This window comes from Aeromonas sp. 604282, from assembly GCF_049170575.1.
Lineage (GTDB): Bacteria > Pseudomonadota > Gammaproteobacteria > Enterobacterales > Aeromonadaceae > Aeromonas > Aeromonas veronii_A.
On the sequence record NZ_JAAKMV010000002.1, the window covers coordinates 172,812 to 230,482 of the forward strand.

Annotated in this window: 47 protein-coding genes (1 of these 47 only partly in view); 31 read left to right on the forward strand and 16 right to left on the reverse strand. The window is 58.4% G+C overall.

Going from position 1 to position 57,671, the window contains the following annotated elements; genetic code table 11:
- Positions 1–2,444: the 3' portion of a bifunctional acetaldehyde-CoA/alcohol dehydrogenase gene (gene adhE / locus G5367_RS03870; RefSeq protein ID WP_019446648.1), read on the forward strand. The gene continues 223 nt to the left of window position 1, outside the view; only the last 2,444 of its 2,667 coding nucleotides appear in the window; its start codon lies off the left edge, out of view; the stop codon is at positions 2,442–2,444.
- A gap of 525 nt (positions 2,445–2,969) precedes the next feature.
- Here adhE and G5367_RS03875 read toward each other — a convergent pair.
- From G5367_RS03875 to G5367_RS03885, 3 genes are all read right to left on the reverse strand, one after another.
- A complete protein-coding gene (locus G5367_RS03875; RefSeq protein ID WP_005337681.1) occupies positions 2,970–3,710 on the reverse strand; it encodes a YebC/PmpR family DNA-binding transcriptional regulator in 741 nt (246 codons plus the stop codon).
- 102 nt (positions 3,711–3,812) lie between these two features.
- Positions 3,813–5,579, reverse strand: a complete 1,767-nt coding sequence (gene aspS / locus G5367_RS03880) for an aspartate--tRNA ligase (RefSeq protein ID WP_005361614.1) — start codon at positions 5,577–5,579, stop codon at positions 3,813–3,815.
- 32 nt (positions 5,580–5,611) lie between these two features.
- A complete protein-coding gene (locus G5367_RS03885; RefSeq protein WP_005337686.1) occupies positions 5,612–5,863 on the reverse strand; it encodes an FmdB family zinc ribbon protein in 252 nt (83 codons plus the stop codon).
- A gap of 162 nt (positions 5,864–6,025) precedes the next feature.
- Here G5367_RS03885 and G5367_RS03890 point away from each other — a divergent pair, with 162 nt between their 5' ends.
- The 6 genes from G5367_RS03890 (at position 6,026) to G5367_RS03915 (ending at position 12,292) form a co-directional block, all read left to right on the forward strand.
- Positions 6,026–6,874 carry a DUF72 domain-containing protein gene (locus G5367_RS03890; protein ID WP_421243885.1) on the forward strand — a complete coding sequence of 283 codons (849 nt, stop codon included), beginning with the start codon at positions 6,026–6,028 and terminating at the stop codon, positions 6,872–6,874.
- 345 nt (positions 6,875–7,219) lie between these two features.
- Positions 7,220–7,966 carry a carboxy-S-adenosyl-L-methionine synthase CmoA gene (cmoA, locus tag G5367_RS03895; RefSeq protein ID WP_421243886.1) on the forward strand — a complete coding sequence of 249 codons (747 nt, stop codon included), beginning with the start codon at positions 7,220–7,222 and terminating at the stop codon, positions 7,964–7,966.
- Positions 7,963–8,940 carry a tRNA 5-methoxyuridine(34)/uridine 5-oxyacetic acid(34) synthase CmoB gene (cmoB, locus tag G5367_RS03900; RefSeq protein WP_013723597.1) on the forward strand — a complete coding sequence of 326 codons (978 nt, stop codon included), beginning with the start codon at positions 7,963–7,965 and terminating at the stop codon, positions 8,938–8,940. The genes cmoA and cmoB overlap by 4 nt, the downstream gene beginning before the upstream one ends.
- Positions 8,941–8,992: 52 nt before the next feature.
- Entirely contained in the window at positions 8,993–9,781 is a 789-nt protein-coding gene (locus G5367_RS03905) for an ATP-dependent zinc protease (RefSeq protein ID WP_421243887.1), read from the forward strand.
- 3 nt (positions 9,782–9,784) lie between these two features.
- Complete coding sequence (locus G5367_RS03910) at positions 9,785–11,323, forward strand: inactive transglutaminase family protein (RefSeq protein ID WP_216978437.1); 1,539 nt, start codon at positions 9,785–9,787, stop codon at positions 11,321–11,323.
- 3 nt (positions 11,324–11,326) lie between these two features.
- Complete coding sequence (locus G5367_RS03915) at positions 11,327–12,292, forward strand: alpha-L-glutamate ligase-like protein (RefSeq protein ID WP_236345234.1); 966 nt, start codon at positions 11,327–11,329, stop codon at positions 12,290–12,292.
- A 268-nt stretch (positions 12,293–12,560) separates the two neighbouring features.
- On the opposite strand, the gene G5367_RS03920 is transcribed toward G5367_RS03915, so the two are convergent.
- The gene (locus tag G5367_RS03920) at positions 12,561–13,163 is read right to left on the reverse strand and encodes a peroxiredoxin C (protein ID WP_026457190.1); all 603 of its coding nucleotides are present in this window, start codon (positions 13,161–13,163) and stop codon (positions 12,561–12,563) included.
- 146 nt (positions 13,164–13,309) lie between these two features.
- Between G5367_RS03920 and G5367_RS03925 the strand changes: the two genes are divergently transcribed.
- From G5367_RS03925 to G5367_RS03940, 4 genes are all read left to right on the forward strand, one after another.
- Positions 13,310–14,218, forward strand: a complete 909-nt coding sequence (locus G5367_RS03925; RefSeq protein ID WP_216953260.1) for a hydrogen peroxide-inducible genes activator — start codon at positions 13,310–13,312, stop codon at positions 14,216–14,218.
- Between the two features lie 193 nt (positions 14,219–14,411).
- Positions 14,412–14,861 carry a C40 family peptidase gene (locus G5367_RS03930; protein WP_216978433.1) on the forward strand — a complete coding sequence of 150 codons (450 nt, stop codon included), beginning with the start codon at positions 14,412–14,414 and terminating at the stop codon, positions 14,859–14,861.
- 281 nt (positions 14,862–15,142) lie between these two features.
- Entirely contained in the window at positions 15,143–15,319 is a 177-nt protein-coding gene (locus G5367_RS03935; protein WP_005347176.1) for a hypothetical protein, read from the forward strand.
- 496 nt (positions 15,320–15,815) lie between these two features.
- Positions 15,816–15,992, forward strand: coding sequence for a hypothetical protein (locus tag G5367_RS03940; RefSeq protein ID WP_005337712.1), 177 nt, complete (start codon positions 15,816–15,818; stop codon positions 15,990–15,992).
- A gap of 72 nt (positions 15,993–16,064) precedes the next feature.
- Here G5367_RS03940 and icd read toward each other — a convergent pair whose 3' ends face one another.
- Positions 16,065–17,318, reverse strand: coding sequence for an NADP-dependent isocitrate dehydrogenase (gene icd / locus G5367_RS03945; protein WP_005347179.1), 1,254 nt, complete (start codon positions 17,316–17,318; stop codon positions 16,065–16,067).
- 156 nt (positions 17,319–17,474) lie between these two features.
- Positions 17,475–18,350 carry an AraC family transcriptional regulator gene (locus tag G5367_RS03950; protein WP_005347181.1) on the reverse strand — a complete coding sequence of 292 codons (876 nt, stop codon included), beginning with the start codon at positions 18,348–18,350 and terminating at the stop codon, positions 17,475–17,477.
- A gap of 116 nt (positions 18,351–18,466) precedes the next feature.
- Here G5367_RS03950 and manA point away from each other — a divergent pair, with 116 nt between their 5' ends.
- From manA to G5367_RS03990, 8 genes are all read left to right on the forward strand, one after another.
- Positions 18,467–19,657 (forward strand): mannose-6-phosphate isomerase, class I, encoded by a 1,191-nt coding sequence (gene manA, locus G5367_RS03955; RefSeq protein WP_201991827.1) that lies wholly within the window; start codon positions 18,467–18,469, stop codon positions 19,655–19,657.
- Between the two features lie 639 nt (positions 19,658–20,296).
- Positions 20,297–22,993 carry a GH92 family glycosyl hydrolase gene (locus tag G5367_RS03960; RefSeq protein ID WP_216978430.1) on the forward strand — a complete coding sequence of 899 codons (2,697 nt, stop codon included), beginning with the start codon at positions 20,297–20,299 and terminating at the stop codon, positions 22,991–22,993.
- 55 nt (positions 22,994–23,048) lie between these two features.
- Positions 23,049–25,451, forward strand: a complete 2,403-nt coding sequence (locus G5367_RS03965; RefSeq protein WP_421293821.1) for a GH92 family glycosyl hydrolase — start codon at positions 23,049–23,051, stop codon at positions 25,449–25,451.
- A 62-nt stretch (positions 25,452–25,513) separates the two neighbouring features.
- The gene (locus G5367_RS03970) at positions 25,514–28,036 is read left to right on the forward strand and encodes a GH92 family glycosyl hydrolase (protein WP_266135105.1); all 2,523 of its coding nucleotides are present in this window, start codon (positions 25,514–25,516) and stop codon (positions 28,034–28,036) included.
- Between the two features lie 305 nt (positions 28,037–28,341).
- The gene (locus G5367_RS03975) at positions 28,342–30,780 is read left to right on the forward strand and encodes a GH92 family glycosyl hydrolase (RefSeq protein ID WP_421243889.1); all 2,439 of its coding nucleotides are present in this window, start codon (positions 28,342–28,344) and stop codon (positions 30,778–30,780) included.
- 442 nt (positions 30,781–31,222) lie between these two features.
- The gene (locus G5367_RS03980) at positions 31,223–33,115 is read left to right on the forward strand and encodes a PTS fructose transporter subunit EIIC (protein ID WP_421243890.1); all 1,893 of its coding nucleotides are present in this window, start codon (positions 31,223–31,225) and stop codon (positions 33,113–33,115) included.
- Between the two features lie 233 nt (positions 33,116–33,348).
- Positions 33,349–34,101, forward strand: a complete 753-nt coding sequence (locus G5367_RS03985; RefSeq protein ID WP_421243891.1) for a DNA/RNA non-specific endonuclease — start codon at positions 33,349–33,351, stop codon at positions 34,099–34,101.
- Between the two features lie 300 nt (positions 34,102–34,401).
- Complete coding sequence (locus G5367_RS03990; protein ID WP_421243892.1) at positions 34,402–35,505, forward strand: ElyC/SanA/YdcF family protein; 1,104 nt, start codon at positions 34,402–34,404, stop codon at positions 35,503–35,505.
- Positions 35,506–35,587: 82 nt separating this feature from the next.
- Here G5367_RS03990 and G5367_RS03995 read toward each other — a convergent pair whose 3' ends face one another.
- The 7 genes from G5367_RS03995 to cyoA form a co-directional block, all read right to left on the reverse strand.
- Complete coding sequence (locus G5367_RS03995) at positions 35,588–35,962, reverse strand: DUF805 domain-containing protein (RefSeq protein WP_421243893.1); 375 nt, start codon at positions 35,960–35,962, stop codon at positions 35,588–35,590.
- A gap of 60 nt (positions 35,963–36,022) precedes the next feature.
- A complete protein-coding gene (locus tag G5367_RS04000) occupies positions 36,023–37,393 on the reverse strand; it encodes an MFS transporter (protein WP_216978422.1) in 1,371 nt (456 codons plus the stop codon).
- Between the two features lie 161 nt (positions 37,394–37,554).
- Positions 37,555–38,451 (reverse strand): heme o synthase, encoded by an 897-nt coding sequence (cyoE, locus tag G5367_RS04005; RefSeq protein WP_216978421.1) that lies wholly within the window; start codon positions 38,449–38,451, stop codon positions 37,555–37,557.
- Positions 38,452–38,462: 11 nt separating this feature from the next.
- Complete coding sequence (locus tag G5367_RS04010; protein WP_216978420.1) at positions 38,463–38,792, reverse strand: cytochrome o ubiquinol oxidase subunit IV; 330 nt, start codon at positions 38,790–38,792, stop codon at positions 38,463–38,465.
- Complete coding sequence (locus G5367_RS04015; RefSeq protein ID WP_216978419.1) at positions 38,793–39,407, reverse strand: cytochrome o ubiquinol oxidase subunit III; 615 nt, start codon at positions 39,405–39,407, stop codon at positions 38,793–38,795.
- 4 nt (positions 39,408–39,411) lie between these two features.
- Positions 39,412–41,388, reverse strand: coding sequence for a cytochrome o ubiquinol oxidase subunit I (gene cyoB / locus G5367_RS04020; protein WP_216978418.1), 1,977 nt, complete (start codon positions 41,386–41,388; stop codon positions 39,412–39,414).
- Between the two features lie 3 nt (positions 41,389–41,391).
- On the reverse strand, positions 41,392–42,435 hold the full coding sequence (gene cyoA, locus G5367_RS04025; RefSeq protein WP_216978417.1) for a cytochrome o ubiquinol oxidase subunit II: 1,044 nt from the start codon (positions 42,433–42,435) through the stop codon (positions 41,392–41,394).
- A gap of 580 nt (positions 42,436–43,015) precedes the next feature.
- Between cyoA and G5367_RS04030 the strand changes: the two genes are divergently transcribed.
- A complete protein-coding gene (locus tag G5367_RS04030) occupies positions 43,016–44,941 on the forward strand; it encodes an NAD(P)-binding protein (protein WP_421243895.1) in 1,926 nt (641 codons plus the stop codon).
- On the forward strand, positions 44,938–46,143 hold the full coding sequence (locus tag G5367_RS04035; protein ID WP_421243896.1) for a c-type cytochrome: 1,206 nt from the start codon (positions 44,938–44,940) through the stop codon (positions 46,141–46,143). The genes G5367_RS04030 and G5367_RS04035 overlap by 4 nt, the downstream gene beginning before the upstream one ends.
- Positions 46,144–46,231: 88 nt before the next feature.
- On the opposite strand, the gene G5367_RS04040 is transcribed toward G5367_RS04035, so the two are convergent.
- From G5367_RS04040 to G5367_RS04050, 3 genes are all read right to left on the reverse strand, one after another.
- Positions 46,232–46,567 (reverse strand): DUF3634 family protein, encoded by a 336-nt coding sequence (locus tag G5367_RS04040; RefSeq protein ID WP_005347215.1) that lies wholly within the window; start codon positions 46,565–46,567, stop codon positions 46,232–46,234.
- A gap of 106 nt (positions 46,568–46,673) precedes the next feature.
- On the reverse strand, positions 46,674–47,642 hold the full coding sequence (locus tag G5367_RS04045) for a nucleoside hydrolase (protein ID WP_158109355.1): 969 nt from the start codon (positions 47,640–47,642) through the stop codon (positions 46,674–46,676).
- A 221-nt stretch (positions 47,643–47,863) separates the two neighbouring features.
- The gene (locus G5367_RS04050) at positions 47,864–48,157 is read right to left on the reverse strand and encodes a hypothetical protein (protein WP_005353197.1); all 294 of its coding nucleotides are present in this window, start codon (positions 48,155–48,157) and stop codon (positions 47,864–47,866) included.
- Between the two features lie 212 nt (positions 48,158–48,369).
- Here G5367_RS04050 and G5367_RS04055 point away from each other — a divergent pair, with 212 nt between their 5' ends.
- The 10 genes from G5367_RS04055 to G5367_RS04100 all read left to right on the forward strand — a co-directional run bounded on the left by G5367_RS04055 (position 48,370) and on the right by G5367_RS04100 (position 57,656).
- Entirely contained in the window at positions 48,370–49,815 is a 1,446-nt protein-coding gene (locus G5367_RS04055; protein ID WP_368171789.1) for a coniferyl aldehyde dehydrogenase, read from the forward strand.
- Positions 49,816–49,826: 11 nt separating this feature from the next.
- Positions 49,827–50,447, forward strand: a complete 621-nt coding sequence (locus G5367_RS04060; protein ID WP_421243897.1) for a TetR/AcrR family transcriptional regulator — start codon at positions 49,827–49,829, stop codon at positions 50,445–50,447.
- Complete coding sequence (locus tag G5367_RS04065; protein ID WP_069555457.1) at positions 50,428–50,946, forward strand: hypothetical protein; 519 nt, start codon at positions 50,428–50,430, stop codon at positions 50,944–50,946. Before G5367_RS04060 ends, G5367_RS04065 begins: the two co-directional genes overlap by 20 nt.
- Positions 50,947–50,964: 18 nt before the next feature.
- Positions 50,965–52,149 (forward strand): iron-containing alcohol dehydrogenase, encoded by a 1,185-nt coding sequence (locus G5367_RS04070; RefSeq protein ID WP_040067905.1) that lies wholly within the window; start codon positions 50,965–50,967, stop codon positions 52,147–52,149.
- A 203-nt stretch (positions 52,150–52,352) separates the two neighbouring features.
- The gene (locus G5367_RS04075) at positions 52,353–52,613 is read left to right on the forward strand and encodes a GNAT family N-acetyltransferase (protein ID WP_005347229.1); all 261 of its coding nucleotides are present in this window, start codon (positions 52,353–52,355) and stop codon (positions 52,611–52,613) included.
- On the forward strand, positions 52,600–53,190 hold the full coding sequence (locus G5367_RS04080; RefSeq protein WP_202005573.1) for a nucleotidyltransferase family protein: 591 nt from the start codon (positions 52,600–52,602) through the stop codon (positions 53,188–53,190). The genes G5367_RS04075 and G5367_RS04080 overlap by 14 nt, the downstream gene beginning before the upstream one ends.
- A 71-nt stretch (positions 53,191–53,261) precedes the next feature.
- Positions 53,262–55,085 carry a SulP family inorganic anion transporter gene (locus G5367_RS04085; RefSeq protein WP_421243898.1) on the forward strand — a complete coding sequence of 608 codons (1,824 nt, stop codon included), beginning with the start codon at positions 53,262–53,264 and terminating at the stop codon, positions 55,083–55,085.
- A 121-nt stretch (positions 55,086–55,206) separates the two neighbouring features.
- Positions 55,207–56,568 (forward strand): MATE family efflux transporter, encoded by a 1,362-nt coding sequence (locus G5367_RS04090; protein ID WP_421243899.1) that lies wholly within the window; start codon positions 55,207–55,209, stop codon positions 56,566–56,568.
- Complete coding sequence (locus G5367_RS04095; protein ID WP_337072798.1) at positions 56,565–57,155, forward strand: hypothetical protein; 591 nt, start codon at positions 56,565–56,567, stop codon at positions 57,153–57,155. The genes G5367_RS04090 and G5367_RS04095 overlap by 4 nt, the downstream gene beginning before the upstream one ends.
- Before the next feature lie 285 nt (positions 57,156–57,440).
- Complete coding sequence (locus G5367_RS04100; RefSeq protein ID WP_005337763.1) at positions 57,441–57,656, forward strand: YdcH family protein; 216 nt, start codon at positions 57,441–57,443, stop codon at positions 57,654–57,656.
- Positions 57,657–57,671 lie beyond the last annotated feature (15 nt).

Below are 57,671 nucleotides of genomic sequence, written 5' to 3' on the forward strand. Positions count from 1 at the left end.
ACATCTACAACAAGTACAAAGACGAGAAGACCTGCGGCATTCTGAGCGAAGATGATCAGATGGGTACCATCACCATCGCCGAGCCGGTAGGTATCATCTGTGGTATCGTTCCGACCACCAACCCGACCTCTACTGCGATCTTCAAATCCATGATCGCGCTCAAGACCCGCAACGCCATTATCTTCTCCCCGCACCCCCGTGCCAAAAACTCCACCAATACCGCTGCCAAGCTGGTACTGGATGCCGCTGTTGCCGCTGGTGCACCGAAAGACATCATCGGCTGGATCGACCAACCGTCCGTTGAGCTCTCCAACGCCCTGATGAAGCATGAAGACATCAACCTGATCCTGGCCACCGGTGGCCCGGGCATGGTGAAAGCAGCCTACTCTTCCGGTAAGCCTGCTATCGGTGTGGGTGCCGGTAACGTGCCCATCGTTATCGACGAAACCGCCGACGTGAAGCGTGCCGTTGCCTCCATCCTGATGTCCAAGACTTTCGATAACGGTGTGGTCTGTGCTTCCGAGCAGGCAGTCATCGTTGTTGATGCCATCTACGACCAGGTTAAAGAGCGCTTTGCATCCCACAAGGGCCACGTGCTCTCCAAAGAAGATGCTGACAAGGTACGTAAAGTCATCCTGATCAACGGTGCTCTGAACGCCAACATCGTTGGCCAGCCAGCCACCAAGATTGCCGAGATGGCAGGCGTGACTGTACCGGCTGATACCAAGATCCTGATTGGTGAAGGCGTCAAGCTGTGTGCAGAAGATGAGTTTGCTCACGAGAAATTGTCCCCGCTGCTCGGTATGTTCCGTGCAAGCAGCTTCGAAAACGCCGTTGATATGGCCTGTGACATGGTCAACATCGGTGGTATCGGCCACACCTCAGGTCTGTACACCGACCAGGACCGCAACGCTGACCGCATCAAGTACTTCGGCGACAAGATGAAGACCGCGCGTATCCTGATCAACACTCCGTCTACCCAAGGCGGTATCGGTGACCTGTACAACTTCGCAATGGCACCGTCCCTGACTCTGGGTTGCGGCTCCTGGAGCGGTAACTCCATCTCCGAAAACGTGGGTCCGAAGCACCTGATCAACAAGAAGACAGTCGCAAAACGGGCAGAAAACATGCTGTGGCACAAACTTCCGAAATCCATCTACTTCCGTCGTGGTTCCCTGCCGATCGCTCTGAGCGACCTGGAAGGTAAAAAACGTGCCATGGTCGTGACCGACCGCTTCCTGTTCAACAACGGCTACGCCGATGAACTGGTCAGCCTGCTGAAAGCACAGAATATGGAAGTGGAAGTGTTCTACGAAGTAGAAGCTGACCCGACCCTGGCTGTGGTTCGCAAGGGTGCCGAGATGGCCAACTCCTTCAAACCGGACGTTATCCTGGCGCTGGGCGGTGGTTCACCGATGGATGCTGCCAAGATCATGTGGGTGATGTACGAACACCCGAACACCGCGTTCGAAGATCTGGCCATGCGCTTCATGGACATCCGCAAGCGTATCTACAAGTTCCCGAAAATGGGCGTGAAGGCCGAACTGGTCTGTATCACCACCACTTCCGGTACCGGCTCTGAAGTCACTCCGTTTGCGGTAGTAACCGATGAAGTGTCTGGTCAGAAGTATCCGCTGGCTGACTACGAGCTGACCCCGAACATGGCCATCGTTGATGCCAACCTGGTCATGGGTATGCCGAAGTCCCTGTGTGCATTCGGTGGTATCGATGCCGTGACTCACGCCATGGAAGCCTATGTTTCCGTACTGGCTAACGAGTACTCCGACGGCCAGGCGCTGCAAGCCCTGAAAATGCTGAAAGAGTATCTGCCGTCCAGCTACCAGAACGGTGCCAACGACCCGATCGCTCGCGAGAAGGTGCACAATGCTGCCACTATCGCCGGTATCGCGTTCGCCAACGCCTTCTTGGGTGTGTGCCACTCCATGGCTCACAAACTGGGTGCCGAGTTCCACATTCCGCACGGTCTGGCTAACGCCCTGCTGATCAGCAACGTCATCCGCTACAACGCGAACGACAACCCGACCAAGCAGACTGCGTTCTCCCAGTACGACCGCCCGCAGGCTCGTCGTCGTTACGCCGAAGTCGCTGACCACCTGGGTCTGACTGCTGCCGGTGACCGCACCGCAGCCAAGATCGAGAAGCTGCTGACCTGGCTGGACGAGTTGAAGGCTACCCTGGGTATCCCGGCCTCTATCCGCGAAGCTGGCGTGACTGAAGCTGACTTCCTGGCCAAGGTTGACCAGCTGGCTATCGAAGCTTTCGATGACCAGTGCACCGGCGCCAACCCGCGCTACCCGCTGATCAGCGAGCTGAAGCAGGTTCTGCTGGACTCCTACTACGGTCGTCCGTTCACCGAAGCCGCTCCGGTAACTGCTGCCCCGGTTGAAGCCAAGGTTGAAGGCAAGAAGAAATCCAAGGCCTGATAACCAGTCCTGAGATAACAAGCCCGCGCACTGCGCGGGCTTTTTTTATCTGCCACTTATCACAGAGCTCCTCACTCCAGCCGATTGCGGTAGTGCAGCGCCTAACTTCCCAACCAACCAACTCGCCCCAGCCTATCCGCTATCAACATCCCAACCAGTGACTCTGCATTGATGGGCCCCTGTAATAACAAGAGCACGTCCCATCACCTCCTATCCCCTACCCGCAACGCAATTACCCTGACGGGCAGATGTGAGCAGTCAACGCCATCTCAAGAGCTAAAGATGTGATAAACAGGGTAAGCGGAGCCTCGCTAACGCAATGCAGCAGAACTGCGACTGGCATACGTGCAGGGCCAACCGACTGGCAGAGACAGAGCAATGATAATTCGCAGAAAAAGCGGGAAAGATTGTCAGTGAAGAGAGTTGTTGCGCCGGTTGCGCAACCGACACATCAGCAGTTGCCACGATGCAAAGATAAAAAAATGGCAGCCATCAGGCTGCCATCGGGAGAGCACGATTCAGCGATCAGAGGGTCGCAGCGACTTCATCGGAGATGGAGCCGTTGTGGTAAACCTCTTGCACGTCGTCCAGATCTTCCAGCATGTCGATCAGACGCATCAGCTTGGGTGCAGTCTCTGCATCCAGCTCCGCTTCGGTGGAGGGGATCATGGTCACTTCGGCGCTCTGGGCCTTGAAGCCGGCAGCTTCCAGACCATCCAGCACGGTACCGAAGTCGTTCGGGGTGGTGTACACCTCGATGGTGCCATCCTCTTCGGTGACCACGTCATCGGCGCCCGCTTCCAGCGCGGCATCCATCAGGGCATCTTCGTCTACGCCCACGAAGGTCAGCAGACCTTTCTTGCTGAACAGATAGGCGACGGAGCCGTCGGTACCCAGGTTGCCACCGCACTTGCTGAAGGCGTGGCGCACTTCGGCTACGGTACGGTTACGGTTATCGGTCAGGCACTCTACCATCACGGCAGAGCCAGCCGGGCCGTAACCTTCGTATACGATGGTCTCGAGCTGTTCGCCATCACCACCACCGGCGCCACGCTGAATGGCACGGTTGATGGTGTCGCGGGTCATGTTGTTGGTCAGGGCGGCAGTCACCGCAGCACGCAGACGCGGGTTGTTGGCGGGATCGGCATCACCCAGACGCGCGGAGGTAGTGATTTCACGGATCAGTTTGGTGAAGATCTTGCCACGCTTGGCGTCCTGAGCGGCCTTGCGGTGTTTGATATTGGCCCATTTACTGTGACCTGCCATAGAGACTCTCCGTTATTTTTTAAATGTCAGTAACACTGATCATGACTAACCCAAGGGAAACACAGAGGCCGCACGGCGGCGGCCTCCGGTGCCGGTATCGGCTTACTCGTCGCCCTTGACGGTGGTTGCAATCGCCAGCTCACCCAGTTGGGCGGCATTGGCAAGGCTGGGGGCGTCTGTCATCAGACAGGCAGCCGCGGTCGTTTTCGGGAAGGCGATGACGTCCCGAATGTTTTCGGTGCCGGTCAGCAGCATGCTGAGACGGTCCAGACCGAAGGCCAGACCGGCGTGCGGCGGGGTACCGTACTTCAGCGCATCCAGCAGGAAGCCGAATTTCAGGCGCTGCTCGGCCGGGGTGATACCCAGGATATCGAACACGGTGGATTGCATCTCGCTGTTGTGGATACGGACAGAGCCGCCACCCACTTCGTAGCCGTTGATCACCATGTCGTAGGCGTTGGCGTAAGCACCCACAGGGTTGGCTTTCAGCTCGGCCGGGCTCATGTTGCTCGGCGCGGTGAAGGGGTGGTGCATGGCGGCCAGACCACCTTCACCATCTTCCTCGAACATCGGGAAGTCGATGACCCACAGCGGTTTCCAGCTGTTCTCCAGCAGGCCCAGATCGCGACCCACTTTCAGACGCAGGGCGCCCATGGCATCGCAGACCACTTTCTTGCTGTCAGCGCCAAAGAAGATGATGTCGCCGTCGGCAGCGCCGGTACGGGCCAGGATCTCGCGCACGATGGCGTCGGAGAGGAACTTGGCAACCGGAGACTGCACGCCTTCGATGCCGTTGGCGGCTTCGTTGACCTTCATCCAGGCCAGGCCCTTGGCACCGTAGATGCCGACAAACTTGGTGTACTCGTCGATCTGCTTGCGAGAGAGCTCGGCGCCGCCCGGGACTTTCAGGGCAGCCACACGACCTTTCGGATCGTTGGCGGGGCCGGCGAACACGGCGAACTCGACGGCGGTCAGCAGATCTGCCACATCGACCAGCTCCATCGGCAGACGCAGGTCCGGCTTGTCGGAGCCGTAGCGACGCATGGCTTCGTCGAAGGTCATGATCGGGAAGTCGCCCAGATCCACGTTCAGGATGTGCAGCCACAGTTTGCGGATCATCTCTTCCATCACTTCACGCACTTGCGGCGCGGTCATGAAGGAGGTCTCCACGTCGATCTGGGTGAATTCCGGCTGGCGGTCGGCACGCAGGTCTTCGTCACGGAAGCACTTGACGATCTGGTAGTAGCGATCGAAGCCGGACATCATCAGCAACTGCTTGAACAGCTGGGGTGATTGCGGCAGAGCGTAGAACTTGCCCTTGTGCACGCGGCTCGGCACCAGATAGTCACGGGCACCTTCCGGGGTGGCCTTGGTCAGCATCGGGGTCTCGATATCGAGGAAGCCGTGCTCGTCCATGAAGCGGCGTACGAAGGCGCTGGCCTTGGCACGGGTCTTCAGGTACTTGGCCATCTCGGGACGACGCAGATCCAGGTAGCGATACTTGAGGCTGATCTCTTCGCTGTTGACCTGATTGAAGTCCAGCGGCAGCGGCTCGGCACGGTTGATGATGTTGAGTTCGTGGGCGAACACTTCGATGGCGCCAGTGGCCATGTCGCTGTTGCGCTGGGACTCGGGACGGGTACGCACCACGCCAGTCACCTGGATGCAGAACTCGCCGCGCAGCTCGGAGGCCAGGGCGAACGCCTCCGGCTTGTCCGGATCGAAGAACACCTGAACGATCCCTTCCCGGTCGCGCATATCGATAAAGATCAGACCGCCGAGATCACGACGACGATGAACCCAACCGCACAATGTAATGGTCTGCCCTGCATGGGCCTCATTGACCTGTCCGCAATAGATAGAGCGCATGGACTTCTTCCTTCGAAATTGTAGAGAGACGGTTAACCTTGGGCCGCCGGGCACGACTGGCAAGCACCGTCTGTCTCACAGCTGGCCAGATTCTTTTTCTTACCCGGTTTGAAATCAGTCTCGTACCATCCGGTTCCCTTGAGCCGGAAGCCTGCCGCCGATATCAGCTTGACCAGATTCGGCTTGCTACAGGCCGGACAGTCGGTCAGGGGGGCATCGGAAAGCTTTTGCAGTTTTGCCAATTCATGGCCACAGACGTCGCAACGATATTCGTAGATAGGCATGGGTCACAAGAAATTGAAAAACAAAAGGGCTGGCATTATAGAGGAAAACCCCCTTTTGGGTAAAATGGCCAGCAGCCTCCTTTCGCCAGTTTTTTGCACTCGATGACAAAAAGCGGGCAAAAAATCGGCACGAATGCACCAAGAGCGAAGAGATTAGCCACCATGAGCCTCTATTTGGGCCTGCCACAGTGGTCCCACCCCAGCTGGCCCGGCCAGTTGCTGGGCCTTGGCGCCAAGCCTGCCGAACACCTCGCCCACTACGCGGCCGTCTTCAACTCGGTGGAGGGTAACACCACCTTCTACGCCCTGCCGACACCGGACACGGTACAGCGCTGGGCCGATGCGGTGCCCGATCACTTTCGTTTCAACTTCAAGTTTCCCCAAACCATCAGCCACCAGAGCGATCTGGTGAGCGCAGACAAACAAGTCGCCGACTTTATCAAGCTGCTTGCGCCACTACACGACAAGCTGGGGCTGCTCACCCTGCAGTTGCCCGCCCGTTTCGGGCCACAGGGGCTGGCCAGACTGGCGGCCTTTATCGAGCGGCTGCCACGGGCGTTTCGCTACGCCCTCGAAGTGCGTCATCCCGACTTCTTCGCCAAGGGGGAGGCCGAGCGGGCCTTGAACCGGCTGCTGATGGAACAGGGAGTGAACCGGGTGATGCTCGACAGCCGGCCACTCTTCTCGGTGCCAGCAACCACGCCAGCCCTTGTCGATGCCCAGGGCAAGAAGCCACGCCTGCCGGTACATCTGCTGGCCACCGCCAACGCCCCCATGGTGCGCTTTATCGGCCTGCCGGATCCGGCGGCCAATCACCCCTTCCTGCCCAGCTGGCTCCCCCACTGGCGCCAGTGGCTTTCCGAAGGCAAGGATCTTTACCTCTACATCCACACGGCCGACAACACCCAAGCCCCCGAGCTGGCCCGTCAGGTGAGTCGTCTGCTGGGGCAGGAGATGGCCCCCTGGCGGGGGGAAAACGATCGCGCACGGCAGGGAGTGCTGCGCTTTTAACCAGTGGCACAAGCAACCCTCGCAGCCCCCCGAAAACGCAGTAAAAAAAGGGCGATTTTTGTGGTTTGGCAGGGCCCGGCGTCAAGACAAATGGCCGTCAATCCTCTACACTAGCGCCCCATGCAAGGAGCCCTGTCACCGTTACTGTTAATCAGTGGTAACAAATGACTCGGCTCTGGATAAGGGTCCGGAGATGACCCCCTATGAACAGGACCGGTCACCAGGAGCTCATGACCGACTACCCCGTTCGTAAACAGGTGATGAGCCACCCCCAGACGGGTGCCCCCCAACGATTCAATTGAACAAAGCAGTCGGCCGATATGCCGGCTGTCAGGTTGCGCCAGCATGCAGACCAAAGACCAAATTTTTGCCGCCCCGATCGCCCGATTGGGCGACTTTTGTTTTGACGAACAGGTCGTCGACGTATTTCCCGATATGATCCAGCGCTCGGTGCCGGGTTACAGCAACATCATCTCAGCCATCGGCATGATGGCCGCCCGCTACGCCCAACCCGAGAGCCGTCTCTATGATCTCGGCTGTTCGCTTGGCGCCGCCACCCAGGCGATGCGTCGCCATATCAGCCAGCCCGGCTGCCGCATTACCGCGGTGGACCTCTCCCACCCGATGATCGAGCGCGCCCGCGCCCACCTCTCCGGTTTCAAATCCGAGGTGCCGGTGGAGCTGGTGGAGGCGGATATCTGCGACATCGAGATTGAGAACGCTTCCGTGGTGGTGCTCAACTTCACCCTGCAGTTTGTCGAGCCCGAGAAACGGGCAGCCCTGATCCAGCGCATTCACGACGGTTTGCGCCCGGGCGGGATCCTGATCCTGAGCGAGAAGTTCCGTTTCGAGGATGAGCCGGTCAACGAGCTGCTCATCGATCTGCACCTCGACTTCAAGCGGGCCAATGGCTATAGCGAGCTGGAGATCAGCCAGAAACGCACTGCCCTTGAGAACGTGATGCGCACCGACAGCCTGTCGGTGCATCAGGCCCGTCTGCGGGACGCAGGTTTCATCCATCAGGATCTCTGGTTCCAGTGCTTCAACTTCGGCTCCATGATTGCCATCAAATCCAGCGACGCACAGCCATGATCGACTTTGCCAATTTCTATCAACTGATTGCCAAAAACCGGCTGAGCCACTGGCTGCATACCCTGCCCGCCCAGCTGCACGCCTGGCAACATGACAACCAGCATGGCGATCTGCCGCGCTGGAACCGCGCCCTCAACAAGCTACCGGTGGTCTCCCCCGGCAACATCGAGCTGAAAAGCCGGGTCGAAATCGGCTCGGCCGAGAGCCTGGGCGAAGGGGAGCGCAAGAAGGTCGAGAGCCTGCTGCGCCACTTTATGCCCTGGCGCAAGGGGCCGTTCACCGTGCATGGCATCCACATCGATACCGAATGGCGCTCCGACTGGAAGTGGGATCGGGTGCTGCCCCATATCAGCCCGCTCGAAGGCCGTTACGTGCTGGATGTGGGTTGCGGCAGCGGCTACCACCTCTGGCGTATGGTGGGTGAAGGAGCCAAGCTGGCGGTCGGCATCGATCCGAGTCCGCTGTTTCTCTGCCAGTTCGAGGCCATTCGCCACTTCGCGGGCAATGATCAACGCGCCCACCTGTTGCCGCTCGGCATTCAGGAGCTGCCGGAGCTGCGCGCTTTTGACACCGTCTTCTCCATGGGTGTGCTCTATCACCGCAAATCTCCCATCGAGCACATCGAGCAGCTGCGCAATCAATTGAAAGATGATGGCGAACTGGTGCTGGAGACCCTGGTGATCGACGGCGGGGTCAACGACGTGCTGATGCCCACCGACCGTTACGGCAAGATGCGCAACGTCTGGTTTATTCCCTCAAGCCGCGCCCTCAAGCTGTGGGTCGAGCGCTGCGGCTTCACTGACGTGCGGATAGTAGACGAGAATATGACCAGCACCGACGAACAGCGTCGTACCGACTGGATGATTAATGAATCCCTGAGTGACTATCTGGATCCAGACAATCCGGCACTCACGGTAGAAGGACACCCGGCGCCGAAACGTGCCGTACTGATTGCCCGCAAGGCCAAAGACTAGCCGGTGGCGCTTGTGGAAGTTACACTGACCCAATTCCAGGAAGCACAGTTAAATGAATGACATGAAAAGCAAATTAAAAGGAATGACCCTGCTCTCCCTGCTCAGTCTCGGCGGGTGTGTCAATATGGAAAAAGCGCCTCAGGTCCCTGCTCTGACGCTGGCCGAGCTTCGTAGCGAGCTGAGCCAGAGCGAGCAGCGCCTGCAAACATCCATGGAACAGCAACAGAAGCAGTATGTGCAGCAACAGCACCTGCTGGTTCAGCTCAACACAGATGTCACCAATATGAAAGAGTCCGTCAAGCAAGTAGACCACAAGCTCGCAGCTCTCCCCTCCGAGCCGCCCAAACCGATGGCGATCCCCACCGAGAAGTGCCCGGCCCCCAATCAGGGCCACACCATCGATGGCAAGCTGATGGTCGGTGAAGCGGAGTGGATCTGGGTTGATGCCGCCAACGACGCCTTCCAGGCCCGGGTCGATACCGGTGCGACCACCTCCTCCATCAGTGCGCAGGAGATCACCATTTTCGAGCGCAACGGCAAAAACTGGGTGCGCTTCTTCCTGAGCCATCAGGATGTGGACGACAAGATCCAGATCGAAGCGCCGCTGGTACGTCACGTGCGGGTGCGTCAGGCCTCTGCCGATGATCTGGACCGCCGTCCGGTGGTGCGTCTGGCCGTGCGCATTGGCGACATGACCGAGAAAGCCGAATTTACCCTGAAAGACCGCAGCGATATGACCTTCCCGGTGCTGCTGGGTCGCGAATTTTTGAAAGACATCGCCGTGGTTGATGTGGCCCGCGAATATATCCAACCCAAACCCAAGCTCAAGGATGTGAAATAATCCATGGTTTCCCGTAAGCCGTTCTATTTGCTGGTAGCCCTGCTGTACATTGTCGGCCTGGGGATGACGATCTATCACCATATCGCGTTGGATGTGCCGCTGACGCCCGGTGAAAAGCGCCAGATCTGGTCCATCGAAGCCAAACTGGAGTTCGAAGCTACCGGTGAGCCAGTGATCGCCTCCCTGGCTATCCCGGGCACCCAGCCCGGTTTCACCCTGATGAACGAGAACGCCGCCAGCCCCGGCTACGGCCTCTCCTTCGTCGAGAAGGATGGCGATGCCCGTGCCGAATGGTCGATCCGCAGTGCTACCGGCCGTCAGGAGCTCTACTATCGCGTCGACATGATGGCGGATGCCCACGCCAAGCCGGCCGCCAACCCGCAGCCGCCCGCTATCGAAAAGCAGATCGAGAGTGAGCCCTATGCCACTGCGATGAAGCAGATCCTGGAGCGCGCCCAGGAGCGCTCTGCTGACGGCTATACCCTGACCCGCGAGATCATCAAGGAGATCGAAAAGCAGGAGCAGAACGCCGAGCTACTGAAAAAGCACAAGAGCCGCGCCAACCTGATCGCCGAGTTGCTCAACAATGCTGATGTGCCGACCCGCGTAGTGCATGCCCTGAATCTGGAAGATGGTCGCCGTCGTCAGGAGCTGGTCGATTACCTGCAGGTGTTCAACAGCCCGACCGACTACAAGCTGTTCAACCCGCAAACCGGTGAACAGGGTCGTCCTGCCAACCTGCTGCTGTGGGAGTATAACTCCGGCGCCCTGCTGGATGTGACAGGTGGTCACAACTCCCGTGTCAGCTTCTCGATGATCGAGCAGGAGCAGCCGGTCAGCGTGGCACTGGCCCAGAAGTTTGAAAAATCAGAGATGATGAACTTCTCCATCCATAGCCTGCCGCTGGAAGAGCAGACCTTGTTCAAGGGCTTGCTGCTGATCCCCATCGGTGTGCTGATGGTGGTGTTCTTGCGCGTCATCGTCGGCATCAAGACCTCGGGTACCTTTATGCCGGTGCTGATCGCGGTCGCCTTTATCCAGACCCAGCTGATCACCGGTCTGGTAGGTTTCCTGCTGATCGTCGGCACCGGTCTGGTGATCCGCTCCTACCTGTCGCGGCTCAACCTGCTGCTGGTCGCCCGAATATCGGCCATCATCATCATGGTGATCTCGATGATCGGTATCTTCTCCGCCTTTGCCTTCAAGCTGGGGCTGACCGACGGTATGAAGATCACCTTCTTCCCGATGATCATCCTCTCCTGGACTATCGAGCGGATGTCCATCCTGTGGGAAGAAGAGGGCCCGAAAGAGGTATTCCGTCAGGGCGGTGGCTCTCTGCTGGTGGCCATCATCGCCTATCTGGCTATGGATAACGAATTGATCCGTCACCTCACATTCAACTTCCTCGGCCTGCAGCTGGTGCTGATGGCGACCGTGCTGTTGATGGGTAACTACACCGGCTACAAGCTGAGCGAACTCAAACGCTTCAAGCCGCTGGTGGACGAGATCAAGTCTGGCGCCACCCCGGGTAAGGACAAGTAACAGATGTGGTTCTGGGAAAAGTACACTACCCCGTGGAGCCTGTCGCAGGCAGGTATCCTCGGCATGAACAAGCGCAACCACTCCTATATCAGCCGCTACAATCCGCGCAGCCTCTATCCGCTGGTGGATGACAAGCTGCAAACCAAGCGTATCGCGCTGGATGCGGGCGTGACGGTGCCCGAGCTGATCGGCACCATCCGAGCCCAGCACGACGTGGGTCGTATCACCGAGCTGGTGAAGGATTGGCCTGGCTTCTGTATCAAGCCGGCTCGAGGCTCGGGCGGCAAGGGGATCCTGGTGATCCTGCGCCAGGAAGAGGGTCTCTTCTATAAGCCCAACGGCAGCGCCAGCAACGGCCAGGATCTGGAGCGCCATGTCTCCAACATTCTTGCTGGACTCTATTCGCTGGGGGGCAAGCCGGACGTAGCGCTGGTCGAAGGCCTCATCAACTTCGATGACGTGTTCGACGGCTACTCCTTTGAAGGGGTGCCCGATGCCCGGGTGATCATCTTCAAGGGGTTCCCGGTGATGGCGATGATGCGTCTCTCAACCTCTGCCTCCGACGGCAAGGCAAACCTGCACCAGGGCGCCGTGGGAGTGGGTCTGTGCCTACGTACTGGCCGCGCGCTGCGGGCGGTGCAGTTTGGCAATCCGTTGCGACACCATCCTGATACAGGTCTCGACCTCTATGAGCTCAAGGTGCCCCACTGGGATACTCTGCTCACCCTCGCAGCCTCCTGTTACGAGATGTCGGGTCTGGGCTATATCGGTACCGACATGGTGCTGGACAAGTTCCGCGGCCCCATGCTGCTGGAGCTCAACGCCCGCCCAGGTCTGGCCATTCAAATCGCCAACGGTCGTGGCCTGGTGCCCAACCTCAAGACCATCGAGAAGCTGGGCCAAGTGAAGATGAGTGTGGCGCAGCGGGTCAGCTTTGCCAAAGAACACTTCGGGATCTTTGAGGAATAATGCCTCTGCTTGTGAACTGAGCGCGCCGCCTATGGCGCGCTTTTTTTATAGCTCTTATCTGTCTGTTGGCACATCCCGTTTCCAGCCCCAGGGTCAGCATCTCATCCCTAAACGACGAGTACGTCAGCTAACGGCAGCTTGGAACAGCGAGGGGCGAAGAGGAGAAGGGGCGAAAAGAGTATGGCCAATATGTCAGGGGATAGATAAATCGCAGGTATAAAAAAACCGGCGCAAAGACGCCGGTTTTTCAAACAGAGTGCGACGGCCATTACAGGGCGTCAGCATTCTCTGACAGGTACTTGGCAACACCGTCCGGAGAGGCTTGCATACCTTTTTTGCCTTTTTCCCACTGAGCCGGGCACACTTCGCCGTGCTCTTCATGGAATTGCAGGGCATCGACCATGCGAAGCATCTCGTCGATGTTGCGGCCCAGCGGCAGATCGTTGACTACCTGATGACGAACGACACCATTCTTGTCGATCAGGAAGGAACCGCGGAACGCCACACCGGCTTCCGGATGTTCAACGTCATAGGCCTTGCAGATTTCGTGCTTGACGTCGGCGATCAGCGGGTACTTGACCTGACCGATACCACCATCTTCAACCTTGGTGTTACGCCATGCGTTGTGGGAGAACTGGGAATCGATGGAAACACCGATCACTTCCACGCCACGTTTCTGGAACTCTTCATAGCGGTGATCAAAAGCAATAAGCTCGGACGGGCAGACGAAAGTGAAATCGAGCGGATAGAAGAAGACAACAGCAGCTTTGCCTTTGATGTGGGATGACAGGTTGAATGAATCAACAATTTCGCCATTACCCAGAACGGCTGCGGCGGTAAAATCGGGTGCGGGACGGCCTACCAATACCATATTCAATTCCTCTTTAAGTGAAGTGAACAATCCAGTCAGGATTGGGCTACCAAGAGCCTAGTCCGTCTAAATCAAGCGACAAACTATAGACCCGGTGGTAGATTAGTTAAATCAAATTAAATAGATAGCATTAATCGGGTTTTCCTATGCAACGTTGGCCCAGCCTCAAACAGCTGCAATATCTGGTCGCTCTCGACGAGCACAAAAACTTCAATCGTGCCGCCAAAGCCTGTCATGTCAGCCAGTCGACCCTGAGTACCGGGATCCAGACGCTGGAAGAGATGATGAACCTGCAACTGGTGGAGCGAGATCACAAGAGCTTCATTATGACCCCGGTCGGCATGGAAATCGTCGAGCGAGCTCGCAATTTGCTCTCCGATGCGCGGGATCTGATGGAGCTAGGTCAACACCAGGGCGGTGTAATGCAGGGGACAGTGCGTCTGGGCTGTATTCCCACCATCGCCCCCTTCCTGCTCAGTAAGCTGCTGAAAGTGTGCAGCAAAACCTATCCTGACCTCGAATTGTTACTGCGGGAAGACACCACCAGCAATCTGCTCAAGCAGCTGGAACAAGGTCAACTCGATCTGCTGATCCTTGCCCTGCCCATCGAGATCGGTGGTTTTCACTGCAAGACCGTCGGTCAGGATCCGTTCCACATGGTAATGCCCGCCAGCATGGCGGCCGGTCTTCACACCCCGTTTGACTACAAGGAGCTGCCAAACCAGAGCATCTTCCTGCTGGAGCGGGAGCACTGCCTCACCGAGCACGCAGTGAGCGCTTGCCGTCTGCGGGACAAGAGCAAGATCAACCCGTTTGCCGCCACCAGCCTGCACACCTTGGTGCAGATGGTGGAAGCGGGTCTTGGCACCACCTTCCTGCCGCAAATGGCCATCGATGCCGGCATTCTTGCCAACTCCGATCTGGTGGCCATCCCGCTGCCGGGGGAAAAATCCTATCGCGAGATCGGCATGGTTTGGCGTCCCAGTACCACCCGGGTGCAAACCTTCTATAAGCTGGCAGAATTGCTTACCCCACTGATCAATCCCGCCCACTGACCCCGAATGCCAGCCGCAGGCTGGCGTTTTTCGCTCGCTTGCCGCATTTTCTCCTTTCGGGACTAGGTATCAAGCCAGATCCCTGTTTAAGATGGAAAAGTTGTCACGCCACAGGCGGCCGTCACCACATTCTGTCCGGGGTGGCGGTTAACAGACGTCCCTATTGGTTGACCCCGTTGTGGAGAGCTCTCCGATGTACCGCAAGCTGCTGCTATCCCTGCTGACCCTGCTGCTGGCCGCCTGCTCCAGCACACCAGAGCCACCGCCGCCCCGCCAGCAGAGCAGTGCCTTTGACGGTTTCTACCAGCAGTGGCGTGGCGTCCCCTACCGGATGGGAGGCACCAACCGTGCCGGACTCGACTGCTCCGCATTCACCCAGCTCGCATACAATCAGGTGCTGGGGGTCAATTTGCCAAGAACCACCGAATCCCAGGCCAGTATCGGCAAACCGGTCGATCGCTACCGGCTGCAACACGGGGATCTGGTCTTCTTCAAAACCGGCTGGCAGCAGTACCATGTGGGGGTCTATACCGGTGCCGGCGAGTTTATCCACGCCTCCACGAGCAAGGGAGTAATCCGTTCGAGACTCGACAACGTCTACTGGAACAGCCGCTATTGGCAAGCACGTCGGGTAACCCAGTAAAGGGGTTCAAACACCTGTCCGTTATACTGCTGGACTCCGTCAATCCCTGTCGCCAGGTCGAGATAATCCCCTGCACTGAAAACTCAATTGGCCCCAAAACCTGCCTTTCATACCATTTTGTGATAAGGTGGTGGCCAATTTTTAGCACTTTCGCGCTTTTCTCATACGCTATCTGTCCTGATTGACAATAAGCGAAGCAGCGAAAGTGGCTGTGACAGCACTGCCGGACGGGTGCCTCACAGCAGCAGTATCAAGGGTTAAATAGATAAGGAGATCATCCAATGAAACAGTATCAAAACTGGCTGGGGCAATACCTGATGAGTCGCCGTGACGGCGACCACGCCATGGCATGCGAGATGGCGAGTTCCATCTGCGAGTTCTGGCAACAACAGGGAGATGAAACCGAACTGGACAAGTGGCAGCAGATTTACCAGAACCATCTGGAAAAGACCACCTGATCCCGACCGTCACCTTGCTGCCAGCCATCTGTTGGCAGCAAGGCTGCCCCCTATTGCTTCGCGCATAGCCAGTTCCCGCATAACGCCCTTTTGCATGCCCCCTCTACCATTTCTTGAGTCCATGACAGTGCTCATCCAGAACCAAGTGTCGAGCTCGTCGATGCAACCGGACACAACAGGGTTCCCCACCCTGTTTCCCCGGGTTTCATCCAAACCAACCGCGTCCTCACGGCGGGTTTTCTGTTTTGAGAACAAGGGGATGGGCAGTTCTGTCGCAATCCATGGCGACAATTTCCCCAAGTTGGTCAGTTTGTGCTAAAATGGCGCTCATTTTTTGACATCTCGCGTCACGTTCGCCGCCAGATTGCCCATCGGGCTCTCTGCCCGGGTCGTGACTTTGCACCATCATGCCTGATGATGTTCCCCCCAAGATGAGCCGACAGGCTCCCGTCAAGGTGGGCACCTTCAAGGGCACATGAGATAAGGAGATCGGGTAATGAAACAATATCAAAGCTGGCTGGGAGATTATCTGATGAGCCGACGTGACGGAGATCACGCGATGGCTTCGGAACTTGCCAACACCATCTGCGCCTTCTGGAAGGCCCAGGGTGATGAAGCAGAAACCAGCAAATGGCAGCAACGCTATCAGCAACACGTAGAGCAGGCGCAATAAGCCCCTGCACTCTTTCGCGATAAGAAAACCGGCGCACATGGCGCCGGTTTTGCGTTTCTGGCAAGCAGCAGATTACATCTGGTCGATCATGTCCTGAGCAAACTGGGAACAGGAGCGCAGGGTGGCCCCTTCCATCAGACGCTCGAAGTCATAGGTGACGGTCTTGTTGCGGATCGCCGCTTCCATCCCCTTGATGATGAGATCGGCCGCTTCGACCCAGCCCATGTGGCGCAGCATCATCTCGGCGGAGAGGATCAGCGAGCCCGGGTTGACCTTGTCCTGACCGGCATATTTCGGTGCAGTACCGTGAGTTGCCTCGAACAGAGCCACGCCATCACCGATGTTGGCACCCGGCGCGATACCGATACCGCCCACCTGAGCAGCCAGCGCATCGGAGATGTAGTCACCGTTGAGGTTCATACAGGCGATGACGTCATACTCGGCCGGACGCAGCAGGATCTGCTGCAGGAAGGCGTCGGCGATGACATCCTTGATGACGATGGTCTTGCCGGTTTTCGGGTTCTTGAAGGAGCACCAGGGGCCGCCGTCAATCAGCTGGGCTCCGTACTCGTTCTGGGCCAGGGCATAACCCCAATCCTTGAAGGCACCTTCGGTGAACTTCATGATGTTGCCCTTGTGCACCAGGGTCACTGAGTCGCGATCGTTGTCGATGGCATACTCGATGGCGGCACGCACCAGGCGCTCGGTACCGGCCTTGGACATCGGCTTGATGCCGATCCCGCAGGATTCGGGGAAGCGAATTTTCTTCACGCCCATCTCGTTTTGCAGGAAGGCGATTACCTTGTTCGCTTCGGCGCTGTCGGCCTTCCACTCGATACCGGCGTAGATGTCTTCGGCGTTCTCGCGGAAGATCACCATGTCGGTCAGATCAGGACGCTTCACCGGGCTCGGGGTGCCGTCGTAGTAACGCACCGGGCGCAGGCAGATGTAGAGATCCAGCTCCTGACGCAGGGCCACGTTGAGGGAGCGGATACCGCCACCGACCGGAGTAGTCAGCGGGCCCTTGATGGCCACGCAGTATTCGCGAATGAAATCCAGGGTTTCGGCCGGCAGCCAGGCACCTTCGCCATAGACATGAGTCGATTTCTCGCCGGTGTAGATCTCCATCCAGGCGATCTTGCGCTCGCCCTTGTAGGCTTTCTCGACCGCAGCATTCACCACATTCAACATGGCAGGGGTTACGTCAACACCGATGCCATCCCCTTCAATAAACGGAATGATCGGATGGTTGGGAACCTGCAGCTTGCCGTTGGCATCGACTGTGATTTTCTGACCCTGGGTCGGGATTACTACTTTGCTTTCCATCGGCATCTCCTAACTTCCGTTTGTTATCAACTTGTTTGTTGCGCGCGGCCATCTTAGCCCATTCATTTTCATAATAAAACGACAAGAAAGCATGTCAGACCAAAGAGGTAGCCACCCGCCAGTGCACCGTCACAACGCCTTGCCGACCCCGCCCCGTTATCCCTCCAGCTCGCTGGCCGCCGCCTGCGGCTGACTCAGGGAACGGTACTGGGAAGGGGTCAAGCCGGTCTTCTGTTTGAACACCCGGCAGAAGTAGTTCACGTCGGTAAACCCGCAGCGATTGGCGACCTCTTCGAGACGGAAGCGATACTTTTTCAGCATGAACTTGGCCCGCTCCAGCCGCACCCAGCTGATGTAGTCCGCTAGCCGCATGTGCCCCTGCTGGCGGAACAGGCGTGAGAGATGGCTGGGGGAGAGATTGAAGCGGGCGGCGATGCATTCGCGACTGATGGGGCGGTGGAAATTTTCCTGAATGTAGATGCAGATGCCGTGAAAAAGATCGGAGCCACGAGGACGACCGCTCTCCGACTCCACCAGCAACTGCCGTGAGTAACTGAGCAGCGCCTGCAGCAGGTGATTGTCCATCGGTGCCCTTATCGGCTCCTGCGCAAGGGTGTTGAGGGAGAGCAGTATATGATCGAGCGCCCGTCCGGCACCGGCCTGAATACTGTGCTTCTGCACATCGAAGAAGCCGGTGTCTCCCTTGTGCTTGCTCACCAGACTGAACCCTATCTGACGCTTGCCGAACAACAGGCTGAGCACGGAACAGTCATTGTCCCAATCCGGCTTGTTCCAGCCGTTGGGGGGAATGTACATCGCCTCCCGCGGCCCCATCTGTACCGACTGCACATCCCCTTCCGGGGACCAGATCTGGTTGAGATAGTGACCACTGAATACCAGCTCGAGACGCGGAAAATTGACCTGATAACTGAAGCAGGGAGGCACCCCTTTGTCAGAGGCAAACAACACCTTCTCAAAGCCTCCCCCCTCACTTAGAAAGCCGTCCAACAGCTGGGTAAAGATGATACTCATGAATGATCCTGATCAAGATGCAGAGAGCAACCGATTGCGGTGCGCTGCCCCTGCCATGCTATAGTCCGCGCCAGACTGAAATTCCCAAAAAATCGTTCTGATACAAGGAGCCATCCATGAGCTACCCGCCGTTTTTTCTAATGTGCAACCCGATCCAGGATTATGTCTGGGGCAGTCGTGACTCCCTGACCACGCTGTTTGGCATCAAAAATCCCGAAGGCAAACCACAAGCTGAACTGTGGATGGGCGCTCACCCCAATGGCTGCTCCGAAGTGACCCTGGCAGGCGAGACCGTGAAGCTTTCCAGCCTGATTGACGCCAACCCCGTCGCCATGCTGGGCGAAGCTACCCAGGCTCGTTTCGGCTCACTCCCCTTCCTGTTCAAGGTGCTCTGCGCCGAGCAAGCCCTCTCCATTCAGGTACACCCGAGCAAGGCACAGGCCGAAGCCGGTTTTGCCAAAGAAGAAGCCGCAGGCATCGATATCAAGGCGAGCAACCGCAACTACAAGGATCCGAACCACAAGCCGGAGCTGGTCTTTGCCCTCACCCGCTATCAGGCGATGAACGGCTTTCGCGCCATCCCGGCCATCCTGGCCCTGTTCGATCGCATGGCGCTGCCCGCACTGGTCGACCTGACCGCGGCGCTTCGCCAGTCACAGGATGAAGCTGGCCTGCAGCACTTCTTCCACCAGTTGCTGATCCTCAGCGGTGATCGCAAGGACGAGGCGCTGGCTGGCCTGCTGGCCTATGCCGCCGCCCATCAGGATGAAGAGACTTTCGCCACCATCAGCAAGCTGGCCAACCAGTACCCGGGGGATGTGGGGCTCTTCTCGCCGTTGCTGCTCAACGTGGTAACACTTGAGCCGGGTCAGGCGATGTTCCTCGACGCCCAGACCCCCCACGCCTACATCCACGGCACTGGCCTCGAGATCATGGCCAACTCCGACAACGTGCTGCGTGCCGGTCTGACCCCCAAATACATGGATGTGCCGGAGCTGCTGGCCTGCACCCGCTGTGTCGCCAAACCGGACGACCAGATCCTGCTCACCCCTCGCATGGAAGGCACAGTACAGCACTTCGACGTGCCGGTACCGGATTTCACCTTCAGCGTATATGGCGCAGGCGAACATGCCCTCACCACCGGCAATGCCGAGATCCTGTTCGCCATCGATGGGCCCATCACCCTCATTGGCCAGGATGGCGAGCGTCTGACACTGACCATAGGGCAATCTGCATTTGTACCCGCCAGCACCAGCGATTATCGCGTGACGGCTGAAGGGCGTTTTGCCCGCGCCAGCAACCGCTGATCCTGGTGGGCCATCGGCTCATCACCCTCTGTTCAAAGGGCCCAGCAGGGCCCTTTTTTTCAGCTCATCTGACCATGTGGAGCCCGGTACGACTCACAAAATCGGTCATTTAACTCAACATCGAAGAATAACACGCTGACTTATAATGATTAATATCATTTAGCCTCCCTGGTCACGCCACCCTGCAGTTATGCGAGCCAGCTCACACCCTTCCCCACACGTCATAAAAATCCAGTTAATGCCATTTTTTTCCTCTGTCCCAGGATATTAATCAACGAAATAATAGAAACAGTTAATTTACAGGCAGCAGGAAAAACATTTAAGAGCATTTATATATTCCAGATGTAACACAGCTCAGCCACTTATTTCATAAGTGTAAGGGGCGATTTTTTAAATCAGGCTATAGGTGCCTGTTATTTTCCTGCGCATTTATTTTTCCGCCTGTATGGCCAGAACGTTTTCACTATCCATTTTATCTGGCTGATATTCCCCCCGTCACCCTCTATATCCAGTGACAGTCGGGGTAATACATGCAGATGGCTATCTCATCCGGCAGATATTCATTGGCTGGCCCGGCGTTCTGCATTATCTGTTTTTATACGTTCGATACCCTACTTTCATTAACCTGTGGCGACAAATATGAAACTGAAACGTTCCCTGCTCGCGTGTGCCGTACTGGCTGGCCTGGTTGGTATATCCGGTTGTCAAAATGACTCGGATACCGCTGTCGATAACAATAAAGAGACTAACGTCTCCCGTTACGTCAATCCGTTCATCGGCACAGGTAATTTAGGCAACACCTATCCCGGCGCCACGACCCCGCATGGCATGGTGCAGCTGTCGCCCAATAATGGGGCCAATGGCTGGGAATATATCTCCGGCTATTACTACCACGACAACCGCCTCGCCGGGTTTTCCCACACTCACCTCTCGGGCGCCGGAGCTGGAGATCTCAACGATATTCTGGTGATGCCGATCAACTCACGCTCCAATTTCATGCTGAACGAGGGGTCGGCCTCACTGAATCTGGAGGCCTCCCGCTACAGCCACAAGGATGAAGAGGCAACGGCGGGCTACTACAAGGTCAATCTGAAGGATTACGGGATCAAGGCCGAGCTGACCGCCTCGGATCGGGTGGGGGTTCATCGCTACACCTTCCCGCAAGATAAAAAATCGGAAATCGTGGTCAACCTCGGCTTCAAGGTCAACTGGGACTACACCTCCGACTCCTATCTGAAATGGGACAAAACCCACAACCGGATCGAGGGCCATCGCTTCTCTGACGGCTGGGCCCCCAGCCAGAAAGAGTTCTTCGTGATGGAGTTCGACCAGCCCATCAAAAACATCCGCTTCGCCTACTTTGACAAAGACCAGAACCGCTATCTGGACCTGCCGGAAGGCACCACCGAGATCGGCAACGAGACCCGTGGCAAATATCAGTACGCGCGTGCCTATGTGGAATTTGATACCGCGGCGGCGGGCTTGGTCGTCGAGGCCAAGGTAGCCCTCTCCAACGTCGAGATCGGCCGGGATGGCAACGCTGGCGCCTCACTCAACATGACCGAAGTGGCCAATATGTCGTTTGACGATGTCCGGCAGGCTGCGACCCAAAAATGGGAAAAGGAGCTGGGCAAGATCCGGGTCAGTGGGGATGAGGAGTACAAACAGACCTTCTATACCGCGCTCTACCACACCTATCTGGGCCAGACCATTCACTCCGATCTGGACGGACGCTACCGCCAGGTGCATCAGGGGCGCAACGCCTATCCGGATGGCAACACACCGTGGGGCGAGCAGATCGATACCCTCAAGGAGTCGGTTCGCACCGCCGATGCCAACCGGGATGGCAAAGCGGACTTTACCCGTTACGACACCTTCTCCCTGTGGGACACCTACCGCGCAGTACAACCCCTCTCGTCACTGCTGGAGCCGGATCGCCTCGCCGATGTGGTGCTCTCCATGCTCTCCTACGCCGAGGAGGAGTGGATGGACGATCTGGGCAACCTGCGCAAGGGCAGATTGCCGGAGTGGACCTTCAAGGGTAACGAGACCGGCATGATGATGGGGATGCACTCCACGCCGGTGATCCACGACGTACTCTCCAAAGGCTCGCTGGACAGACGGATGATCGCGCTGGGCTTCAGCGATGCGGAACGTCAGGAGATCAAGGAGCGACTGGTGACCGCCATGATCACCGACGCCCGCGCAGCCACCAGCCAGGGGGTCGCCTGGATCAAGGAGTACGAGCAGCAAGGCTATGTACCTGCCCAGTTGCATGACACACCGCCGGGCAATGACTGGGAATCTCACTCCCCCTTCAAGGATGCCTGGACCTCATCCTACTCGCTGGAGTACTCCATGAATGACTGGGCGATCGCCCAATCGATCAAGGCAGTATTTGGCGAAAGTGACCCCCGCTATCAGGAGTTTGCCGATCGATCCAAGAACTGGCAGGCGCAGTTTGACTTTGGCGGCAAGCAGTACAAGGGGTGGTTCAAGGCCCGCGACTACGCTGGCAAGTTCATTGATGCCGGTTGGGTAGACCCGAAAACCGGCCGGGCAGTGGGCAAGGATTGGCGCCCCGACATGTTCAACTGGTCATTCGCCGAGTCCAACGGCTGGCAATACGCCTTCAGCGTTCAACATGACATTCATGGCCTGGTCGATCTGATGACCCGCTTCGACCAGACCCAGAATCCTCAGGCCAAACGGGGCGAACTGTTTGCCAAACGGCTGGACGAGTATTGGAGTACCTATCCGGATCGCAACGCTGGCGACAACCAGTTCCCGGTATTCAACACCGGCAACGTGGGACAGCATGTGCAGGGCAACGAGCCCGATATCCATGTGCCCTACCTCTACAACTACGTAGGACAGCCCTGGAAGGGACAGGCCGCCATCGTGGCAGCCACCAACGTCTGCTACAAGAACACCCCTGACGGCATCTGTGGCAACGATGACTTTGGCACCCTCTCTGCCTGGTTCGTGTTCCGGGCGCTGGGCTTCTTCCCGGTCAATGCCTCCTCCGGCATCTACGAGATTGGCACCCCCATGTTCGAAACCGCCTCGCTCGATGTGGGTGCGGGCAAACAGTTCACCGTCACGGCCCAGAATGTCAGCCGCGACAACATCTACATCCAGTCCGCTCGCCTCAATGGCAGCGAGTTCAATCGCAGCTACCTCACCCATGAGGAAATCCTCAGTGGCGGCAAGCTTGAATTCGTGATGGGCGATAGCCCCAACCAGAATTGGGGCAGCCAGCCGGAAGATCTGCCGCCCGCGCAAGGTATCGGCACCTTCCTGCACGAAGGCGACCTGCCTGCCGGTTCCCGTTAATCACCTGTTCGGGGGAGGACTTCCTCCCCCATCACCACTCAAAAATGGAATGACCATGTTCAAGTGCAATCTTCTTTCTCTTGCGGTGATTGCCGCACTGACCGGTGGCATCGCCGGTTGCAACAGTGAGAGCGAGTCTACCGCTATCGAGAAACCGGTAACTCCGGTTGTCGATCTGTCGGTACTGAAATACGTTGACCCCATGATAGGCACCGCCGCATCAGGCCACACTTTCCCCGGTGCCACCCGCCCTGCCGGCATGGTGCAGCTCTCGCCGGATACCTTTATTGGCTCCAACACCGATCACGAGAGCGGACTCAACCCCTGGCACTCAGCCTCCGGCTACTGGGACTCTTCCAATTATCTCACGGGCGAGATCGTCGCAACCGATGTTCCGCTCTACGGCTTCTCCCATACCCATCTCTCCGGCACCGGCGCCACCGATCTGGGCGACATTCTGGTACTGCCCTACGCCGAGATGGCCGACGCCCAGATAAACGCCTTTGACAAAACCAATGAGCACGCCAGCGCCGGTTATTACAAAACCAGACTGAACAAGGGGGAGATTGAGGTTGAACTGACCACCACCAAACGGGTCGGTTTGCACCGTTACACCTTCGCCAAAGGAGCGGATCGGAATGTGAAATTCGATCTGGGTCATACCCTACTGAACAACAACGGCCAATCGCTGAAAAACAAAATCGAAGTGGTGGATGAGTACACCCTGCGTGGCCGCAAAACCTCCACTGGCTGGTTCCAGGGACAGAACCATCAGGGCCAGAACATCTTCTTCTACGCCAAATTCAACCAACCTGTGGCCAGGGCCATGCTGGGCGAGCAGGACAAGATGCCCACCCGGGAGATGCGCCCCAACAGCGTCTATCAAGGGGATGACCTGACCGCCTACCTCAATTTTGGCCAGGGTGACCAACCGATCGAGATCCGGGTCGGTATCTCGGCGGTGAGCTGGCAAGGAGCACAGAAGAATCTGGAGGCGGAAGCCCCCACCTTTGATTTCGCCAAGGTGAAGTCAGACGCCGAATACGCGTGGGCCGAAAAGCTGGCAACACTCAAAACCGAAGGGGGGACGGAAACCGAGAAGACCAATTTCTACACCGCCCTCTACCACATGATGATCGCCCCTATCGAGCTCTACGATGTGGATGGCAAGTATCTTGATATGCAAGGCACCCTGCGCACCCTGCAACCTGGCGATACCCCCAACTACTCCATCTACTCGACCTGGGATACCTTCCGCGCCGTTCACCCCATGTGGACCATCATGGACCCGCCACAGGCGACTCTCTACGCCAAGGATCTGATCCGCAAATCCAACGTGGAGTTCGGCCTGCTGCCCAAATGGGAAGGCCACGGCTCGGAAACCGGCACCATGATTGGCTACCCCTCGGCGGCCATCCTTGCCGATGCGGTGACCAAGGGGCTGATCGATGCGCAAGAGGCACTGGAAGCCTCGGTCAAATCGGCCCACTACCGGCCTGCCGATTACCCGCAGATCCATGACGACATCCTGGGCTCGCTGATGGCCGGTCAGCTCAGCTATCACGAGAAAGAGCAGTGCGTCCGTTATCCCAACTGGAACTCGGTCTCCTACTCGCTGGAGTTCTCTTTCTACGACTGGACCATCGCCGAGATGGCGAAAGCCGCGGGCGACATGACTACCTATCAGGAGTTCAAGGCACGATCCTACAACTCGCTCAAACATTGGGATCCCCAGGCTGGCAATGCCGATGGCAAAGGCTTCTTCGTACCGACCGAGCTGAAAAACGGTGACCCGTGCGCCCTGAAATACGCGGCGGCCGATTTCGATCCCTACAAGTCGGATGCCTTCTACTACACCGAGGGCAATGCCTGGCAGTGGCAGTGGTCCTTCATGCAGGATCTCGACAAGCTGACCGAGATCATGGGTGGCCAGCAGGGACTGAACGACAAGCTCGACAACCTGTTCAACGCCGACCCCAACGGGGGCGAAGCACATCAGGACATGACCGGTTACATCGGGCAGTACATTCATGGCAACGAGCCCTCACACCACGTCATCTATCTCTACAATCGCACCGCCCAGCCCTGGAAAGCGCAGGAGTACCTCGACCGGGTCTATAAGGAGTTCTACAAAACCACCCCGGATGGCCTGATCGGCAATGAAGACGTCGGCCAGATGTCGGCCTGGTACATCATGAGTGCCATGGGCTTCTATCAAATCTCCCCGGGCGACCCGACCTACACCATCGGTCGTCCCATCTTTGACAAGGTCACCATCAACCTGCCCGACGGTCAGTTCAACGTGGTAGCGCAGAACAACAGCCCGGACAACCTCTATGTCAAAGAGGTCACCATCAATGGCAAGCCACTCAACCAGTACAACACCTTCGCCCACAGCGAGATCCGTCCCGGTGGTGAGCTGCGTTTTGTGATGACCAACCAGCAACCGACCCCGTAACTCTACAAGCGGCAAGCCACCCGGCTTGCCGCTTTTTCATCTCCGGAATTTGAGGAACAACAATGTTCAAACCCCACAAGCTGGCCATCATGGTGACAGCCCTGCTTGGCCTCTATGGCTGCAACACAAATGATGAGACTACTGACAATGGCCGCCCCGATAATGCCCTGCAGGTGCTGCAATATGTCGATCCGCTGATCGGCACCGATGGGCTGGGCAATGTCAATCCGGCCCCGGTCATGCCGGAAGGGATGATCCAGCCGGGCCCGGACAACTGGAATCCGGCCAACTGGAATGGCAAGGGATCCCCTTCCGACTATCACCACCATCTGGCCAAGCTTTCCGGCTTCAGCAGCACCCATATCTCGGGGGCAGGCAAGGGGGATCTCAATGATTTCGCCTTCTTGCCCTTCATCGGCAGCAATACCGACCCGGTCACCATCAACAAGACGAGCGAACAGTCGGAAGTAGGCTATTACAAAGCGGATCTGGTGGAGACCGGCATCAAGGCCGAACTCACTGCCACCCAGCGGGTCGCCTTCCACCGTTACAGCTATCCGGCGGGTGAAGATCGCAAAGTCCAGCTTGATCTGCAGCACGAGCTGCTGGAGCAGTACGGTAACCACTCCCGCAATATTTACTTCAAGCGGGTGAGCGACAACGCCATTGCCGGAGCCAGAACCAGCAACGAGTGGGGGCAGTGGCAGACGGTCTTTTTCTACGCCGAGTTTTCCGAGCCGTTTGTGGATCAGATCCTCTATGTCGATGGCAAATTGAGCAACGACACCGAGGTGGGGTTGGCCGATTACATCGGGTATGGCGAAACCAGACCCCGGGTACGGGATGTGGTGACCCAGCTCAACTTTGCCAAAGGGGAACGGCCCATCACCATGAAGATGGCCATCTCGGGCACCGGCATTGAGGGGGCCATGGCCAACCTGCGCGCCGATGAACATGACTACCGCTTCGATCAGGTGGTGCAGGAGAACAAGCAGGCATGGGCGAAAGTGCTCAATAAGTTCACCCTGGAGGGTGGCAGCGATGCCGACAAGACGATGTTTTATACCTCGCTCTATCGCACCTACATCGCCCCCTTCGTCTATCAGGATGTGGATGGTCAATATCGCGGAATGGATGGCAAGGTGCATCAGGCCAAGCCGGGCTTTACCAACTATTCGGTCTACTCCATGTGGGACACCTTCCGCGCCGCTCACCCATTGAAGACCATCATCGAAAAAGAGCGATCCATCGACTATGTGCACGATCTGCTCAACAAATATAAAACCGGCGGCATCATGCCCAAATGGGAGCTGCACTCCGACTATACCGGCGAGATGGTCGGCTACCCAGCGGTCTCCATCATCGCCGACGTCATCGTCAAATACCCGGATGCATTCACACAGGAAGAGATAAAGCTGGCGCTGCAGGCGGCCAATGTCTCCGCCAACTTTGACCTCGCGCTGACCAAAAGCTGGGTGCCCTATCAGGATCCCTGGAACGGCGACAAGCGCTTCACCGTGATGACCCGTCACGGCCAGTATGCCGAGCAGCACGGCTATGTCCCCGCCAACGTCAAACTCAAGCCGGAAGAGGGCGGCATGGCGCAGGACAAGTACGATGAACTGGTCAACGAGTCCGTCTCGTACGGTGTCGAGAATGCCTACTATGACTGGTGCATCGCCCAGCTGGCCCGACTGGCTGGCGACAAATCCGCCGAGAACCGCTATCTGGCCCGGGCGACTACCTGGCGCGCCTATTTTGACTACAACCCGGCGCAATATGGCAAATATGGCGCGACCGGCTTTATGCGCCCCAAAAATTACGATGGCAGCTGGGTCAACAATTACCCCTCCTGCGCCATCGATAAAAACGGCAATCCCGTTACACCACCACAAAACTGTGACACCAACGACAGCAGCCGTTATGACATCTTCTGGCCCTATCGGGCCGAGCACAGGGGGCAGGACTTTACCGAAGGCAACACCTGGCAGTGGAGCTGGTTTGTTCCCCACGATATCGAGGGGCTCAAAGAGGTGATGGGGGGCGAGGAGGGATTCCGGAAGAATCTGGATGCCCTCTTCACCGCCAACTCCAACGCTGATACCTCGCAAGGGGATATGACCGGCTATATCGGGCAGTTCGTGATGGGGAACGAACCGGATCACCATGTTCCCTACCTCTATAACTGGACCAAGGAGCCGTGGAAAACCCAGGAGTATGTGGATCAGGCGGTGCGCAGCTTCTTCCACCCGACCACCACAGGGCTGATTGGCAATGAGGATGTGGGGCAAATGTCCGCCTGGTACATCATGAGTGCGCTGGGCTTCTATCAGGTCACGCCGGGGCTCCCGGTCTACACCATAGGTCGGCCACTGTTTGACAAGGTGATCATGGATATCGATGGCGGAAAATTCACCGTGATCGCCGAAAACAATGGCACCCAAAATATCTATGTGGAATCGGTCACCATCAATGGCAAACCATTGGGGGAAAACCTGACGTTCAATCACAGCGATATTCGTGCCGGTGGTGAACTGAAATTTATCATGACGGCGCAAAAACCGATCCGCTCAGATAATAAATAACCATCATGCACTATCAATATATGTTCAGGCCCAAAGCTTCCTTTGGGCCTCTTTTTTGTTCACTAACAAAAATGTTCAAAAATATACCGCACGCAATTACATGATACCCGGATCACAAACAGCGCGCCTTGCCACAAAAGTCTAGTGAATGACACTTTTTTACTCTGTCGATGAAACAGATGGCATGGGAATAATAGTGCTCGCCGGGATCAATGCCATCGAGCACCAATATTGCTCAGGGATCGCTCCGGTCTCATAAAAATAGATCATGACTGCTTACCCTCTACCCGATGGAGCCGCTCAATATGTTCAAGAAAAATATTCTGGCCATTGCCCTGACCAGCACGGTAGCCATGTTATCCGGCTGCGATTCAGATAACAGCAGCGACAATAACGACGATCAAAAGCCAACGCCAACCAATGTGTTGCAATATGTGAACCCATTCGTTGGCACTGGCTTTAACGGTCACACCTTTCCCGGCCCTGTGGTACCGGAGGGCATGGTGCAACTCTCGCCGGATACCGAGTTGATCGGCTGGCACTCCTCCTCCGGCTATCACTTTGACAAAGATACCCTGTTCGGATTTTCCCACACCCACCTCTCAGGCACCGGCATGGGGGGGCTGGGGGATATTCTGTTCCTGCCCTTTACCGAAGATAAATCCAAATACATCGAGCAAAGCGATGATTACCGCAAAGCCATCTCGGTCAAAATGGACAAAAAATCCGAGCAGGCCGAGCCTGGCTACTATGCGGTGCGCATCGCCGAGAATGGCATCAAGGCCGAGCTGACCGCCTCCGAGCGGGTGGGCTTTCACCGCTACACCTATCCGCAGGGGCAACCCCAACGGCTGAAGATCGATTTGAACTCGATCCTCAACAGCGACTGGGGATCGAGTTCGCTGCGCAACAAACTCACCGTCAGCGAAGATGGCTACACCATCACCGGCGAGCGAGATGCGACTCACTTCTCCGGCTGGGCGAAAAACCAGAAGATCTTCTTCCATGCGACCTTCGACAAGAAGATCAAAGGGGTCTACATCCTCGCTGGTGGTGTGCCGGTAGAGGGCTTGAGCGCCGAGCACAAGGCCAAATCCAAAGCGGATGTCACCGCTTACGTCGAATTTGAAGAGGGCGGCTCAGCCCAACTGAACGCCAAAGTTGCCCTATCGGCGGTCGATGCCACCGGCGCATGGAACAACTACCAGGCCGAAGGGGATGTTTCGTTTGACGAGGCCCGCGCCAACGCCCGCGAGAAGTGGGCCAACGCCCTCAATTTCACCATCGAGGGGGGCAGCAAGGAGCAAAACGAGATCTTCTACACCGCCCTCTACCACACCAAGATCGCCCCCATCGTCCATCAGGATGTGGATGGCAACTACCGCGGCATGGGCAAAGGGGCGCAGGCCAAGGGGGAAGGCAGCTACTCCATCCACTATGGCCAGGCAAGCGAAGATCAGCCCAACTTCTCGGTCTACTCACTGTGGGACACCCAGCGAGCGCTGCACCCGCTCAAAACCATCACCGAACCCACCCGCGCCGTGCAGTATGCCAAGAACCTGCTCCAGAAGTATCTGGAGAGCGGCCTGCTGCCCAAGTGGGAGCATCTGGGGGATGAGACAGGCACCATGGTGGGCTATCCGGCGGTGGTGGTGATTGCCGACGCCATCACCAAATACCCCGATGCCTTCACTGCGCAGGAGAAAAATCTGGCGCTCACGGCCGCCATCGACTCCTCCACCTATACCAACTACCCCATGCTGGCGACCGAGTGGGACAAGGCGGTGCTGGACAAGACCCTGACCAACCACATCGATTACATCGAGAAAAACGGCTTCGCCCCGGCAGTGCAGCGGATCGACGGTCAGCCCGTCTTCGCTGACTACACCCTCGAGTCGGTCTCCTACGGTCTGGAGAACGCCTTCTATGACTGGGCCATCGCCCGGATCGCCAAGGCGGCCGGCAACCCGGCGGCCGAAGCGCGCTATCTGGCCCGTTCTAACGGCTACCAGCGCTACTTCGATCACAATGCGGCCGAATACGCCCAGTACGGGGTGACCGGTTTCATGCGTCCGGTGATGATCGATGGCTCCTTCATGACGCCATTTGATCCCTATGGCACCGAGCATGAGACCGGCAACTATACCGAGGGCAACGCCTGGCAGTGGACCTGGTTTGTGCCCCATGACATCAAGGGGCTGAAAACCGCGATGGGCGGAGAAGAGGCATTCAAGCAGAATCTGGACGCCACCTTCGCCGCCGAGAGTCAGGGGTCGGAGACCGCTGACATGACCGGGATGATGGGTCAGGTGGCCTTCGGCAATGAACCCTCCCACCATATTCCCTACCTCTACAACTGGACATCGGAGCCGTGGAAAACTCAGGAGACGGTCGACTACATCCTCGACACCATGTACTCGAACACCCCGGCAGGCATCATAGGCAACGAGGATGTGGGCTCCATGTCTGCCTGGTATGTGATGTCAGCACTTGGCTTCTATCAGGTGAATGCGGCAGACCCCGTTTACACTATTGGCCGCCCGCTATTTGCCAAAGCGACCATCCCGGTCAAGGGGGGAACCTTCACCATCATCGCCGATAACAACAGCGCCAAGAACCGCTATGTCCAGTCGGCCACCATCAATGGCAAACCGCTCAAAGATGGTCTCTTCTTCGAGCACAAGGAGTTTGTACCGGGGGGCAACCTCCACTTCGTGATGGGCGATACCCCGCCACAAAAGTAACTAACGATAGCATTGAGGTGACATCCAGCACGCAACCCGAAAATGTCACTTTGTGATACCCGACGGCCCACGCCAGATGGATTGATAAAATCCAATCAGCGCTGGGCCATTTTATTTTCCAGTGGGAAGCCCTGGTTCAGCCATTAACCCGTTTTTCTCAAATCAGCCTTAAATCGGGCAATAAACCGCAAAAAATGGCTGTAAATCCCATTACAAGGGTTTTTCTGTCATACCTTGACCGCTGTCACATCCCGCCATGAATTAAACAAAAACAACTATTGAGTTGAAGCTCAATACTTTGCGAGCTGGATCACACCAGCAAAACCATGCAACAAAAATCCAGTTATTGCTACATTCATCGCCTGTCCAACCCTACCCGTGAGGGCAATAATGAGCCCAATTCGCAACGCATGACTTAGCCCTTACAGGGAAGGAGAGTGAGATGTTACCCACCATGACCAACGGCAGACTCATCTGCCTGGAGTTGAAGGCCACCAGCAAGGAGGCCCTGTTCGACGAGATGGCACAGATGCTGGCGCGCGAGGGCGCCGTGTCTGATCAACAGCAATTCGTCAAGGATATCTGGGCCCGCGAGCAGCTGGACTGCACCGGCTTCGAGCAGGGTGTCGCCCTGCCCCACGCCAAGAGCAAGGCGGTCAGCCGTCCGGCCATTGCCATCGGTGTCAGCCGTCAGGGTATCGAGTACGGCGCCGAAGATGGCAAGCCGACCCAGCTGATCTTCATGATCGCCTCCCCGGATGGCGGCGCCAACCACCACATCGAAGTGCTGGCGGAGCTCTCTACCCGTCTGCTGGAACCGGGCTTTATCGAGCAGATGAAGGCGGCCACTACCGTCGAGCAAGCCCTGACTCTGCTCAAGCAAGGCCCGAAAATGGAAAAACCCGCCCCTGCCGCCAAACCGGCTGCCACTGCTCCGGTTGAACCCACCGATCGCACCTTCAAGGATCGCCTCAACACCATGAAGCAGCACCTGCTGTTTGGTACCTCCCACATGATCCCCTTCATCGTGGCAGGCGGTGTGCTGCTGTCACTGTCGGTGATGATGAGCGGCAAGGGCGCCGTGCCGGAAGCGGGCTTCCTCAAGGATATGGCGACCATGGGTATCGCCGGCCTGACCCTGTTTACTGCCGTACTGGGTGGCTACATCGCCTACTCGCTGGCTGACAAACCGGGCCTGGCCCCGGGCATGATCGGCTCCTGGATTGCCGTTCAGCACTATCAAACCGGTTTCCTCGGCGCCATTCTGGTGGGCTTTATCGCCGGCTTCGTGGTCAATCAGCTAAAACGGATCAAGCTGCCTGACTCCATGACCTCCCTCGGCTCCATCTTCATCTATCCGCTGATCGGTACCTTCCTGGTGTGTGGCATCGTGATGTGGGGGATCGGTGCCCCGATCGCCGCCATGATGGAAGGGATGAACCACTGGCTCTCCAGCATGGCGGGCTCAGGTAAAGTGATGCTGGGTGCCATTCTGGGTGGTATGACCGCCTTCGATATGGGCGGCCCGGTCAACAAGGTTGCTACCCTGTTTGCCCAGACTCAGGTCAACACCCAGCCCTGGCTGATGGGCGGCGTCGGTATCGCCATCTGTGTACCGCCGCTGGGTATGGCGCTGGCGACCTTCATGTCTCCGAAGCGTTACAAGAAAGAAGAGCGTGAATCCGGTAAAGCGGCCGCCATCATGGGCATGATCGGTATCAGTGAAGGTGCTATCCCGTTCGCCGCTGCTGACCCCATGCGCGTTATCCCGGCCATCGTCGCAGGCGGCATCGTCGGCAACATCACCGGCTTTATGATGCACAGTATCAACCACGCCCCCTGGGGTGGCTGGATTGTCCTGCCGGTTGTTGAAGGCAAGATGGGTTACATCCTGGGCACCATCCTCGGCGCACTGACCACCGCCATCATCGTCAACCTGCTGAAGAAGCCAGTGAGCGAAGAAGATGACGTCACTACCCCCCAAACCAGCTTCGAAGTCATTGAAGCGGAAGGGGAAGCAGACGTACTGGCCATCACTGCCTGCCCGTCTGGCGTAGCCCACACCTTCCTGGCCGCCAAGAGCCTGCAGAAGGCTGCCGCCCAGCAGGGGATCAAGATCAAGGTCGAGACCCAGGGCGCCAACGGCATCATCAACCGCATTACCGCCAAGGATGTCGCCAACGCCCGCTGCGTCATCTTCGCCCACGACGTGGCTATCAAGAACCGCGAGCGCTTCACCGATATCGAAGTCATCGATGTGAAGACCAAGGAGGCGATTCACAATCCGGAAGCACTGCTGGCCCGCACGCAGGGCAACAAGGCAAACGCCGCCTGATAGCAGTCAGACAGCTCATCACAAGGGGCCCATCGCGGGCCCCTTTTCGTTGTCTGCCGAGCAACCGCACATCATCCCACCGACCAAGCAACTGATTTAAAACATATTAACCAGTCACATCACGGATCTTGGCGAGCCGTCACAGAACGGTGACGTGTAAAAAAACAGCAATTGAAGCGCTGGTCAGATCTCATGTCAAATGGCTCCGCCTACTAAACTGGAGCATCACAAAAATGATAAAAATCAATAAATTGGTTCTGGCTGTTACCCTCACCCTCACTACCACCCCCTTGCTGGCGGCCCACTGGGCGTGTGGGGACCACGTGCGTTTCGGCCTCCCCTCCGAATCGGATCAGAAGCTCTGCCGGGAAGGGTATGCCGTCGGTTACAACTACGACTACAAGGTGGCGGACTGGGTCTCCTACCGGATGACCGCCCAGAGCGCACAGGGCACAGTGCCGCGCAAGGATGCCTTCGCCGAGGACAGGGAGATCCCAGTCGCCTACCGCGCCACCCTCTCCGACTACAAGGGCTCGGGCTACGATCGTGGCCATCAGGCCCCGGCAGGGGACATGAAATCGAACAAGAACACCATGAAAGAGAGCTTCCTGCTGAGCAACATGACGCCGCAGATCGGGGTGCTCAACCAGAAGGCGTGGCGCGTGCTGGAGGACAAGGTGAACAAGTGGGCGGTCTCCCGCAAGGATGTGCAGGTGATCACCGGCCCCATCTTTACCGGCTCTGAAGAGTCCATCGGACAGGGTGTGGCGATCCCGAGCGCCTACTACAAGATCGTGATGGACCCGGCCAGACTGCAGGCCATCGCCTTTATCATGCCGCAGGAAGAGGTGCCCATCAGCCAGATCGCCGACTACCGGGTCTCGGTACGCGAGGTGGAAGAGCAGACCCAGCTCAACTTCTTCAGCGATATGCCCGAAGAGCAGCAAGAGACGCTGGAAGCCCGCATCTCCCCGATGTGGAACTGACCGCGAATACTCGTCAGCAGATAGATTGAGACGCCATCAGTCTTGCATCGCAACAGAGGCAGGGGGAGTTAAACTCCCCCTGCCCTTTTCAGATGGCTGCTGACCCGTTGCGGCCACTTTTGCGGCCACTGGTGTGGCATCACCCGACGACTCGCCCCGACTCACAGTTTGCCGCACCGTTAGCTGGTATATTGCCCTCTCTTTGGCACTAACAGACTGAATTGACGCACATTTGCCTTATCCCATCGGCCCACAAGCCGCTGCGCCACGGCGCGATTCAGCCCGACAGAGGACCTTTTGATGAAACAGACCCTTCTTGCCCTCACCCTCGGCGGCCTGCTGGCGCTCTCCCCCCTCGCCCTGCAAGCGGCTGAGAGCTCGATGCAGATGGAGCACGACCTCAATACCCTGGTCAGCAAACGCCAGGCAGTGGACATGCTGCTCGGCGAAGCGCTGCAGATCTACAAGTCGCCAGCCAAGATCTCCCACGCCGGTTTTACCGCCAAGATGCCGAGCAATATGGAGCTGGTGACCGAGCGGCTGCTGGCCGCCTACCAGCTTGAACCCTACCGCACCGACCTGCTCATCTCGGCGGCCAACGCCCAGATCTACAACAGCAACCTGAGCCGCGCCATCACCTTGCTGGAGCAGGCGCAGGCCGTCGCCCCCGATGATCTCGACATCAACAGCTATCTCGCCATCTGGCAGCTGGTGAAGGGCAACAAGGATGCCTCCCGCAGCTATCTGGCGAAAGTGGCTGATCGCAACAGTGGCCGCGCCGCCGATCTGGAGGAGATCATCGCCCGGGTGCAGCGGATCACCGCCGCCCCGCTGCAGACCGAACTGACCGAGGATCAGGTGAAGGCCAGCAGGGAGGGCAAACGCGCCATCGTCACCCTGGGCTACGCCCTCAATCCCGACGGCAGCATGGACAAGATCCTGCTGGGCCGCCTGCAAACCACCCTTGAGCTGGCCAAAGCCGACCCGGAAGCGCTGCTCATCCTGACCGGCGGCGTGCCCCAGAACCGCCAGACCGAGGGCAAGCTGATGGCCGACTGGCTGGCCAACCACGGCATCGATCGCAGCCGCCTGATTGAAGAGAACTACGCCACCAGCACGGTGGATAACGCCCTCTACAGCGCCTATGCCCTCGCCCGCCACCAGATTGACTATGCGGTGCTGGTAAGCTCCGCCAGCCATGTACGCCGCGGCCAGACGGTGCTGGAAATCGCCTGCGACCAGATTGGCCCGGCCAACATCAAGGTGGCGAGCGTCAGCTACCCCGACAAGCCCCTCGAGGAGCTGGCCACCCCGAGCGAGAGCGAGCTGCTCGGCATCTATCGCGACGCCCTGCGCACCTACGGCATGTGGAGCTACCGCTCCGCCCCGCTGATCGAGCGTTGATCGGCCATCAAAATGAAAAAGAGAGGGAGGCGTGATGCCTCCCTCTCTTTTTGTTGACCGATGGTTGGCCAAGCCGCGCCCGTTAGCTGACGATAAAGCCCTGTGAGGGGGCCGCTTTGGGATCGTCACCGAAGCGGTTCGGCCCCTGCTGACCGTTGCAAACCATAAAGTAGATAAGCACCAGGGTGCCGATAATTGGGATAAGCCCGAGCAGCAGCCACCATGCGCTGCGGTCGGTATCGTGCAGGCGACGGGCCGCCACCGCCAGCGATGGAAGCAGCACCGCCAGCGAATAGATGGAGCTGATCAGCTCATTGTCGCCGCCGATCAGCTTGTCCACCATGCCGAGCAGCAACATGGCGATGACGTTGCACAGCACGAACATCCAGTATTCGGTGCGACGGGCCCGCCCGCTGAATACCGCATATTGCTTGAGGACCGAGAGATACCAGTTCATTGCGCCTCCAGACTGTTTTCAAAAACAAGTAGTTGCAGATCCGAACCGAGCTTAGCGCGATCAGTGTCCGGCGTCGATCACCAGCTGCTCCAGATCCTGGCGACTGACCCGTTTGCTGTCCACCTTCACATAGAGCGAACGTTCCTTCCGTGCCAGCAGTACATCGTTCACCCCATCGCAGGCACGGAGTTTCTGCTCCAGTGCAGGGCTCGCCTCCACCCCTTCCGGTAACAGGATGCGCAGACTGCTCACATAGGGGGGCTCCTGCATGGTGAGGCTGACCCCGAGCCAGACAAGGGCCAGCGCAGAGCAGCCGCCAAACACCAGGGCGCCACCACCCAGACTGTAGAGCAGGCCCCCCAGGCTGCCACCGATAGCCACTCCGATAAACTGGCTGGTGGAGTAGATCCCCATGGCCGTCCCCTTGTAACCCGGTGGCGACTCCTTGCTGATCAGGGATGGCAGCAACGCCTCCATCACGTTGAAGCCGATGAAGAAGAGCTGCAGGCCGGCGAGCAGGCCCCACAACTGCAGGCCAGCCTGCCACAGCACCACTTCGGCGCTGAGCATCACCAGCACGCAGATCTGGAACACCAACTTCATCTTTCTGCGCGTCTCGGCATAGATGATGAAGGGCACAACGCTGACGAAGGCGATCAGCATGGTGACCAGATAAGCCTGCCACTGGCTGTCCCGAGGCAGACCCGCTTGCTCCAGCAGCGGCGGCAACGCCACGAAGCTCGACATCAACAGGGTATGCACGCACAAAATGCCGAGATTGAGTTTGAGCAGGCGCGGATTGGTCAGCACAGTGCGCATCCCGCCCCTGACCATGCCGGACTCTCGATTGAGCAGATGAGTTGTCGGTGTCGGCACCAGCCAGAGGGTGACGGCGATGCCCCCCAGCGCCAGCAGGGCGATGAGCCAGAACAGGCCGGAGAGTCCCAGCGCATGAGTAATCAGGGGGCCAGTCACCATGGCAATGGCGAAGGTGATACCAAAGCTCACCCCGATAAAAGCCATCGCCTTGGTGCGGTTCTGTTCGCGGGTGAGATCCGACAAGAGCGCCATCACGGCCGCCGAGATAGCGCCGCTCCCCTGCAGGGCGCGGCCGAGGATCACGCCCCAGATAGAGTGAGTCAGCGCAGCGATCACACTGCCAAGAGCAAACACCAGCAGACCGCCGATGATGAGTGGCTTGCGGCCCACCTTGTCGGAAAGCAAACCGAACGGGATCTGGAACAAAGCCTGGGTCATGCCGTAGATGCCGATGGCCAGGCCAATCAGCGCCTCGGAGGCACCGGCCAGCGACATGCCATAGGTAGTCAACACCGGCAGAACCATAAACATGCCAAGCATGCGCAGAGAGAAGACGGAGCCGAGCGCCCAAGTGGCACGGCGCTCGCCCCTCGTCATGGTGAAATCATTCATGATGGCCTCGATAGTTCAGGGAACAAGGAAGAGTCAAGGGGTGGCCGACACGCACCATGCCACACCCTACACAGGGGAAAAGTACCCGATGGGCGGCCCCATAATAACAGAGCCGGGAAGGTTCCCGGCTCTGGATCTCGTGCAATCGGAAGCAACGCACACTATCGGAGCAACATGCTCACCAGCGCCACAGGCTCGGCCTCTGGCTGGAAGTCTACCGACATCATGACACTCAGACAGGTAATGGTGACGATGGAAAACATAAACAGCTTGCGCGCCCAGAGAGCATCATCAACCAGCTGTTTGTAACCCGACAGCGCCATCCCCAGCCACCAGACACTCACCGCAGTGGCCACCACCAGATACTTGTAGCCGGCGTAACCGCCGAGGAACAGCATCAGGGTCGGCACCATAAAGGCCAGGATGTAGAGGGTAATGTGGTGCTTGGCCACCGAAATTCCCTTCACCACCGGCAACACCGGAATGTTGGCCGCCTGATAATCCTTGAAGCGGAAAATGGCGATCGCATAGGAGTGCGGCATCTGCCACAGGCTGAAGATCGCCAGCAGGATCAAGGCCCCCGAGTCGAACTGACCGCTCACCGCACAGTAGCCGATGACCGGCGGCGCGGCGCCGGAGAGGCTGCCCACCAGGGTGCCGTAGACCGAGTGACGCTTCATGTAGAGGCTGTAGACCCCCACATAGACAATGAAGCCCAGCACCGCCAGCAGAGCGGCCAACGGATTGGCCGCCCAATAGAGCAGTGCAATGCCCGCCATGCCAAGCGCGGTGGCGTACCAGAGCGATACGCCGGGGGCGATCAGCCCCTTCACCAGAGCACGGTTCTTGGTGCGCTCCATGATGCAGTCGATGTCCCGGTCGATGTAGTTGTTGAACACGCAACCGGAGGCCACCACCAGCGAAACACCCACCATGGTCAGAATGAACAGGGGCAGGTCCAGGCTTCCTTTTGAAGCCAGCAGAAATCCCCCGATCACCGAGATGAGGTTGCCGAAGATGATGCCCGGCTTGGTCACTTGCAGGTATTGCTTCATCATTGCCAGCCTGCTCAGTGGACCATCATGTTGATGTTGAGGTTGTACATGATCCACAGGGAACCCACGACCACGATGGCAATGATGAGCACGGTAAAGACCAGTGCCACCAGGTTCCAGCGCTCTTCAGACGAGGTATTCATATGCAGGAAGTAGATCAGATGCACGAAGATCTGCACCACCGCCATGCCAACCACGGTGGCCAGCACGGTGGTGTGGGAGGCGGAGCCATCTATCACCATCCAGAACGGTACGGCAGTCAGGATCAGTGACAGCACGAAGCCGATCAGGTAGCTCTTGGCGCTGCCGTGGCTGGCGCCGTGAGAATCAACGGAATGACTCATTTACATTGCTCCCATCAGATAGACCACGGTAAAGACGCAGATCCACACAACGTCGAGGAAGTGCCAGAACAGGCTCAGGCACATCAGGCGGGAGCGGTTGCGATCGGTCAGCCCCTTCTTGGCCACCTGCACCATCATCACGATGATCCAGATCAGGCCACTGGTCACGTGGATACCGTGAGTACCAACCAGGGTAAAGAAGGCTGAGAGGAAGGCACTGCGATCCGGGCCGTAACCTTCTGCGATCAGGTGATGGAACTCGTAGATCTCCATCGCGATAAAACCGGCACCCAGCACAAAGGTCACCAGCAACCAGCCATTGACGGTAGACACCCGGTTCTTGTTCATCGCCAACATGGCAAAACCGAAGGTGATGGAGCTCAACAGCAGCAGCATGGTTTCGGCAAATACGAACGGCAGTTCGAAGATATCCTTGCCGCTCGGACCGCCGGCAGTGCCGTTGACCAGAACCGCATAGGTTGCAAACAGACATGCAAACAGAATGCAGTCACTCATCAGGTAGATCCAGAAACCAAACACCTTGTTGGCACCGGCATCATGGTGCCCATGGTCATGGGCACTCTCGTGAGTGTGATGTAGAACGTCGGTCGCCATAGCGTCACGCCCCCTTGTTAATGTTGGCAAAATGCTGATCTTCGATGCGCGTGATCTCGTCAACCTGGACGTAGTAGTCCACGTCATCGTTGAAGCTGTGGATGATCCAGCTGCCAATCATGGCGGCAAAGGCAAGGATGGCCATCCACCAGATATGCCAGATCATGGCAAAGCCAAAGACGGCGCTGAAGCCCGCGATGATCACCCCTGCCCCGGTGTTCTTGGGCATGTGGATCGGTGCATACTGCTTGGGCTGCTGATAGGCTGAACCGTTTTGCTTGGCCTCCCAGAAGGCATCCAGACCGGTGATCTTCGGCTCGATGGCGAAGTTGTAGAAGGGCGGCGGTGAAGAGGTCGCCCACTCCAGCGTCCGGCCACCCCAGGGGTCACCACTCACATCACGGTTCTGCTCGCGGTCACGGATGCTGACCACCAGCTGGATCACCTGGCACAAGACACCAAGGGCAATCAGGCCGGCACCACAGGCGGCTACCACCAGCCAGGGGTGGAAGGCCGGATCCAGCTGTTGACTGATGCGGCGGGTCATCCCCATGAAGCCCAGTACGTAAAGCGGCATGAAGGCAACAAAGAAGCCGATAATCCAGCACCAGAAAGCACGCTTGCCCCAGGTTTCATTCAAGGTGAAGCCGAACGCCTTGGGGAACCAGTAGGTGATTCCTGCAAAGCAGCCAAATACCACGGCACCAATGATGACGTTGTGGAAGTGAGCGATGAGGAACAGGCTGTTGTGCAACACGAAGTTGGCCGCCGGCACCGAGAGCAGTACCCCTGTCATGCCACCTATGGTGAAGGTGATGATGAAACCGACGGTCCACAACATGGGTGAGGTGAACTCGATGCGACCACGGTACATGGTGAACAACCAGTTGAAGATCTTCACCCCGGTCGGGATGGAGATGATCATGGTGGTGATGCCGAAGAAGGCATTCACGTTTGCGCCCGAGCCCATGGTGAAGAAGTGGTGCAACCAGACAATGAAGGAGAGCACGGTAATGGCAATGGTCGCCCATACCAGCGAGGTGTAGCCGAACAGCTTCTTCTTGCTGAAGGTGGCCACCACTTCGGAGAAGATCCCGAATACCGGCAACACCAGGATATAAACCTCGGGGTGGCCCCAGGCCCAGATCAGGTTGATGTACATCATCATGTTGCCACCCATGTCATTGGTAAAGAAATGGGTACCCAGATAGCGGTCTGCGGTGAGCAGGGCGATGGTAACGGTCAGGATCGGGAAGGAGGCGATGATCAGTACGTTGGAGCACAAAGCCGTCCAGGTGAACACCGGCAGACGCATCATGGTCATGCCAGGAGCGCGCATCTTGATGATGGTGGCGAAGAAGTTGACGCCAGTCAGCAAGGTACCAAGACCCGAGATCTGCAGACTCCAGATCCAGTAATCAACCCCGACCCCCGGGCTGTACTCCAGCCCGGAGAGGGGCGGATAGGCCAGCCAGCCGGTCTGGGCGAATTCACCGACCCCGAGGGAGACGTTGATCAGCACCACGGCGGCGGCGGTGAACCAGAAGCTGATGTTGTTGAGGAAGGGAAAAGCCACATCACGGGCACCGATCTGGAGCGGCACGACGATATTCATCAGACCGATCACCAGTGGCATGGCCACGAAGAAGATCATGATGACCCCGTGGGCGGTGAAGATCTGGTCGTAGTGATGCGGCGGTAAAATGCCGTCACCACCAGCCGAAGCCATCACCTGCTGGGTACGCATCATCACCGCATCGGCGAAGCCGCGCAGCATCATGACCATACCCAGGATCAGATACATGACCCCAAGACGCTTGTGGTCGACCGAGGTAAGCCACTCTTTCCACAGATATTGCCACTTGCCGAAATAGGTGATCAGGCCGGCAACGGCCAGCCCCCCCAAAATGATACCGGCTACCGTCACCATGATGATGGGTTCATGGAACGGAATGGCATCGAGTGTTAATTTTCCAAACATCGGTTATTCCTCGGATCCTGCTTGCACAGCCTTGTTATCCAACGGCGCGTTCATATGTCCGGCATGCTCCTTCTGCCCGTCATGCGCCATAGCGGCATGGTCCATCTGCATATGTGCCATGTCATCGTGATTCATGGCGGCGCCATGCTCTGAGGGGGCTTTATGGGTCATCCCCTTGTGCTCGCCATGCCCCATGTCACCCATAAACTTGTTGATCAGCTTGACGAAAAGGGCCGGATCGGCACTTGAGAAATACTCCACCGGGTGGTTTTCGCTCTTCTTGGCCAGCGCATTGAACTCATCCATGGTGGTCAGCATCTTGGGAGAGGCCCTGACTTTGGCAACCCAGGCATCAAAACCGGCCTGATCCTGCGTGGCAATCGCCTTGAACTTCATGCCCGAGAAACCGGCTCCGCTATAACTGCTGGAGATACCGTCATACGCGCCTGCTTCATTGGCAATGAGATGCAACTTGGTCTGCATACCTGCCATGGCATAAATTTGCCCGCCCAGCTTGGGAATGAAGAAAGAGTTCATGACTGTGTCTGAAGTCACCCGAAAATTGACGGGGGTATTGACCGGGAATGCTAATTCATTGACCGAGGCAATCCCTAATTCTGGGTAGACAAACAGCCATTTCCAGTCGAGGGAAATGACATCAATCTGGATCGGCTTCACCGTAGAATCCAACGGTTTGTAAGGATCCAGTTCGTGGGACGTTTTCCAGGTAATGGTTGCCAGGATGACGATGATAATAATTGGCACGGTCCACACAACCGCTTCAATTTTATTGGAGTGAGACCAATCCGGAGTATATTTAGCGTTGGTATTTGATGCCCTGTATTTGCGGGCAAAGACCACAGCCATAATAATTACAGGGATCACCACAATTAACATCAGCCCCAAGGCGGTTAATATCAGTGATTTCTGCTCCAGACCAATCTGCCCTTTGGGGTTCATCAAGGCCATGTCGCAGCCGGTCAGCAAGCTGGCCGATGCGAGCAACAGCAAAGCACCCAAGCCCCTCTTTAATTCAAAAGGTCTCATGCAGTGTCCTTATGGTCGCAGGCTAAAGTTGTAAAAACGGGCAACATTGTGATCAGAACCAGAACATGTAAACAACATGAAAAATTAATCCCGAGATTGTGCAAAACTTGGCGAACGCATGTGAAAATTGTTAATCAACCATCCAAGTCACTATAAATAGTGCTTTTCCCTATAATTAATCAACAGAACTGCCATCTCAAATTACAGTTGAACTCTGCACACTAAACTACCAACAAACCTCACATAGTATATGGATATATGAGGCTAAAATTTCGCCCTCCAGCATGAATAATAAACAGCTGCTGGCTACGATGATAAATGACCAATTAAATACATCTGCATTTACATAGTTAAATGCACCCACAGATAGCTGCCCTATATTTCTGCTGCGTTTATTTTTAAAATCGGCTAACCAGAACAAGTCTGTCACTTGGCCCCTTGTTTGAATAATTTGTTTAATAAGTTATTATCAAACTATATAGACGCCATGCGAATATGGCGGTAGGTTGCGTCCTCTTGCTGCTGGTCAGCTACCCATTCCACTCTGTGCTTTTCCATTTTTCATACAGCAGGTATTGCCATGAGTATTACACGCAGAGATTTTCTCAACGGCGTTGCCATTACCATTGCGGCAGGCATCGCCCCCATCAATCTGCTCAAGGCTGCCGAAGGCGGCAGCGCGCTGGCGGATAAAACCCTGGCCTACCCGCCCGCCCTCACCGGCCTGCGCGGTAACCACCCGGGCTCTTTCGAACCGGCCCACAGCATCGCCCGTGACGGCAAGCAGTATGACTTTGCCAATCTCCCTCTTGAGGAAGAGGTCGACCTGGTGATCGTCGGCGCTGGCATCAGCGGTCTGGCCGCCGCCTGCTTCTATCAGCAACTGCTCGGCGCAGATAAGAAGATCCTGCTGCTCGACAACCACGACGACTTTGGCGGCCACGCCAAGCGCAACGAGTTCACCACCCCCGATGGCCTGCGTCTGGGCTACGGCGGCAGTGAATCCCTGCAATCACCGCGCTCGGTATACAGCCCGGTGGCGCTTGGTCTGCTCAAGGCACTGGAGGTCAACATCGACGAGCTGGCCAAAGGGTTCCAGCAGACCTTCTATCCGGATCTGGGGCTGAGCCGCGGCGTCTATTTCGACGAGAAGCACTTTGGCGTCAACAAGATAGTGAACGGGGATCCGGGCCATAACGTAGCGGATGACATCCCGCGCGATCGTCTTAACGGTCGTCCGCTGGCGGAGTTTATCGGTGACTTCCCCCTCGATGATGCCGACAAAGCAGCCCTGTTGGCCCTGCACGAATCGAAGATCGACTACCTGAGCGGCATGACCCGCGAGCAGCAGGACGAGTGGGTCACCCGCAACAGCTACACAACCTTCCTGCGCGATAAAGTGGGTCTGAGCGAGCGGGCAATCACCTACTTCCAGCAGCGTACCAACGACTTCCAGGCGGTCGGCATCGACGCCACCGCCTGCGCCGATGCGCGCCTCTGCGCCTTGCCGGGGTTCGACGGCCTAAATCTGACGCCGCTGGATGCAGAGGAGCAGGCGGAGCTGGACGATCCGTATATCTTCCACTTCCCGGATGGCAACGCCGGCCTCACCCGACTGATGGTGCGCAAGCTCATCCCGCAGGTGGCGCCGGGCCACACCATGCAGGATGTGGTGCTGGCCAAGTTTGACTACAGCAAACTCGACCTGCCCGAGCACAAGGTACGGTTGCGTCTTGGCAGCACGGCGCTACAGGCTAAAAACGTGCGCCTCGCCGATGGCAAGCTGGCGGTGGATGTCACCTACATCAAAGAGGGCAAGCTGCATCGGGTACGGGCCAAGCAGTCGATCATGGCGGGCTACAACATGATGATCCCCTACATGGTGCCCGAGATGCCGGAGCCCCAGAAGGAGGCTCTGCGCCAGAACGTCAAGGCGCCGCTGGTCTACACCAAGGTGGTGATCAAGAACTGGCAAGCATTCGTCAAGCTGGGGGTGCACGAGGTCTACTCCCCCGCAGCCCCCTACAGTCGGGTCAAACTCGACTATCCGGTCAACCTCGGTGGTTATGAGCATCCCAAAAACCCGGATCAGCCCATGTGCCTGCACATGGTCTATGTACCGACCCTGCCGGGCAGCGGCCTGTCGGCACGCGAGCAGTCCCGCAAGGGGCGCGCCATGATCCTCGGCATGCCATTCGAGCAGCACGAGCAGATGATCCGCGAGCAACTGCAGGGGATGCTCGGCAGCGCCGGTTTCAACCATGAGCAGGATATCCTCGCCATCACGGTCAACCGCTGGTCCCACGGCTACTCCTATATCACCAACACCCTGTTTGATGACGAGGAGCAGTGCGAGAAGTGGATCGAGCTGGGTCGCCAACCGATCGGCAACATCACCATCGCCAACTCGGATGCAGGCTGGAGCCCCTACGCCCACGCCGCCATCGACGAAGCGTGGCGCGCCGTCAACGAGCTGGTTGCCATGAGCAAGGGAGGTGCCCAATGAGCCGCGCCCTGTCACTGACTGCCAGCGCCCTGCTGCTGGCCCTGCCGACCCTTGCCGCCCACGCAGCCCCCGCTATGTCGGCAGGGGAATACGTGGCCAAGCTGGGCGATTGCGCCGCCTGTCACACCAGCGAGACCAGCAAGCCGCTGGCAGGCGGCAAAGGATTCCCGACCCCTATCGGCACCGTATTTGCCACCAACATCACCCCCGACAAGACCCACGGTATCGGCAACTACAGCCTGCCGGAGTTCATCAAGGTGATGCGTGAAGGGGTGGCCCGCGACGGCCATCACCTCTATCCGGCCATGCCCTACACCGCCTACGCCAAGATGAGCGATAAGGATCTCGAAGATCTCTATCACTACCTGATGAAGGAGGTGCAACCGCTGGCCATCGCCAACAAAGAGAGCGACATCCCCTGGCCGCTCAACATGCGCTGGCCGCTGATGGGATGGAACTGGATCTACCACGACGACAGCCGCTTCACCCCGGTCGCAGGCAAGAGCGAAGAGTGGAACCGTGGCGCCTATCTGGTGCAGGGTGCCGGTCACTGCGGCAGTTGCCACACTCCGCGCGGGCTTGGCATGCAGGAGAAAGCGCTGACTGAGGCGGACCCTGTCTACCTAAGCGGGGCGGCGCTGGATGGCTGGTATGCCCCCGACATTCGCGGCAGCCGTTACAGCAAGCAGGCGCTGATCGATCTGCTGAAAACCGGCCGCAGCCAACATGAAGCGGTCGCGGGCCCCATGGGGGAAGTGATCACTCACAGCAGCCAGTATTTCAGCGACGCCGATCTGGCCAGCATCGCCACCTATCTCACCGATCTGAAAGATGAGCCGGTCGCGGAGAAAGGGGCCCGTGCCTATGCCAGTGCCAGCGGCAAGGCGGACTACGCCATGTACTGCTCCACCTGTCACGGGGTCAACGGCCAGGGCAATGACCACGTCATTCCCTCGCTGGTGAACAACCGCACCGTGCTGGCGAGCGATCCGTCGAGCCTGATCAACGTGCTGCTACACGGTGCCGAGACGCCCATTACGCAGGGGCATATCGGCTACCATATGCCGGGTTATGCCTGGGCTCTCAACGACGAACAGGTGGCCGAGCTGGTCAACACCCTGCGCGCTTCCTGGGGCAATCAAGGCACCGCCGTCAAGGCAGCGGCGGTCAAGGCCCAGCGCGAGCTGCACGGCAAGGAGTAAGGGCTGTCAGCCCTCTCTTGGCCAAGTGCCATAAAAAACGGGCCTCCACTGGAGGCCCGTTTGCTATTGATTAACCATGTTCCGGTGCTTATCCCTTGCGGGATTTTGGCCCCGGCAGTGGCGCCGTTGGCTGGCGGTAATCGCCATAGGGGAAGATATTGCGAAACCGCTGGGCCACCGGCTCGGGGATAGAGCGGGAGAAGATCAACTTCACACCATCGCCATCGCGCTGCCCCACAATGCGACCGCGTACCGTATCGTGGCGCAGGATCTGTTTGGCATGGTCAATAAAAGCGGGTGAGACCTTGCCCTGCTTGACCACCACCTTGCCGGGAGCAAGGCGGATCTCGAACAGGGCGCCACGCCCCAGCTTCATCAACCACCAGATCAGCGCAATCGCTACGATCAAGGAAATCCAGGCCATCTTCATCCCTCCCAAGGTCTTGATATCAGGCAGTATAAGCGGCCATGCGCTCCGATTGTTTGGCGCCGATCACAGCCCCCGCGTCAGCGCAATAGCGCCCCTTTGCTCAGCAATCCTTGCCCCAGCCCACCAGCGTCTCGCGATAGAGCGCCAGCAAGGCTTCATCGCGCACCGCCACCCCGACCTGCTGCGGACGATAGGCTGCCCAGTCATCGTGGGAGTGGCGCTTGCCATCGAACTTTTGCAGGGTGTGGCCGATGGCCGGACCGCTGGTGATAACCCGTACCGGCCCCTCGCGCAGGGTAAAGAGTGTCGGATCAATCACATAGGCGATGGCGGACGGATCGTGGACGTGGCAACCGGAGAGCCCCAGTTTCTCGGAGTAGAAGCGCAGGTAGAAGCGGCTCACATCCCACAGGAAACGGCCCGGCTCTCCCGCCTTGTCCTTGAGCTCATCAAGATAGGCGCTGCTGAAGAAGCTCTGCTGGGTCACGTCCAGCCCGATGATCACCACCGGCCAGTCGGCGGTAAAGACCCGGTCGGCGGCATCGGGATCGTCGTGAATATTGGCCTCAGCATAGGGAGTGACGTTGCCGCGATGGCCGTTGACGCCAAACGCGCCCCCCATCACCACTACCTGTTTCACCAGCGAGACAATCTCGGGCGCCTGTTGCAGCGCCAGCGCCAGATTGGTGAGCGGGCCGATAGTGACGAGGGTGATCTCCCCCGGCGCGGCTTTCACCGCCTCGACAATATATTGCCAGGCGGGGCGAGGATCCGGGGCTATGGTAACCTCCCCCGCCTCCATGTCGCCAAAGCCGCTCGGGCCGTGGACTATGGTGGTGGGGCCGACCGGCTCGCGCAGCAGCGGGGCGGCAGCGCCTTTGACCACATCCGCCTTCATGCCGTACTTCTGCTTGAGCCAGAGGGCGTTGCGGGTGCCATTGTCGATGGTGGCGTTACCAAAAACAGTGGTGATGGCGAGCAGCTCGATGGCGGGATGAGCCTCGGCAAACAGGATGGCCATGGCATCGTCGATACCCGGATCGGTATCCAGAATGATTTTATGGGTCATGAGAAATTCCTACGGTGACAAACCCTGCGACAAGAGGAAGAGTCTACCCGGCTGACGGTCTCGTATCCCGGCATGGGATCACAGACCGGGCCTTTGCTCCCGACAACGAGACGCAGCTGGCGACAATCTGCATAAAAAAAACGCGGCTCTGTTGCCAGCGCCGCGCCCTTTATCGTTGTTCGTTATCTGCTATCTGGCACAGTTCTGCCTGACTTTGCCCCTCAGTGCTTGCGGTGCCAGCGCGGCGAGGTCGCCTTCTCCCCCCAGGGGGTGACGCAGGGGAGCAGAGCCCCTTCAATCACCATCTCGCTGCCTGCCAGCGCTTCGGCGATCTTCTGGTGCAGCACCCGCAGTACCTTGCCCTCGTGCTCGGCCAGAGAGTGGCCCGCGGCAAAGAATTCCGGCTGATATTGCAGTGCCAGCTTCTGGGCGAATTCGTAGGTGTTGAAGCAATCCGGCATCCGCTCAACCACATCTTCAAGCCGGGCCAACAAGCTGTTCAGTTCCCTGGTCATAGTGCTCTCTCCGTGTAGGTTAATAGCCAAAAACTACCCCTTATTGGATAAGTCACCAACGAGCAAACCACAAAAGTGTGGGGAGACACACAGTTCTCTCTTGCGTCCGGCTCATGGTGAACGGCAGACAGCTTGCCAGCTTTACATTCCGGTAACAAACAGCTAGATTTAGACCGACTAATCAGTCGGTCATTTTTCATGCGGAGAACAACATGGGTGCGGCGCAGCTTCAACACACTCCTGAGGATATCCTCGCCATCAAGATGTCCCTGCCGGATCAGCTGGCGCGGCTCAAGCGGGCGAGTCTGGCTCACCCCATGCCTACCCTGGCCGAGCGCCGGGCGCAGCTGACCAAGCTCAAACAGGCGTTGCTCGCCCACAAGGGACAGCTGTGCAAGGCGCTGGCGGCAGATTATGGTCAGCGCAGCCACTACGACAGCCTGATCGCCGATGTGCTGCCCTGCATCATGCAGATCAACTACACCCAGAAGCGGCTCAAACGCTGGATGCAGCCCCACCGCCGTCACACCGGCCTGCTGCTGGCCCCCGCCAAAGTGGAGGTGCACTTCCAGCCGCTCGGGGTGGTCGGCATTATCGTGCCGTGGAACTTTCCGGTGATGCTGAGCCTTGGCCCCCTCATCACCGCCATCGCGGCGGGCAACCGGGCGATGCTGAAACTCTCCGAGTTCACTCCCCATACCAACGCCGTGCTGCGCACCATGCTCACCAGCGTGTTTGACGAAAACGAGATCGCCATCATCGAGGGAGATGCCCAGATGGCGGCAGCGTTCAGCTCACTGCCGTTCGATCACCTGCTCTTTACCGGCTCCACCATGGTGGGCAAGCTGGTGATGGCCGCCGCCGCGCCCCAGCTCACCCCCCTCACCCTTGAGCTGGGTGGCAAGAGCCCCTGTCTCATCGCCCCCGACATGCCGGTCGCCACCGCGGTCGAGCGGATGATCTTCGGCAAGAGCCTCAACGCCGGGCAGATCTGCGTCGCCCCCGACTATGTGCTGCTGCCCCGCAGCGAGGTGGATAACTTTATCGCCGCCTATCGCCGCCACTTCAGCAAGCTCTACCCGCAGGGGCTCAATAGCGCCGACTACGGCGCCATCATCAACGACCGCCAGTATCAACGTCTCGTCAGCTGGCTCGATGAAGCCGAGCAGGCGGGTGCCCAGCTCCATCCCTGTGGCAGCCCGGCCCGCGACGACCAGCGTCGCCTGCTGGTGCCCCATCTGCTGACCGGGGTGCCGGGTCAGTGTCAGGTAATGCAGCAGGAGATCTTCGGGCCGCTGCTGCCGCTCATCCCCTACGACACCCTGGAGGAGGCGCTCGCCTATGTGGCCGAGCGGCCCCGCCCGCTGGCCCTCTATCTGATGAGCTTCGATCCCGAGTTGCAGGCGCGAGTGACCCGGGAGACCCACTCCGGCGGCATGGCGATCAACGAGAGCCTGTTTCAGGTGGCTGCCGACGATGTGCCGTTTGGCGGCATCGGCGCCTCCGGCATGGGCCACTACCACGGCCACGAGGGGTTTCTTACCTTCTCCAAGGCAAAAACCGTGCTGACCCGCGGCAAGTTCACCACCGGCTCCCTGATCCATCCCCCCTACCACAGCTGGATCCAGAAGCTGATGATGGCCTTCTTCCTGCGCTGATGGAGATGACAATGAAGCAGGCTATCCCGCAGCCACAAACCATGACCGACAAGCGCCGCCAGATCCTGGATGCCGCCCTCGCCCTCTGCGCCGAAGATGGCCTGCAGGGGGCCGCCACCGCCCGTATCGCCAAGGCGGCCGGGGTGGCCAACGGCACTCTGTTCCACCACTTTCCGAGCAAGGAGGCGCTGATCCTCGCCCTCTATCAGGATGTAAAGACCCGGATGGGGAGCGCCATCCATGAAGCAGATCCCACCCTGCCACTGTACGACCAAACCCGCCACTACTGGCAGCTGGCGATGAGATGGATGCTGGCGCATCCCAATGAGCTCAAATTCGTGCTCGGCTTCTTTCACTCTCCGTTGCTGGCCAGACCGGCCCGCAGCCAGATCCTGAACGATGCCCTGCGCTTTCTGCCTGCCCTGCTGGCAAAGGGGCAGGCCAGCGGCGAGCTGATGCAGGCCCCCACGCCACTGTTGCTGGAGGTGTGTCAGGGCCAGTTCCTCGCCTGCGCATCACTGTTTGTCGATCAACCGGAACTGGGAGAGGACGACTACTGGCAAGCCAGTGCGTTCGCCCTCTTCTGGGCAGCCATCTCAGGAGCCAACCCCTATGACAACTCCGACCGTTGAATCTCTGGCCGCACTTGGCCGCCGCCTCTGGATCACCACACTGCTCTGGGTGGTGGGTCGCACCCTCTGTCGCGCCGCCCGCACCGACGAGGCGGTACGCCGTGAATTGGCGCCGTTGCCGGACGGGTTGGCTATTCGCCTCGAAGTGGGCGGCATCGGCTACGCCATGAACATGCACAAGCAGGGTGGCCGCTGGTATCCCGGTGCGCCAGCCGCCCCCCATGCCACCATCCATCCACTGCGGGTGCGCTTCAAGCATCCCAATATCGCCTTTCGCGCCCTGAGTTTTCGGCTCGGGGTCAATCAGGCGTTTGGCGAAAACCGGCTGCTGGTGGAGGGAGACCTGACCGTTGCCATGCATCTGGTGCGGGGGCTTGAGCAGTTGCAGTCCCTGATCCTGCCCGCCTTTATCGCGCGGCCTCTGCTGCGCCACTATCCCGCCCCGACCAACAAGATCGGCCGGGCCTGCAACATCTATCTGGGTCTGGTGACCGGCTAACGCGCAAGGAGCCTTTAAATGAGCCGCTATTACGATTTCTTCTGCCCGGTCAAACTGCTGGCCGGTGAACAGGCGCTGGAGCAACTGGCCAGCGAGCTGGCCAGCCTCGGGGCCCGTCGCCCCCTGCTGCTGACCGACAAGGGGGTCAATGCCACCGGTCTTGCCACCCTGCTGGCCAATGTGCTGGCCGAGGGGGAGCTGCCGGTCGCCGCCATCTGGGACGAGATCCCGGCCGACTCTTCCACCGCCGTGGTGGAGCGGATCGCCAAACGCTATCGCGAACTCGACTGCGACAGTCTGGTGGCGCTGGGGGGCGGTTCGGTCATCGACACCGCCAAGGCAGTTAACATTCTCACTTCCATGGGGGGTGAACACCTGCTCGACTACTCGGGCGCCGGCTGTCTGACCCGTCCCCTCAAGCCGCTGGCGGTGGTGCCCACCACGGCGGGCACAGGATCAGAGGTGACGCTGGTTGCAGTGATCAAGGATGAGGCGAGCGGGCGCAAGGTGCCTTTCACCTCACCCTTCCTGCTGCCCCAGCTGGCGGTGCTCGACCCGCGCCTGACCCAGGGGCTACCCCTCAATATCACCGCCGCCACCGCCATGGACGCCATGACCCACGCCATCGAGGCCTTTATCGGTACCGCCAAGAACCCGGTGAGCGATGCGCTGGCCCTGATGGCAGTGGAGAAGATCGCCAGCGCCCTGCCGCAAATCATCCACGACCCGCAAAACAAACAGCTGCGACTGCAACTGGCGGAAGGCTCAACGCTGGCTGGCATGGCTTTTTCCAACTCCATGGTGGGGCTGGTGCACGCCCTCGGCCACAGTCTGGGAGCCCGCTGCCATCTGCCCCACGGGCTGTGCATGAACCTCTTTTTGCCCACCGTGCTCGACTACAACCGCCCCGAGGTGGATAGCGAGCTGGCCCGGCTGCTGTTGCCGCTGGTGGGGGCAGAGCGCTTTGCTGCCACCCCGGCCCATCAGCGGGCGGAGGCGACCATCACAGCTATTCGCACCCTGCGCGACACCTTGTGGCAAGCGGTCAAGCTGCCGCGCACCATGAGCGAGGCTGGGGTAAGCGATCGCTCGCTACTGACCGAGATCCGCGATCTGGCGGTCAACGACGGTGCCCTGCTGTTCAATCGCAAGGACGCCGACCGTGAGCAGTTACTCACCCTGCTGGAGCGAGCCTGGGTCTGATCCCTCCCCTTTGCCAATAATCTTGTGCTGACACTAACGCGGTGCCCGACTCACCATCGGGCACCTTGATCTACATCGCGATATCGATGCGCCCTCTGTCAAAGGGGGATGATATTGACCACGGGCTCTCATTATCTGTTCTATACCTTGGCTAACCGCTATCTTGTGCCAACAACACCATCTTGATGCCAGAGGTGCCCACCATGAGCGAGATTATTCATCAGGCCAACCAGCAACAGTTTATCTGTATGGTTGAGGGGAAAGAGTCGAGACTGCGCTACCGGCGCCTCGATGCCAAGACCATCGACGCCTACAGTACTTTCGTCCCCCCCGAGCTGCGGGTGCAGGGGATTGCCGATCAGCTGGCGCGCGCCTTCTTCAACTGGACTCAGGCGGAGGGGCTCACTATAGTGCCGAGCTGTCGCTACATTGATGTCTGGTTACGCCGCAATGCCAACAACTGAACCTCTGAACACCGTCCTCGAACAGCAATTCCAAGCCAAAACAGAAGCCCTGCTGCGGGCCGATCCGCAGCGGATGGCCTGCCTGCAAGCCGCGGCCGAGCTCAATCTGCCCGACTGGGCGCTGGGGGCCGGTTTTATCCGCAACCTCATCTGGGATCACCTTCACCACAAGGCGGTGCCCACCCCGCTCAACGATATCGACCTTATCTATCTCGATAAAACCGATCCGCAAGGGCTGGCCGAAGCGGAGCACGAAGCTTGGCTCGCCAAACGCCTGCCCGGCCAGCAGTGGGAGGTGCGCAATCAGGCCCGCATGCATACTCGCCAGCTGGTAGCGCCGTTTGCCAGCAGCCTTGAGGCGCTCAGCCATTGGGTCGAGGTGCCCACCTGCATCGGCGTACGCCTCACCCGGGATGGCGAGTTCGAGTGGCTTGCCCCCTACGGCTTTGCCATCAACTGGTCGCTGCAAGTGAGTGCCAACCCCAAATGTCGTCAGGACAAACAGATTTTTACCCAGCGCATCAAGGAGAAACGCTGGCAGGCTATCTGGCCTGACCTTCAGGTAAACTGGCCATAACCTGATTGCAATCTTTCGATAACCTTGGGCACACTAGGGGAAAAGCTGGTTGTAACTCAATGGGTTAAATAATGCGCGACTTCTTCTCTCTCGAACGCTGGCTACCGGGCCTCGCCGCCCTGCTGCATTACCAGCGCGCCTGGTTGATGCCAGATCTTCGCGCCGGACTCTCGGTGGCGGCAGTGGCGCTGCCCGTCGCCATCGCCTATGCCGAGCTTGCCGGGGTGGGTGCCATCGTCGGCCTCTACTCCTGCATCCTGCCCATGCTGGTCTATGCCCTGTTTGGCACCTCCCGCCAGCTGATCGTCGGCCCTGATGCCGCCACCTGTGCGGTCATCGCCGCCGTGGTAACGCCGCTGGCCGCAGGCGACCCCACCCGTCACTGGCAACTGGTGATGACCATGACCGCCATGACCGGCTTCTGGTGCCTGATTGCCAGCCGCTTCAAGCTGGGGGTGCTAGCGGACTTTCTCTCCCGCCCGATCCTGATGGGGCTGCTCAATGGTGTGGCCATCACCATCATGGTGGGCCAGCTCTCCAAAATCTTCGGCTTCACTTTCAGCGAACGTTACCTCATCGAGCGGATCGCCAGCGGCGCCACCTATATTACCCAGACCCATCTGCCGACCCTGGCCATGAGTCTGGTAGCCCTGCTCACCCTGCTGCTGGCCAAGCGCTACAAACCGGCATGGCCCTCCTCCATGGTGGCCATGGTGGTGACCGCTGCGCTGGTGTGGGGCTTTAATCTCGGCCAGTTTGATATCGCCACCCTGGGGGCGGTGGGTTCCGGCCTGCCCGCCTTCCAGATGCCGGAATTTCCCCCCGGCCTGATGCGGGAGCTGGTGCTGCCCGCCCTTAACCTCGCCATGGTGAGCTTCGTCTCCATGATGCTGACCGCCCGCAGCTTTGCCGCCAAAAACGGTTACGAGATAGACGCAGACAAGGAGTTCCGGGCGCTGGGCATGGCCAACCTCGCCTCCGCGGTCTCCCAAGGCTTTGCCATCAGCGGAGCGGATTCGCGCACCGCGGTCAACGATGCTAACGGCGGCAAGAGTCAGCTGGTCTCCATCATCGCCGCGGCGGTGATCGCTTTCATCACCTTCTATCTGACGGCACCGCTCAAATACATTCCCACCGCCGCCCTCGGGGTGGTGCTGGTGATGGCTTCCCTGTCGCTCACCGATTTTCGCGGCCTCTGGGCCCTGCGCCACTCCGATCGCTCCGCCTTCTGGCTGGCGCTGGTCACCTTTATCAGCGTGCTCACCATGGGGGTGATCCCGGGGATCACCCTTGCCGTGCTGCTGGGGCTGTTCCAGTTCCTGCGCAATGTGATGCGCCCCACCGACCAGCTGCTTGGCATGGATGACGAGGGGGTAGTACGTACCCTGGGGGACAACGAACAGGCCAAGGCGATCCCGGGTATTCTGGTCTATCGCTTCAACTCGCCGCTCACCTACTTCAATGCCCCCTATTTCAAGCGGCGGGTGCTGGCCCTGCTGGTGCAGGATCCCCGAGCCCCCAAGTGTCTGGTGATCGATGCGGTTGCCTGCTTCACCCATCAGGACATCAGCGTGATGAGCATGGTGGGAGAGCTGCACAAAGAGCTGAAACGGCGCGGTATCCATATGGTAATGGCGGGTCGCCACGGCCAGATGACTCACTGGCTAAAGCAGGCGGGCGTGCGGGTGGGCGATGAAGGGATCATCCTCTGCCCCGACATGTATCAGGCGCTGCGCCTGACCCGCTGCTACCGCGAGCCGGTGTTCAAGGATGATGCGGTGGTGGAGAGTACCACAGATGCCATCCGCTCGAATTGGCCGCAGGATGATGCCCTGCCCGACTCGGCTCGCCTCACCCTGCCAAGCGAACAGGAGGCGGGCGCCACACCTGCCTGATCCCTTGGCCTGCTCCCCTGGCCGGTGCAATCCTGCACAAGGATTGCACCGGCCTTGGCCTTGGTGTTAAATGCGCCCCCAGAGGGCACTCCCCCGTGCCCTCCCAGCTGTTGGACATGCCATGCAATCTCAATCCCACGCCGGCCCGGGCACCCTCTTTACGCTGACCTGGCCGCTCTTTATCGATCTCGCCCTGCACTTTCTGACCGGCGCCCTCAATACCTTCATGGTGGGTCACGTCTCCTATCAGGGAGTGGCGGCGCTGGCGGTCGGCAATCAGGTGTTCGATCTCGCCATCACATTGTTCAGCTTCGTCAGTATCGGTACCAGCGTGGTGATCACCCAGTATCTGGGGGCTGGCGATCGGGAGAAAAGTCGGGTGGTGATCCACACCGCCATCGGCTTCAACCTGCTGATCGGTCTGGTAGCGGCCATTGGCGTGATGGCGGGGGCCAGCACCATGTTGGCGCTGATGAACTTGCCTGCCAACCTGATGAGCGACGGGACGCTTTACTTGCAGATCATCGGTCTCTGCCTGTTGCCGGAAGCGGCAGCCCTCTGTCTGGCAGCCACCCTGCGCGCTCACGGCCACACCCGTCAGGCGATGTATGTGACCCTCATCGTCAACCTCATCACCTTCGTCGGCAACCTGCTGCTGCTCTACGGCTGGTTCGGTCTGCCCCAGCTGGGGGTCGCAGGCGTTGCCATCAGCACGGTCGCGGGCCGACTGGTGGGCGTGGTGCTGCTGGTGTGGCTGGTAGCCCGCAAAACCGGCATTCGCCTGGTGGTGCGCGATATCGTCCACCCCAGCCGGGAGATGCTGGGCAAGGTGCTCCATATCGGCCTGCCGGCGGCAGGAGAGAATCTCTCCTGGATGCTGCAGTTTATGGTGGTGACAGCCTTTGTCGGACTGCTGGGTGACAAGGCGCTGGCGACCCAATCCTACTTCTTCCAGATCTGCCTGTTTATCCTGCTGTTTGGCCTCTCTATCGGCCTTGGCAACGAGATCATCATCGGTCATCTGGCAGGTGCCAGGCAGTTCGATCGCGCCTATCAACAGCTGCTCAAGAGCCTCAAGCTGGGGTTGGCAGTCACCTGCGTCATCGCCGTGGCGGCTGCCCTCAATGGCCGTACCATCATCAGCCTCTTTACCGATGATGCCGACATCATCACCCAGGTGGCGCAACTGTTTCTTATCAGCCTTATCCTCGAACCCGGCCGCACCTTCAATCTGGTGGTGATCAACGCCCTGCGGGCCACCGGGGATGCCCGTTTCCCCCTCTACATGGCGTTGCTCTCCATGTGGGGAATTGCCGTGCCACTCTCCTATTTCCTCGGTATCATGCAGGGTTATGGACTGGTCGGTATCTGGCTGGCGCTGGCCTGCGACGAGTGGGTGCGCGGTCTGGCCATGTTCTGGCGCTGGCGCAGTCGTCGCTGGCAAAACAAAATTCTTGTTGAAACAAAAGCGGAATCACAATGAAGAAGATAGGACTCTTGCTGGCTGCCATCCTGCTCAGCCCCCTGGCCATGGCGCAAACTGCCCCTGCCGCTCCCAAGGCTCAAGCCACCCAGACCTGGTATGTGGCCCCCATCGCCATCGATGAAACCAGCGACGCCCAGAAGGCGCTGACCAAGGACTTCATGGCCCAGATGATCAAGACCATCAAGATCAACGAGTACCAAACCGGCAAGGCGGTGGGCAACACCAAAAAGCCCAAGTGGCTGATCCGCACCAAGCTGATCCCGGCCAGCAACGAACCACTGGTCGGCAAGAAGCACGCTCAGGGTCTCACCTACGGCAAGGGCAACCCGACCCAGGAGATTGTTGGCGAGCTGCTGATGAATGGCACCCTGGTGGCTCACATCGGCCAGGGCTGGCGCGAGCCCATTGTCCCGGGCACGCCGGTGGCAGACAAGCTCTCCATCGCCAACTATCGATACGCCATCGGGGATCAGGCCAAGTCGGCGGATCTGGAGGAGCTGGCCGCCCAGATTGGCTTTGAAGCGGGCAAGGTGATCCACCGCGACGGCAAGCCGCTGCCCGAGAAGAAAAAGAAAAAAGAGTAAATGCCATACCGGTTATATGAAGGGGCGCTATGCCCCTTTTTTGCTGCCGTTTACCGGCTCGCGACCATCATCCCGCCGTCACAACTGTGATCAGGATTCCAGTTTATCCCTCTCCCTCTGACTAATGAATATCTTATCTGCTTTTGATTCAACAAGTTAAAAACCACATTCTTTATGCAGCAAACCATTGTTGCCGAATTGGATCCGGATCACATTTATCTGGGGGGGTAAGGGGTAGTTTGGTCTCTAAGGCACAATCAAACGAAACCAAGGAGGCTCCATTACATGTTCCCAGAGTACAGAGAACTTATCTCGAAACTGAAGAGCAGTGATGTCCATTTCCAGAAGAAGTTTGACTTGCACAACGACCTGGATGCGGAGATTAGAAAGCTGGAAAAACATCACGCCAGCGACTATAGCGCCGAGGTGAGGGATCTGAAAAAACAGAAACTCAAACTGAAAGAGGAGATATACGACATCCTCAAACAACATCCACAATAGATGCCTCGAAGATAA

Coding starts and splice junctions, on each gene's coding strand:
- G5367_RS03875 (WP_005337681.1), bottom strand. CDS start 3,710: ATGGCAGGTCACAGTAAATGGGCCAATATCAAACACCGCAAGGCCGCT.
- aspS (WP_005361614.1), bottom strand. CDS start 5,579: ATGCGCTCTATCTATTGCGGACAGGTCAATGAGGCCCATGCAGGGCAG.
- G5367_RS03885 (WP_005337686.1), bottom strand. CDS start 5,863: ATGCCTATCTACGAATATCGTTGCGACGTCTGTGGCCATGAATTGGCA.
- G5367_RS03890 (WP_421243885.1), top strand. CDS start 6,026: ATGAGCCTCTATTTGGGCCTGCCACAGTGGTCCCACCCCAGCTGGCCC.
- cmoA (WP_421243886.1), top strand. CDS start 7,220: ATGCAGACCAAAGACCAAATTTTTGCCGCCCCGATCGCCCGATTGGGC.
- cmoB (WP_013723597.1), top strand. CDS start 7,963: ATGATCGACTTTGCCAATTTCTATCAACTGATTGCCAAAAACCGGCTG.
- G5367_RS03905 (WP_421243887.1), top strand. CDS start 8,993: ATGAATGACATGAAAAGCAAATTAAAAGGAATGACCCTGCTCTCCCTG.
- G5367_RS03910 (WP_216978437.1), top strand. CDS start 9,785: ATGGTTTCCCGTAAGCCGTTCTATTTGCTGGTAGCCCTGCTGTACATT.
- G5367_RS03915 (WP_236345234.1), top strand. CDS start 11,327: ATGTGGTTCTGGGAAAAGTACACTACCCCGTGGAGCCTGTCGCAGGCA.
- G5367_RS03920 (WP_026457190.1), bottom strand. CDS start 13,163: ATGGTATTGGTAGGCCGTCCCGCACCCGATTTTACCGCCGCAGCCGTT.
- G5367_RS03925 (WP_216953260.1), top strand. CDS start 13,310: ATGCAACGTTGGCCCAGCCTCAAACAGCTGCAATATCTGGTCGCTCTC.
- G5367_RS03930 (WP_216978433.1), top strand. CDS start 14,412: ATGTACCGCAAGCTGCTGCTATCCCTGCTGACCCTGCTGCTGGCCGCC.
- G5367_RS03935 (WP_005347176.1), top strand. CDS start 15,143: ATGAAACAGTATCAAAACTGGCTGGGGCAATACCTGATGAGTCGCCGT.
- G5367_RS03940 (WP_005337712.1), top strand. CDS start 15,816: ATGAAACAATATCAAAGCTGGCTGGGAGATTATCTGATGAGCCGACGT.
- icd (WP_005347179.1), bottom strand. CDS start 17,318: ATGGAAAGCAAAGTAGTAATCCCGACCCAGGGTCAGAAAATCACAGTC.
- G5367_RS03950 (WP_005347181.1), bottom strand. CDS start 18,350: ATGAGTATCATCTTTACCCAGCTGTTGGACGGCTTTCTAAGTGAGGGG.
- manA (WP_201991827.1), top strand. CDS start 18,467: ATGAGCTACCCGCCGTTTTTTCTAATGTGCAACCCGATCCAGGATTAT.
- G5367_RS03960 (WP_216978430.1), top strand. CDS start 20,297: ATGAAACTGAAACGTTCCCTGCTCGCGTGTGCCGTACTGGCTGGCCTG.
- G5367_RS03965 (WP_421293821.1), top strand. CDS start 23,049: ATGTTCAAGTGCAATCTTCTTTCTCTTGCGGTGATTGCCGCACTGACC.
- G5367_RS03970 (WP_266135105.1), top strand. CDS start 25,514: ATGTTCAAACCCCACAAGCTGGCCATCATGGTGACAGCCCTGCTTGGC.
- G5367_RS03975 (WP_421243889.1), top strand. CDS start 28,342: ATGTTCAAGAAAAATATTCTGGCCATTGCCCTGACCAGCACGGTAGCC.
- G5367_RS03980 (WP_421243890.1), top strand. CDS start 31,223: ATGTTACCCACCATGACCAACGGCAGACTCATCTGCCTGGAGTTGAAG.
- G5367_RS03985 (WP_421243891.1), top strand. CDS start 33,349: ATGATAAAAATCAATAAATTGGTTCTGGCTGTTACCCTCACCCTCACT.
- G5367_RS03990 (WP_421243892.1), top strand. CDS start 34,402: ATGAAACAGACCCTTCTTGCCCTCACCCTCGGCGGCCTGCTGGCGCTC.
- G5367_RS03995 (WP_421243893.1), bottom strand. CDS start 35,962: ATGAACTGGTATCTCTCGGTCCTCAAGCAATATGCGGTATTCAGCGGG.
- G5367_RS04000 (WP_216978422.1), bottom strand. CDS start 37,393: ATGAATGATTTCACCATGACGAGGGGCGAGCGCCGTGCCACTTGGGCG.
- cyoE (WP_216978421.1), bottom strand. CDS start 38,451: ATGATGAAGCAATACCTGCAAGTGACCAAGCCGGGCATCATCTTCGGC.
- G5367_RS04010 (WP_216978420.1), bottom strand. CDS start 38,792: ATGAGTCATTCCGTTGATTCTCACGGCGCCAGCCACGGCAGCGCCAAG.
- G5367_RS04015 (WP_216978419.1), bottom strand. CDS start 39,407: ATGGCGACCGACGTTCTACATCACACTCACGAGAGTGCCCATGACCAT.
- cyoB (WP_216978418.1), bottom strand. CDS start 41,388: ATGTTTGGAAAATTAACACTCGATGCCATTCCGTTCCATGAACCCATC.
- cyoA (WP_216978417.1), bottom strand. CDS start 42,435: ATGAGACCTTTTGAATTAAAGAGGGGCTTGGGTGCTTTGCTGTTGCTC.
- G5367_RS04030 (WP_421243895.1), top strand. CDS start 43,016: ATGAGTATTACACGCAGAGATTTTCTCAACGGCGTTGCCATTACCATT.
- G5367_RS04035 (WP_421243896.1), top strand. CDS start 44,938: ATGAGCCGCGCCCTGTCACTGACTGCCAGCGCCCTGCTGCTGGCCCTG.
- G5367_RS04040 (WP_005347215.1), bottom strand. CDS start 46,567: ATGGCCTGGATTTCCTTGATCGTAGCGATTGCGCTGATCTGGTGGTTG.
- G5367_RS04045 (WP_158109355.1), bottom strand. CDS start 47,642: ATGACCCATAAAATCATTCTGGATACCGATCCGGGTATCGACGATGCC.
- G5367_RS04050 (WP_005353197.1), bottom strand. CDS start 48,157: ATGACCAGGGAACTGAACAGCTTGTTGGCCCGGCTTGAAGATGTGGTT.
- G5367_RS04055 (WP_368171789.1), top strand. CDS start 48,370: ATGGGTGCGGCGCAGCTTCAACACACTCCTGAGGATATCCTCGCCATC.
- G5367_RS04060 (WP_421243897.1), top strand. CDS start 49,827: ATGAAGCAGGCTATCCCGCAGCCACAAACCATGACCGACAAGCGCCGC.
- G5367_RS04065 (WP_069555457.1), top strand. CDS start 50,428: ATGACAACTCCGACCGTTGAATCTCTGGCCGCACTTGGCCGCCGCCTC.
- G5367_RS04070 (WP_040067905.1), top strand. CDS start 50,965: ATGAGCCGCTATTACGATTTCTTCTGCCCGGTCAAACTGCTGGCCGGT.
- G5367_RS04075 (WP_005347229.1), top strand. CDS start 52,353: ATGAGCGAGATTATTCATCAGGCCAACCAGCAACAGTTTATCTGTATG.
- G5367_RS04080 (WP_202005573.1), top strand. CDS start 52,600: ATGCCAACAACTGAACCTCTGAACACCGTCCTCGAACAGCAATTCCAA.
- G5367_RS04085 (WP_421243898.1), top strand. CDS start 53,262: ATGCGCGACTTCTTCTCTCTCGAACGCTGGCTACCGGGCCTCGCCGCC.
- G5367_RS04090 (WP_421243899.1), top strand. CDS start 55,207: ATGCAATCTCAATCCCACGCCGGCCCGGGCACCCTCTTTACGCTGACC.
- G5367_RS04095 (WP_337072798.1), top strand. CDS start 56,565: ATGAAGAAGATAGGACTCTTGCTGGCTGCCATCCTGCTCAGCCCCCTG.
- G5367_RS04100 (WP_005337763.1), top strand. CDS start 57,441: ATGTTCCCAGAGTACAGAGAACTTATCTCGAAACTGAAGAGCAGTGAT.